Origin of the sequence: Pseudorhodoplanes sp., from assembly GCF_050250235.1 — a bacterium.
Taxonomy (GTDB): domain Bacteria; phylum Pseudomonadota; class Alphaproteobacteria; order Rhizobiales; family Xanthobacteraceae; genus Pseudorhodoplanes.
The window spans coordinates 1-52,149 of record NZ_JBFWPA010000045.1 but is presented as its reverse complement, the minus strand read 5'-3'; the positions used below and the strand labels follow the sequence as shown (position 1 = coordinate 52,149).

Here is a 52,149-nt window from a genome sequence, read left to right as displayed (position 1 = left end):
TTGGCGCCTATTGGGGCCTGTTCAACGACGCCCAGCAGATGAAATTTGCCTGGAGCGGCATCATCTTCGATCCGGACTTCCGAAAGCTGGCGCTGCTTGCAATCCTGCTTGGCGTGCTGTTCTCGCTGCCGCTGCTGGCCATGAGCGTAACGCTGTCGGAGGCGTTGGTTCTGGCAACGGCCGCTCACGTGGTCGGGGCCTGGTTCGCGGCCGTGTTCGCGTTCTGGAAGGGGCATTATTTCGTGTGGGGCGAGGCATTGGCGCTTGGCCTTGGCGTTGTACTGCTGGTTCCCCTGGTCCTCATCGCCATGACGCGGATCGAGGAGATCGCTGGCATCGCCTTCGGTCGCAAGCCGCGCCGCCTGCTGCAGATCGATTCACCGCCGCTCGCGCCCGACGCGCCGGCACCCGCCCCGAAGGTCTCGATCCACATTCCGGCCTATAAAGAAGAACCGGAGATGCTGAAAGCCACGCTCGATGCCGTGGCCGGGCTGAACTATCCGAATTTCGAGTGCATCGTCGTCATCAACAACACCCCGGATCCCAAATACTGGGAGCCGATCGCCGAACATTGCGCGAAGCTGGGCGATCGCTTCAAGTTTCTGCGGGAAGACAATGTGGCCGGTTTCAAGGCCGGCGCGCTGCGCATCGCGCTGGACCATACGGCGCCCGATGCGCAAATCATCGGCATCATCGATGCCGATTACGTGGTTGCGCCGAGTTGGCTTTCCGACCTGGTTCCGGCTTTTGCCGACCCCAAGGTCGGCCTGGTGCAGGCCCCGCAGGAGCACCGCGACGGCGACCGCAGCGTCATGCACTACGCGATGGCCGGTGAATATTCCGGCTTCTTCGACATCGGCATGGTGGAGCGCAACGAAAAGAACGCCATCATCGTGCACGGCACCATGTGCCTGATGCGCCGCGAAGCGCTGGAGGCGGCCGGCAACTGGTCGAGCGACACCATTTGCGAGGACACCGATCTCGGGCTGACCATGCTCGAACTCGGCTGGACCACGCACTACACCAATCGCCGTTACGGCTTTGGCCTGCTGCCCGACACGTTCGGCGCCTACAAGAAGCAGCGACACCGCTGGGCGTATGGCGGCTGTCAGATCGTAAAGAAGCACTGGCGGCGCTTCCTGCCGGGCGTATCCAGCCTCAACCGCGAGCAGAAGCGGACCTTCCTGCTCGGCTGGCTGACTTGGCTTGGTGCCGAGGCGCTCGGCGTCCTGGTCGCATTCTTCAATCTCCTCTGGGTCCCGGTTGTCGCGTTTGGCGAAATCGGCATCCCCGACAAGATTCTCACCGTGCCGATCATCGCCGCCTTCGCGGTGACGATCCTCCATTTCAGCGTGCTGTACCGGCTGCGCGTGCCGATCCCCAAAAAGCAGACCATCGGTGCGGTGTTGGCGGCGATGTCGCTGCAGCTCACGGTGGCGAGAGCGGTGGCCGACGGGCTGATCAAGGATCACCTGCCCTTCAACCGCACCGCCAAGGGCAACCGCGCCCGCAAGCCGGTGCGGTTCGACGGCTTCTGGGAATTGGTTCTTGGTTCGCTGCTGATCGTCGGCGCGATCGTGCTGATTGCCAACAACCCCCTGCAGATCACGGAAATCTACCTGTTCGCATTCGTGCTGCTGGTGCAGAGCCTGCCATTCCTGTCTGCTGCGGTGCTCGCGGCGATCGAAGGCCGCCGCATCAACGAATTTGCGTTCTGGACCGAGCTTCAGCCGCGTGCTCTCACCGCCCTGCGCCGACGCCCGGCCGTGATCTCGGCGCAGGCTCCCGCAATTGCCAATGCCATTGCTGAAGTGCAGGCATCGTCTGGCGAAAAGCAGCCCGAGACGGCACAATAGAAGCCGACCCGAGGCGGGGTCTGCAAAGCATTGCGCCGTACCGGTATCGTGGATGGCCGTCGTCCCTCAACGCGGGCGGTCTCGCCCACCGGGCGGATGAAATTCGCGGCTGCCTACGCCGGCATCGCCTTTTCCACCAGCCGCACCCAGTAGGATGACCCGAGCGGGATGACCTCGTCGTTGAAGTCATAAGCGGGGTGGTGCAACCCCGCACTGGCCTCGCCGTTGCCGACGAAGATGAACGCGCCCGGCCTCGCATTCAGCATATAGGAGAAGTCCTCCGCGCCCATCATCGGCGCAAGCTGCTCGTTGACCCGGTCGGTGCCTGCAATTTCGGTGGCGACTTCTGCAGCGAATGCGGTCTGCGCGGCATGATTCACCGTGACCGGATAGCCGCGATGGTAGCCGACCCGCGCCCGCGCCCCGTGAAGGCTGGCGACGCCCTCGCAGATCTCCTTCACGCGCGTCTCGAGCTGGTCACGCACCGCATCGGTGAGGCTGCGAATCGTTCCGACAAGCTTTGCGGTCTGCGGGATCACATTGTTGGTGGTGCCGGCCTGAAACACGCAGATCGACACCACTCCGGATTCCAGCGGATCGACATTGCGCGACACGATCGACTGCAGCTGATTGACCATCTGCGCGCCGACCAGAATCGGGTCGATACCAAGATGGGGCCGCGCTGCATGCGCGCCCTTGCCTTCGATCTCGATCGTCACATAATCCGCCGCGGCCATGATCGGCCCGGTCCGCATGCCGAATTGTCCGACCGGCATCCCGGGATAATTGTGCATGCCGTAGACTTCCTCGACCCCGAACCGCTCCATCATGCCGTCATTGACCATCTCCCGGCCGCCGCCCCCGCCCTCCTCGGCCGGCTGGAAAATGACAATTGCCGTCCCGCCGAAATTTCGGGTCTCGGCGAGATATTTGGCCGCCCCGAGCAGCATGGCGGTGTGTCCATCATGGCCGCAGGCATGCATCTTCCCGGGCACGGTGGATTTGTAGGGAAGCCCGGTGGCCTCCTCGATCGGCAGGGCGTCCATGTCGGCGCGCAGGCCGATCACCCGGGCGCGACCGCCTGTCTCGTCGTTGCGCCCCCTGATCACGCCCACCACGCCGGTGCGGCCGATACCCTGCACCACCTCGTCACAGCCAAAGGCCTTCAGCTTGTCGGCGACCGAGGCCGCGGTCCGGTGCACATCGAACATCAGTTCGGGATTGGCATGCAGGTCCCGGCGCCACGCAGTAATTTCTGGGTGAAACTCGGCGACACGGTTCACGATCGGCATGGACATGCTCCGGAGGGGAAGGAATTGCGGTGCAGTAAATCCTGCCGTGGCCCATGCGGCAACATCGCGGCACGATCAGATGCCAAAGGCAGCGGAAAAGGCCGACATTTTTCGTTGTCCCGGGGACAAACAGGGCTTATGTGTCGGCCCGCCGTTCGCGGCACGGGCGCGCGGCCTCAACCGAAATCGCCGCCCCTGTCTGTGGGGATCCCGAATATGGGATGGTCCACGAGCCTGTAGCTCAGTCGGTAGAGCAACTGACTTTTAATCAGTAGGTCATGGGTTCGAATCCCATCGGGCTCACCAACAATAAACAAGCATATCAATAGCTTATGGCGACCGCCTAATAATACCACCGTCTGGCAATATTTCTCCGGGTAATCATTCGGGTAAACAAAGGCCCGAATTCAAAGGCTTTTGCGACGAGCGGCTTCAGGCTGGTCGCACGAGGGGCTGGTTCGGGGACGCGCAGCAAAACCCCGAAACTCATTTTCCGGGCCACACGCGCGTTTTACCGGCCGGGCTGCTACCGATGCCGCCCCCGGGGGCCATTCGTCGCGACGTTGGGGCGCTGTGTGGCCGGTGTCCGGCCGACGCTAAGCCGCTGAAGCCCCGATTCCGGCACGGTCCCCCGCGGAGGGGCCGCGTCCGAGGTATCCCCGGGCTTTGCGGCCGGCCGTGGCCGAGGCCTTGCCGGCGCGTACGACAAGCGAGGGTAGCCCCTCTCCGTGCGACGACACGCTTTGGAGACTGCCTTCGTCAGGTTCGCTCGCTGCGCAGGCCACGTGGAGCGATGCGTCGGTTGCCGGGGCGTAACCCGGCGCAACGCAGGGAGCCTCCAACATGCAATCAAGATTCCGGACGGCCGCCGTCGTGCGGCTCGACCGCGAGCAGGCAATCGACGTGCTCGAACAAAGCATCAGCGCGGCACGCGCGCTCGGTGTCACCGTCCCGCTGATCCGGCCGCAGGCGCTTGCCGCCGTCATGGCAGCCGATCCCCGCCTAATCGAATGGAGCCGATGCAGCGACGGCCAATACCGGCCGGTCTACCGCGCCATGACGTTTGAGGTGAGCGAGCGGTTGTACGCTCATCGGCAAGAGAAGCGGCTCGGTGGCATCACCCGGGAGCTTCGCGCTGCGCCTGACTTTGGGAGGCGCGTATGAACGGTCTGCTCAACATCGAGCGAAGTGGCTTCCGCGCCGGGGAGCTTGTCGGCTATGGCGGCCGTGTGGTCTGGCGTATTCGACGCTCCGGCTATCTATGGACCGCGACGTCCGCGATCTCGACCGTCTCGGCGCGCAGCCTGAAGTCACTGTCGGCTGCGCTGCTGCAGTTCGACGAGGTTATCGACGACGGCTTCGACGACTAGCCGCCGCTCGCAGCATCAAAGCACAGGCCCGGGATCATCTCCCGGGCCTTTCTCGTTCATCGACTCTCTATCCCATTTCCCACATCAAATCATTCGCATCGAAGAAAACATCGATGGCCTTTTTTGCTCGCCGCACCCACTCAAAAAAATACTTTTGGTCGCTTTGACACAGACCACCTGCTTCGGACGTCAAACCCATGACAAGTTTGCCGCGCTCATCATGGTCGATGCAAATGCCGCGAGACTCTAGCGCCTCCCCATGTTCCAACATGATCGAGTTGAGCCATCGATCCGCGATGTACGATCGCGGATCAAGAGGAATATCAATGTAGAAGCCCCCCTTTTCATCTGGGAGCATTGTTCCCGTGCAAGACGGCACCGAGTTAGCTGCATAGGTTATGTCCAATAGCTTTACCGGGACCATTGGGTCCAAGTCACCGAACCAGTTTCTCACGGCCTCAGACTCCATTGGTGGGAGCGTCTTGCGCGCGGCGATCCATTGTGAGTTGTTAATCTTCTTGGACATGTCGTGATCTCCTACATAAGCCGAGCGGGGTTGCCCGGCAGGAGATGACATTCCAAATTATTCGATCTTGAGAAACCGAGAGCAACCAAGCTGGAATTGATCTCTGACTTGAGACGGCGCATCCTCAGTCGCTATCAAGCGGGGTGGGGATCACGGTATGTGCCAGCAGTGGTTTAGCGTCGTGGGCTTGGCCAGCGACATCGTCGGCGTCATCCTGATCGTCTACGAGTGGCATATCATGTTTTGGCGTCACTACCACCGACGCCTCGATGACATCGATGCGCATTATGAAAAGTTGCGACGCAAGGCGGACGGCGAAGCAGAGCCGGTTGAGGAAGACAATTGGTCAATGGGCAAGCATATGTGGATGGGTCTGCGGGAAGATATCGTCTACCGCGCCAAACTCGCCTATGTCGGCGTCGCGCTTTTGCTATTTGGCTTCGTGCTGCAACTGATCGGCGCTCTGCCGTCCGATATCACCGGCCTTAAGTCGTGCGGCTGACGGTCGGACTTGTTAGCGGGCACGGAGCGTAGCCAGCGCGATCAATGCCACCGAGATCAAAAATGCCAAAACGAAAGGGTCAGGCATGGCGTCGCTGCTCCTCCTCGATAATGGTCGAGCTAGCAGCCCTGACCGGAACCGGCCGGGCAATGAACGCGATGGTGCCGTCCACGCGCGCCGGCTCGTCCTTGTCGTGCAAATTGCACCAGCGGTTGTCACTGCGGTTGCCGTTCAGGTGCGTGATACCCTCGCGGTCCATACTTTTCGGCCAGTCGCCGGTCATCCAGAACCAGATGATGGTGTCCGCGCGATAGGCCTTTTTTCGAAACAGCTTTCCACGTAGGTAGCCGTCATCGCAGACCTTGCTCAGCGCGGGCTTGCCAGCGAACTGAATGTTCCAAAGCCGGCGACCGTCAGTGCTATTCTTGAACCACTTGCGCGAGCGACGCCGCCACGTCAGTTGCCCGGTGTGCGGATCGTACTTGAGCAGTTCATGCACAAGAGCTTGCGTCAGGTTCATCTCAACACCCTAAAGAGTGCGACCGGCGATGGAAGCTGCGCGAGCAGCGCGCACACCATGCTTTCGCACGGCGAGGACTCCTCCACCGCCAGTCGCCGGGCCACCGAATTGTTTGCGGTGACCCAACCCGCTTCGATTGCCCAACAGGTGAGGCATCGACGCGGTCCCCGACGCTGCGGCGTGGAGAAAGCCGCAACGCGAAGCAGACGTTCTCGTTACCCTATCGAACTTCGACTCCAAGCAACGCCGCGATGTTCACGTCCGGCCGGCGCAAGATGGTCTGACCATCGGCCTGCGCAGCGTCGATGATCATCTCTTCTTCGCGTTCCAGTTCGAGCATTTGCGCTCGCAACTCGTCGATGCGCGCATTGCGCTGCGAAACCGTCATCGCCCCGGGTAACTCTTCGATGGTCGGGAGCATGGACGCGATAGCCGCTTCGACGCCAACCAACGAGATCGCCGCGCCAAGCACCAACCTGAGATTCGACAATTCAGGTGGCAGGCGCTGCGGCCCCCGCCCCATGCCAATGTTGACCTCGCCCGTCTTTGCGACCGTCAACATGGGCCGCGACTCCTCCACCAGCGCCTGCAGGTACGACCGGGCGCGCTGCTCGCGGTCCTTGCGAGGCAGTGGTGCGCGCTTTGCCGCCTCGATCTCATATTTGATCGATTCGATGTTCTTGCGGATCGTGGCGACCTGATCCTTTGCCGGCTTGGCATCGACGCGGACACGGGCCTTCTTCGGAGGCTCGTACTCGCGGCAGACTTGGCCGACGAGACCAGCACCCATGAACTGGTTGATCCGGTTCTGGAGCGTGCGCCACAAAACAAACGCTTCGTGCGCCTTCCGCTGCCGGTCGCGAGCTCGCTCCAGCGCCTCGACGTTGACAGGATCGCGACCCGCCTCCTCCGACATGGACGAACGAGCGATCTCGGCATTCAGCTTGCGCGTCAAATTTGACATATTGTCCGAGGCATCCTGCGCGTCCTGATGCAAACGCGTCAGCTTGGCGCGAACACGCGCCGGCAGCCTGTCAGTTGGCCGTGGAGGTGGTGGTGCAATAGCCGCCCGGGCGGCGGCGTTGGGAAAAGCCATGATGATCGCTCCTGTTGATTGATCGAGTCAGCTACACCGCGACGCGCCGGTCGCTGACGCGCGTCTTGTATCCATCTTCGATACGGCGCTTGTAGGCTTTGTAAGCTTCGCTCTCGCCGCCGTCGCTCGTAACCTGAGCAATCGGCTGCTGCACCTGTGGCGCTACGGCCGATGCCGCAGGAATCGATGGGCGCGAATCCTTCCATGCGTTCTGCTGCCGCTCGATCATCTTTGCGCGTGCGCAAACGCTGCGCACCGTATCGAGCGCATCGGATTGGCCTTGGCGGGGTCGCTGGTTGGCCGCGTCGAACTGCGGCGCAGGCTTGCCGGCACCATCGAGGAACGGCATCCCGACCCGGATTCGCTCGCCGTCGCGGATGACGTCGCCGTCGTTGACGGGGACCCAGCTTCCGTCTGCAAGTTGCTTCAAAGCCTGTGACATGGTGGTAGTCCTCCTTCTCTAAAATCCGCCTCGGATGAAGGCGAGCGCGCTGATCATGCTTACGGCGCTCGACGGCTCGTTCTCGTGCTCGATGAACATGTTGGTGAGTGACTCGTCGTAAGCGCCGGTATAGTTCGCCGCGAGGACACACACGCCGGCCACCGCATTGGCGACGTCGTCATGGCCGTTCGGTGCGTGGTCGATGCTATCCTTGCCGCCGCGAGCGGTACGTCGCTCAAGGCCGGCGAGTTGGCCGACCAGCCGGTCGTTATCCAGCAGGTCGGCGCGCTTGCTGTTCAGCAACGGCAAGAAGTCACGGTACAGGTCGGACTTCGGCTTGGCGCTCGGCTCGTATTGGACGCCGTGCTTGCGGAATAGCTCCCGAGGGAATTCGCCACCGTACCGATCACCGATGACGGTGGTGATCCGGTAGGACTGCAGCAGCGCGCAAAACGCGGCGGCAACGTCGTCGGGGCTAAACGGCGGCTTGCGCTCGCGTACCGCGTCCAAGATGATCCCGTCGCCCTCGCAATGTGCGATAGCCAAGGTGAAACTGTCGGCCGAGCCACCGGACGGATCGGTGAAGGCCACATAATTGTGATCTGCAAGGAAGAGTCGCTCGCGCACCCCCGGGCTTACGCAGGCCTCGACCACCTCCCGGTTCAAAAAGGATTCGATATCGGTACGAAATAGGCCACCGTACTCAGCCGAGGCGGCAGCAGCGTCCCGGGCGTAGGCACGATCAACGACGCTCTGGGGCAGCGACGGATTGAAGGTGCGAGACGCGCCTTGCGCTACGATGATGTTCGGATCGCCGTCCGGGCCATAGTTGGCCTTGTATAGCTGCCAAAGTTCACCGCGGCGCGCATAGGGGGACGAACCGATGATCAATGGACCACCGGTGGTGGCAAGACCCGGTCGGACGGAATTCAAGATTTCAATATCAGCATTGACCGAGTTGCCATCGGTGCCGTACCAAAACGCCGCTTCATCCGCCAAGACGGCAATGTAGGTTGGACCGCGCAGGCGTCGAAAGCTTGCTGCCCTCACTTCCACGTCGATACCGTTTTTCAAGCGCAGGGTGTCGGCGGTACGATCATCGATAAGCTGCCGCAGCATCTTGGACTGTTCAAATGCAGCCGCTGTGTAGTCGAGCGTGATCTTGGCCTGCTTTTGATCCGGGGCAATGCAAAGCAGGACGCCACGTTCACCGGGTGCAAGTACGTGCTGATGATCGCATAGACCGCCAATGTACGTTGCCAGCACTGACATGGCGCGGGACTTGCCACCACGCCGGCCAACCACAAAGGCTGCTTCATCGACGCGATGCATTGGCTCGCGCTTGCGTCCGGTCAGCTTTGTGAACAGCTTGCGTTCATCCGAGGTAAGGCGTTCGCCCATGGTGGCGATCAACATCACACGCCATGCTTCCCACGAGTCGCCGTCCAAGATGCTGCCGAGCAAGGCATCATCGTCCAGTGCTTCCCGCATGGAGATGATCGGCCTCATGCCGGCCCGGGGCTGCTCGGTATCGGTGATACGGATGCGGGGGTTGATACGGACGCGCATGTCATGCGTCCTCGCCATCTTGATCGATGACGCGCACCCGGCCAGTGCCCTTTTGCGTCTTGGACTCAAGGTAGTCCTTCAGCGCAGGCGTGCTCACCACCTTGGAGCGCCGGTCGATGCCGATCTTGGATGATAGGCGGACGAGGGTACTGGCGATCAAAGCGTGCTGGGCTATGTCGACATTGTCCCCATTGGCAATCCTTGCCTCCATCATCTCGCCCAGCACACTGGCGGCTGCAAAGCGGCGCACCAATTGCTTGCGGACTTCGCTCATGCGATCAGCGCCGCCTTGGTCCTGCATGATGATGTCGTACAGATCATAATAGCGGCGAGCGATCAGGCCACGTCCATCAACACCCTGCAGGATGCGTTTGCCATTGGTCACGCGGGTGCGGTGCGTCGACTTCCGCTTGGACACGTCATCGGTCGGCTGCTTGCGCATGATCGCTTTAATGCGCTTGCGCACCTCCTCCCCTTTGCTGGGGACGTGATTGGCATAACGGCGCTTTTGTCGATGTTTGAGATCAGCCATCAGAACTGCGCTTTCGAATACCCGAGCGTTACCCGGCACCCATAGACGCACGTGTTTTTGTGGCCAGTCTTATTTGATTACGGGGGTTTTCCTGCGACCGATCAACGGTTTAACGATCCGTAGCTGACCCTTTTTGGCAGGGGTGATTCGTTGTGCTGTATTTAAAGGGTGCTGCGGGGTTTGTTTCTTAGGGCACTTTGCCGGGGATTCTGCCGGGCAATTCGGAGGGTGTCGTTACGGGGAGATCGCTGGGGCTAGGCTATGCGCTGCAGGCGTGCGGTCTACGATGATGCGTTCGGTTCTGTTATTGCGGGCTCGTACATTTGCCACGTGGTCGTCGGTCCTAGTATTAGCTCCGCTACCCGTTACCCGCTCGTCGGTCGTCGCTCTTTCCGGCTTTCTCTTTGGTGTGGTTTTCGGCTTATTGGTGACCCCGGTACTCAGTCTCTTTTCTTGTTTGCGCGGGGCCACGTGATCAAACGCTGATGATGTTATCCTCCCCTATGTCGTATGATCTATGATCGGGCCGTACAGGAAGCGGGGGATGGGGCGATGGAATTCCTGAGGTCATTCGATCTTGATCTTTGGTGGAACAAACTGGTCGCTGTCGGCCTCGCAATACTCGTGGCGGCGCTCGCGGCGGCAAACAAGGATTTGATCTTTATTGCGCTCGGGATGGTGGCCTGCGGTTTTGGCGAAGGCATCAATCATCGGCGCGATATCAGCTTCACCGCACCGAGCGCCTACCTACCGCAGCACATGATCACGCAATACTTGCGTCTTTGGCACCCGGTCGGGGTGCTGCTCGACATCGGCGGCGTAATCCTGATCGTGCTCGGTCTCTATCGAATGCTAACGCTGTAAGCCATGCATGTGATGCACACGCCGAGCGTCTTCCTAGGCTCGTCCGTTCGTCTCATCCCGTCGGTGAGTTGAGGGCGGCTCCGATCCTTGCAGCAGCAACCGTCAAGCCTATATTGAGCCGCAGACACAACGCGATCTGGGAGGACGAAAGATGACAGTGGAGGCGAGCAGCATTGCGAAGGGGAAATGCTACGTGACCAGCTCAGGACAAGTTAGAAGAGTCATGGAAGTTGAGGATGGCAAGATCACATATGAATCCCGAGGGAAGAAGTCCGTCGGGAAAGACGTGATCTGGGGGCCAAAGGCGACAGTGCCGGCGGATCAATTTGCCGACCGCGTTGACCGTGAAGTTCAGTGGGATTACGACCCCAACTACGACCCGAAAGAAGGCTAGTCGCGGGCTGCGGCGCGGTGTTCGCGAAGAAGGTGCGTTAGGCTCCGAACGCACCTCCCGGCTGCTGCCTCGACAACCCGATATCCGGCCCACCGGCGCATTCGTCGCCTCCCGGGGCGGCAACCGGGGCCGCGCTGGCCATTCGTCGCGACGGTGCGGCGCTGTGTGGCCCGGTCCCGGCGAACCGTGGCCTTCCTCAGCCCCGATTGGAGCGGACTCGGCGGATGGGGCGCTCCTGCTGGCGCTGGGCAAGGTCAGCCCACTCGGCGTCGCGCTGCCAATATTCGTGCTCTGGGTCGGGGAGCCTCCGCGCGCTTTGCGGCGCGTAAAGGTCGTCATCGGCATCGCCCCACTCGTCAGGCCGGCGACGCTTGATTCTTGGATCAGGGCTAGAGGCCCGGCTCCAATCTGGCCCTTCGTTGATCTTGCCATCGCTACCCACCGTGCTCTCCGATCCGTACTCGTTTGCGCTTCGGTGGCGGCGAGTTGTCAATCACCAGCTTGAGAGAGCGCTTCGCGGGATTCTTGTAGGCCGAGGCGAACGCGCGCCAGTCATCGGCGGTCTCTCCCGCGCCAGATGCTACAAAGGCGTCGTAGACGCGCCGCAGTTGCGGGTGATCGATCAAGACCGCCTTGATGCCATACTGCGCATTTTCCACACCGGTCTGCAGGTGTGCGATGTCGCGGCGTAGTTGATGCGAGCGCGTCAGGTATTTGCCGAGCGCCTCGATGCCCTTCACCGTTTTCATATCCATGGCCGGCAGCGGCGGCACCGGCGCGTGGGGCGCGCGGTCGTGCCGGCGACCTCGATGATCCGGGTGGCTCCAGTTTCCCCTGATCTCCTGATCATACATTGGCGAGTCGGGATCACGTTCCATCTTGAAATCCTCCGAGCGGTTGATCTTCAACTTAAAGACTACGGCGAAGCCATCTTGCCGGGCGGCAAAGCCGCCCTATCCAGTCTTGGTCTTTGTTCGTTGTGCTCGTACATGTCTTCATACCCCTACCCCGGGTCCCTACAGTTTGGCGGTGAACACCCTACAGTTTGGCGGTGAACACCCTACAGTTTGGCGGTGGGTAGGCCCTACAGTTTGGCGGTGATAAAAATTGGCCATTATCCCTCCCGTTTCATCTTGGCATCGTCGGCATCGTGATGTGCCTCGCGCTCGACGCGCGACCGGTTTAACCACACAAAGACTTTGCGATCCTCGACGATGAGATGCTTGAATCCCCATCCGTAGACCTTTTCAAACCACGGCTTGACAACACGCTGGACCACCGCGTCATACCGCGATGCATTGTTCTTATGTGAACCGAGCCCGACCTTTCTCATGAAGAGTCGTAGGCGAGGACCGGTCCGCATCCGATCCCGCCCGTTACTGGCAGTCCATTTCCAAGCAAGCATGCACAATGTGATGTTTTGCGCCGTCTCGTTGCTCGGCAGCGGGAGGTGAATGCGTTTGAAATACCGTTTTGCCGGCCGCGCATACTCTGGCGCTAGAGTGATCTTGATCCGGGTGCCATCGTATTTGATCACCTCAATCGGCGTGATCATCTTATTCAGCCGGTACCTGCCCCTGCCGAGATACCATTTCAAATAACGGACCTCGACGCGGCTCCAGTATGTGAGCGCTTCGCGTGTTCGCTCGCAGTAATGGCTATTCTCGCTGACACCCATCAGGCCGAGCAGTTGTGGGATCGATGCGAATTCGATGGTGTCGGTGTCCAGCGCCTGCGCTTTTGCCGACAATTCCATCAGCATGTTGATTTCGAAACCGGTCGGACAGCGCCAGTATTTATGTCGCGTCCCGGGCGGCAACTGAAACTCGAATCCGGTGTCGCGCGGCGGCTTGCCGACGATCCAGCCATCATCCTCGCGTTGCCAACACCATGACCGCGTCAAGCGCGAGCGGGCGAGCGGGTAATTCAGCAGGTTTTTATCGAGCGTCGTGAATCGCTCTGCGATCTTGTCAGCCATGGCGTGAGTTGCTTTCTCGCGCCGACCCGATGTATGGGCTGCCTATCGAGAGCGGGTCGTACGCTCTCGCCCCTCTGGCCCCGGCGCGGTCGCACGCGTCGGGGCTTCGCCTCATGTCGTCGCGCGATTCCTGATTGCTATGGCGATCAGGCGTTTTTTGAACGCTTCGAGATCGCGGCGGTTACGGTAGTTGCGGTCACCAATTTTGATTTTCGCCGGGAAGCCCAAGGTGGGGTGCTTGGTCCAACGGTCGCCAGTTTGCGGCGTGACATCGAACTCCTCCCAAACCTTCGGATCGGGAACAAGTTCTATAGGTTCGCCGTCGTCAGAAGCTTCGGTGTTGTCAGAAGCTTCGCTGGATGCATCGACCGCAGATAAAGCAGCCACAGTCGTCGGCTTGTTCTGCCGCGCCTGAGCAAGGTTCTTTCGCTTCGCAGCGAGTTTGTCGGGCTTTGCCATAGCGAATGGGGCTCACGTTGCTTAACGGAGCCGAACATTGCTCGAATCGGTAGCGGTTAGAACCGCGCTACAATTCAGGGGGTAATTGAATCCTGAATTGACGCTGCTGCCTCTGCCTTGAATCGTTGCCGCATCTCATCAACTGCTGGGCGACCTTGTTTCAATCGGCTGCGTACTGCTTCCTTCAATTCATTCGTATTGGAATCGACCTTCAATTCGTTGCAGGCTTGTTCGTACCAACCATCCCAGCGTTTGGCCGCTTCACCTTTGTGGGGTTCTTTTGGAGCCCTTTTCCGTCCGGCCAACCACTTCTCATATATATCATCGACTTTGACGGCGACTCTCCAAGCGAGCCGCCCCGGATCGGTCAGCTTGCGAGCGACGGCCGGATTCGGATTGCCCGGGCCGCGCGCTTCTATCTCCTTAATCAAATCATCAGCGCGGGAATGCAATCCGGCGCGTCGCAGATCATGCACATCGAGCCACGCGTCCTGCCGCCAAGTCTCACGTGCCGCAATGGGCTTTTCCGTCTTATCCGTCTCCAGCCGCTTAATCCGGGCAGCCTTTCGACGCTCGATGTAGTCTGGGCTCTCAAAATTCGGAATTGACGGGGGCTTTGTCATCGCTTGGCCCTCCGAGGTTTGGCTTCCTTGATCGACACGACATTGTCAGGTTTGCCGCCCACGAGGCCTTCGACATGCGCGGCCCAGCGCTCGAGTGCTTCGCGCCGCTCCGGCATAAGGTCGGCGTGGTCATAAACACCGGCAACGCCTGCGAGATAGCCGCTGACGTGATTGACGGCGCGCTCGACCACGTCCGATGAAATGCCGAGCGAGCGCATGCCGGTGATGGCGGTACGCCGCAAATCGTGCAGCCGCCACGGCGGGATGACGAAATTCTCGCCTCTCTCCTTCTGCGCCAATTCCAACATCTTTTCATCGATGCGGCGCTTGGCCTTGCTCCAGCCGCTGACTGGCGAGTGACCTGTGGTGCTAAAAACAAACTCACCATCGCCGTCCGGAATCAGTTCGCGCGCCTGCGGTGCGAACGCGACGATATGAGGGCGCTTGTTTTTGGTACGGCTGCCGGGCAGATGCAGGTCGCCATCCTCTAGTTCGGCGCGGCGCATACGTGCGATTTCGTTCAGCCGCTGACCGGTCAGCAATAGCAAACGGAGCGCCGGCGCATAGGGCTTGCGGTCCTTCGGAAACTGCGAAGCGTCGGCCGCATCGCAGGCGTGCCAGAACCAGCGAACCTCATCCGGATTTAACCGGCGGTCGCGCTTCTCTGGAACCGAAGGCCCTTCCCGACCGGCGAGCGGATTCGCCGGAATCTGCGCTGGCTTGTCCTTCGAAGATGCCAGCCAGCCGAACATGCTGCTCAGCGCCGAGTGCAGCACGCGGCCACGCGAGGCATTGCGCCCTTTGCGGCGAACCTTCACTCCCGGGATACCGATCTTGCGCGCCTCTTCGACCACCGTCTCGATGGCGATGGCGTCGATGGAACGTATCGTCCTCTCGGCCCAGCGTTCGGCAAGCCCGCCTTTTACGGCTGGCCATATCCGCCGCAGCCGCGCGGTCTCAGTCTCATCTTCAACCTTACGACCGGCTTCGGTCTCGTCGTAGCGGAGGCCAAGGCAGCGGCAGGTCTCCTGCCAGCGCCTTGTCTTGGGTTTCACATGCTCATCGGCAAAAACTCTAGCCAAATCCGCAAAGTTATTTTCGACGTCCATGCGGGTTTGGATGCGAGCCTTCTCCTTGGCCTCTCGGAGTTCGGCGATCACATCTTTGCCCTTGCGGTCGCGGTGCATCTTGCCAGCAAGGTATCGAGCACCTGTTATTGTCAGCGGCTGTCCGATGACCGGCTCGCCCTCAACCTCCTTGCCGCTAAAATCGTAGGGGCCGAGGTGGAGCTTCGCAGGCCGACCATCGGGGCGGCGGAAACGCATCGCCCACGACTTCGCGCCGGTCGGCTTGGGTTGGATGATTAGGTACAGGCCGGGCGCGCCGGCATCACGAATTTCGCGGCGCTTCGCTGTTGGCTTGTATTTATTCTCGATAACGAGCGCGGTCAGCTTCTTGGCCATGCGGACTCCCGGGTAACACTCGGGTAAACAGGATGCCCTGTTAAGCTCCGTGCGGCTTGTGGCTACACGGAGCCTAACGGAATCGCAATTTTATAAGGCCTTTGAAGCGCTTACGTCCGGGAAATGTTCGGGATAGTTAAGCTCCGTGGGGGTCCTGCGGCGAACTTTTAATCAGTAGGTCCCGGGTTCGAATCCCGGCGGGCTCACCAATTATTCGCGCGGGGTATGACAATGACCGCAATGTGCAATCGAATTCATTGTTTCGGCGGGATGACACCCAGATTGCAACACCTCAGCCAGCCATCCTCGCGCTCGGCCTGACCACAGGCCGAAGGGCCGATTCGCCTGGTCTGACAAACCGGACGCCCGCGCGAAAGCCGGCTCGCCACACCACGCGGCAGGAAAGCCGGGGCCATTCCCCTTCGATTTCCAGCGCGAACTGCCCGGGCAGAACCACGCGCTTTCGCGCGAATACCAGCCGTGCGCCGCCATCGGAAACGTCGCGGATGGTGCATTCGATGTCAGGGCCTAAGCCAAAGGCTACCCGGCCTGTGGCAGCGATTGGGGTCCGTGTGGTTTTTCGCCGTTCCAGCATCTGACTGCTCGCGTTGCTGAACCACTTCATAAGGGCAGCGATCTAACTCGAACTAAATTGCAGCCAGCAGAAAGGGCGATGGTGCGGAAGCTTTTGTTAACGCAGCATCTTCCGGGCAAGCCGCGACACCGGAACCGGCGTTCTTTGCGAAGGCGGGGTCTTTCATTATATTATTTTATATCAATCACTTGGCTTATGATCTTCAAGTGTCAAAGGTTGTGCCGCCGCAATGTTTAGCTGCATTGCATCGGCAGCGAGCAGCTGCCCTGCGAGAAGTGCTGATCACGCTAGCGTGACCGCGCCGAACCCAGCTGATCGAACCGTCGCCGGACCACGCGCGACTGATGACCAGAACTTCACATTCCTCCGCCATCGACCAGGACCTGTCATGATCCGCAACGCAATTCTCGGCATCGCTGCCGCGGTGATCATGTTCGCCGCCGCAGCGACGCTGGTTTCCACCACCATCTATTCGGCCTCAGCATCGGCCAGCCATTCGGTCTATGGCGCCGTCAACAAACCCTCGTACCTCAAGGGTGCGATCGCCAAGCATTGCCTCGACAACCACGGCGCCTGTGCGCTGGTCGTGCAATAGATTTCCGTTTCCTCCGAGGTACCCTTTGTTGTCCGTCGGCGTGATTTGCCCTAGATCGATCGGCAAGGATCGAACACGCGGGGTGCCATGAGCGAGATCAAATCCATCGCGGAACTCGACCGCCGTATCGCCATCGTGAGAGACAATCTGAACCAGCTCATCGAGCAGGCCGCAGCGCGGTCTGGGGCCGCAGACGAGGCGCTCGCCTCAGACCGCATCGCACAGCAAAGCGAGGAACTGGAGCGGCTGACGAAGGAACGCGACGCCTTGCTGGCCGCGCAGTCGGGAAAAGCCTGAAAAACAGCGCTCGACCCACACCGCTCGCTGCCGATGGAAATGCCACCGCTCCGCCGCCAGGGGTCATGGCAGCAGCCGCCCTCTGATGCTAGAATACCAATTGTGAATCCCGTCCCGGCTCCGAACCATGGAGGGTCAGATGCTGGCGGATCGGTTCGAACGGCTTAGTACGCCTGCCAAGCTCATCATATCTGCAGCAATTGTAGCCTTGGGGGTGTGGGCCATCTGGTCTGGCGCAAAGGATCTCGGCTGGGTGTAAGGCGCAGCCGCGCCGCGTACCACGAAATCGCACAAACGACGCGCTAGCGAGATCCACGAGGCGCGCGCGCTTCGGTATGGCCGCCTGCCTGTCCGTAGCGGCTCACAATTTCAGCCAATACGCATTCGCCGCCATGTCGAACGTATCGCGCGCAACAAAACCTGCCTGTACATCGGCCTCGGCCTTCGCAAGTGCGAACAGTGCCGATCCGGCCGCTACGCAGCCGTGGCGCGTCAACGTCTGGCGCTTTCCGCCGACCGACTGCACCTGCACGACCCAATGCGCGCGCAGGTCGGTGTCCGTCCGCCGGAGCTTGTGGATTTCGAAAATCACGATGGGGGCCGACGCAACCCTCGGGTCGAGATAGGACACCGCGACGATCCCCTGCCCGCTTTTTTCATGATCGGCGCTGCCTTCATGACCCAGGGTCTTGTAGCGTTTCAGCGTTCGTTCGTCGTGTCCCTGTTCGCCCTCGGACCTGGGCAAATATTCAGTCAATTTGGACCCTCGCCTGCGCTTCCCGGAAAAAGCAGACCTCGCGCGAGGTTTTGCTGCTGCACTGCAACGCGATCTGGACCCGGCGTCCGCTGCGTTTGTGTCGGAACTCAGACTTGAATCTCATTTTCGTCGAACCGCACAAGACTTTCGAAACCGCGTCGCGAAGTTGCCACGAAGGCACGATACACATTGTCGCGGAGGAGGAGGGGTAACGAGAGGAGGACCGTCATGAGACTTTCATCCGGCGATCCAGCCCGCGTCGCTTACCCTGCTTTTCGCCGGCCGGTTTGCCCATCTTGCGGCGACTTGCTGTTCGCGGCCGCCGCTACCGAATTCCTTGGTCAGGGAAAGGTCAGCAACATCTGGTCCTGCGATCTTTGCGATTACGAATTCCGCACGGCATTTGCAGTACCGTTCGAAAACTGAACTTTCGGCCATCGACACGTCGGCAAGCGAGCCGTCCGTGAACCACCCGTCGACCTTGGCAGAACGTCGACGAACGACAACACGTCGAACAACGACAGAACGGATTTCGGGCCCGCCGAAGCGCACGGTGGGCCCTTTCCGTTGGGAAGGCCTGGCGTTGATCATTTCCGGTGGTCCAAACACTCGCGTCGCAGACATGGGCGGTCGAATGGGCGATCGCATGGCTGCACAGCAGCCTCAGGCTCCGGCATGAGGCGAGCGGCCGTGAACCGCGGCAGCGCGCTTCGCCGGTCTCCCGGTCTCGGCTAAAATCCGTAGAGCTTCGCCGGATTGTCCACGAGCAGCTTCTGACGCAGCGCCGGGTCCGGCGCGATCTGCGGCAGCAGATCGACGAGGTCGGCTTCGTCCGCCTCGTGCGTGGAATTCGGATGAGGAAAATCCGTGCCCCACAACACACGGTTGGGGCTTGCTTCCACGATCTTGCGCGCGATCGGGATCGCCTTGTCGTAGGGCGGCATGTCGATCCGTTCGGAGCCCGAGACCTTGATCCAGCATCGGTCGAGCTTGGCCAGATCGAGCAAGGCTGCGAGAGGCTTCTGGTCGACGCCATCCTTGGCCGGCACCCGCCCCATATGGTCGATCACGAACGGCAAGGTTAGCCCGCGCATCATGTCCGACAGCGGAATGATGTCGGGTGCGTCCACATGCAGCACCACGTGCCAGCCCAAAGGTTTGATGCGGCGCAGGATATTGGCGAACACCGTCATGTCCGGCGAGCCACCGAGATGCTTGACGAAATTGAAGCGCGCCGCGCGCACGCCGGCACGATGCATGTTCGGAATGTCGGTGCCCGGCGTGTTCTCGTCGAGGATGGCGACGCCACGATAATGCTCCGGCCGCCACGTGAGCGCATCCAGCATCGCGCGGTTGTCGCTGCCGTGACAGCTCGCCTGCACGATCACCGCCCGGCTGATGCCGAGGTGATCGTGCAGCGCTTTCAGCATGTCCTTCGGTGCATCCTCCGGCGTGTAGCGTCGATTCGGCGCATAGGGGAACACGTCACCCGGTCCGAATACATGGCAATGCGCGTCGCAGCTTGCCGGTGGAAGCTGGAACTCGGGCTTCCGCCGCTTTGCAAAATCGATGATCGTCATCAGCGTTTCTGAATGCCCGCCTTCTCGATCACGTCGGACCACTTCGCGATGTCGTCCTTGAGCCGGGCCTGGATCTCCTGCGGGGTCGAGCCTCGGGCGTCGATGCCGAGCTCCAGCGCCTTCTTCTTAACCTCCGGATCGGCCAGCACTTCGTTCAACGCCCTATTGAGGGTCGCGATCACGTCGGGCGGTGTGCCGGCCGGCGCGAAGATCGCGTTCCAGGACGTGACCTCCCATTTCGGCTCGCCGGCCTCTTTTGCGGTTGGCGCATTCGGGAGATAGTCGCCGCGCTTGGTGCCCGACACCGCAACCGGGATGAACTTCTTGGCTTCGAGGCTGCCGCGCAGCGCCGCGTAGAATTCCGCGGCCATCTGCACGTCGTTGCGTTCGAGCCCGACCAGCACATCGCCCGAGGTCTTGAAGGGCACGATCACGAAGTTGAGGCCCGAGACCGACTTGAAAAGCTCGGCACCGAGATTCTGGCTCGATCCGGCGGCGATGGTGCCCACATTGAGCTGACCAGGCTTCTCTTTCGCGGCCTTGATGAAATCGCCGAGTGTCTTGTACGGGCCGTTGGCACTGGTGACGAGGATCAGATCGAAATAACCCATTGCCGAAACCGGCGCGAAGTCCTTCAGGGGATCGAACGGCAGGCTCTTGAACAATCCGGCGCTGACCGCGGTGCCGTTGGTAAGCACCGCAAGCGTATATCCATCGGCCGGCGACTGGAGCACCGCGCGTGCCGCGGCGATGCCGCCGGCACCCGGCATATTCTCGACCACGAAGCGCTGCCCCAACTTTTGACTGAGCTTCTCGGCGACCAGCCGTGCAGTAACGTCGGCGACGCCACCTGCGCCGAACGGCAGAACCATCTTTACCGGCTTGTCCGGATACTTGCCCTGGGCAGTGGCCGGTGCGGCCGACAGCATGAATGCCGCCCCGCAGACGGCGGCAAGTCGCAGGATCGTGGCGGATCGCAGCATCGCATTTCCTCCCATACGATTTCAGCGCACCAAACCGGTTTCGGAGCCACAATTCAAGCACCAAGGTTCAGCGGTGGGATGTCTCCCGCCTCCCAGCCTCGCTTTTTCGCATCCCGATAAGCCAGGAAGGTCCCGGCCGCGATCGCCTCTCGCGCGTCCCTCATCAGCGTCTGATAATAGGCGAGATTGACCTGGGTCAGCAGCATGGCGCCGAGCGTCTCGTTCGCCTTGACCAGGTGATGCAGATAGGCGCGCGAATAGGTGCGCGTGGCCGGGTCGCCGCTCGTCTCATCCAGCGGACGTGGATCGTCGGCGTGACGGGCATTTCTCAGATTGACCGACCCGTGCCGCGTGAAGGCCAGTCCGTGGCGCCCGTTGCGAGTGGGCATCACGCAGTCGAACATATCGATGCCGCGCCAGACTGCCTCGATCAGATCGTCCGGCGTGCCGACGCCCATGAGATAGCGCGGCCGGTCGGCAGGCAGTTCCGGCGCGACGATGTCGATCATCGACAGCATCACCGCCTGCGGCTCGCCGACCGCGAGCCCGCCGATCGCATAGCCCTGGAAGTCCATGTCCACCAGTGCCCGCGCACTCTCAACCCGCAAGTCCGCGTCGTCGCCGCCCTGCACGATACCGAACAGCGCATAACCCGGCTTTGCGCCTTCGAACGCGCGCTTGCTTCGCTCCGCCCAGCGCAGCGACAATTGCATGGCGCGATCGATTTCGTCGCGTTTCGCGGGCAGGCGCAGGCATTCATCGAGCTGCATCGAGATGTCGGAACCGAGCAGGCGCTGGATCTCGATCGCCCGTTCGGGTGAGAGTTCGTACATCGCACCGTCGAGATGCGACCGGAACGTCACCGCGCGTTCGTCGAGCTTGCGCAGCTGCGACAGCGACATGACCTGGAAGCCGCCGGAATCGGTGAGGATCGGCTTGTGCCAGTTCATGAAGCCGTGCAGTCCGCCGAGCGCGGCGACGCGTTCGGCGCCGGGGCGCAGCATTAGGTGATAGGTGTTGGCGAGGAGAATATCGGCGCCGGTACGCGAGACATCGTCGGTGGTCACCGCTTTGACCGTGGCCTGGGTACCGACCGGCATGAAGGCGGGCGTCGCGATCCGGCCATGCGCGGTCTCGATCTCGCCCGCGCGCGCGGCGCCGTCGGTCGCAATCAGGTGGAAGGAAAACGGCCTGGTCATCGGGCGGGGTGTAACAAGCAGGCGTCGCCATAGGAATAGAAGCGATAGCCTGTCGCAATCGCATGCGCATAGGCGCGCTGCATGGTTTCCAGACCCGCGTAAGCCGAGACCAGCATGAACAGGGTCGAGCGCGGCAGGTGGAAATTGGTCATCAGCAGGTCGGTGACACGGAAGCGATAGCCGGGCGTAATGAAGATATCGGTGTCGCCGCGGAACGCTTGCACCCTCCCCCCCTCGTCGGCCGCGCTTTCAAGGAGCCGCAAGGCCGTCGTTCCGACCGGCACGATCCGCCCGCCCCGCGCCCGAATATCATTGAGCGCGGTCGCCGTCGCTTCGTCGATCTCGCCCCATTCGGCATGCATCCGATGCGCGGTCGTGTCCTCGGCCTTCACCGGCAGGAAGGTGCCGGCGCCGACATGCAGCGTCAGCTTGTGCAGCGTGACTCCCGCCGTCTGGAGGCGCGCAACAAGATCGCTGGTGAAATGCAGCGCGGCGGTCGGCGCCGCCACCGATCCCTCCTGATGCGCGAACATGGTCTGATAGTCAGTGGCGTCGCGTTCGTCGGCTGCGCGCTTGCCGGCGATGTAGGGCGGCAACGGCATCTCTCCCCGCTCCGCGATAGCCTGATCCAGCACCGTACCGTGGAACGCAAAGGATAGCGTCACCTCTCCACCTTCGCCTTTGTGCTCCACAATTGCATCGAGTTGCCCGAGAAAGCAGACCTTGCCCTCGTCGCCGAAGCGAATGGCATCGCCTTGCTCCAGGCGCTTCGCCGGTCTGACAAAGGCGAGCCAGCGCGAGCCGTCGAGCCGCTTGTGCAGCATGGCTTCGATCCTCGGTTCCACACCGCGGCCGATCCGCCTGCCAAATAGCCGCGCCGGGATGACCCTCGTATCGTTGACGACAAGGGCGTCACCCGCGCGTAGAAGCGACGGCAGGTCGCGTACGACGCGGTCTTCGATTTCCAGCGTCTCGCCCGGCCGCACCACGAGGAGCCGCGCGGCATCGCGCGGCGATGCGGGCCGCAGCGCGATCCGCTCGGCCGGGAGTTCGAAATCGATGAGGGTGGTGAGATTGATTGGACCTTACACCCCCCCCTAAACGGGGGTGGTCGGCGCGGCGCGCGGGGTGGGGGTCAGACGTAACGTGACCCCTCTCCGACCGCCGGAGCCTGTCATCGGGCCGCGCTTCGCGCGGACCCGTTGGGCGGTCGACCCTCCCCTTTCAGGGGAGGGATAAAGAGCTACGCATCCGCAGCAATCGTCGCCCTTACGATCTTGTCGGGATCGCGCACCGGCTCGCCGCGCTTGATCTTGTCGACATTGTCCATGCCGGAAATCACCTTGCCCCAGGCAGTGTATTGCCGGTCGAGGAAGGTGGCGTCGTCGAAACAGATGAAGAACTGGCTGTCGCCAGAATCCGGGTTCTGCGCGCGTGCCATCGAGACCACGCCGCGCACATGGGGCTCGGCGTTGAACTCAGCCTTCAGCTTCTTGCCGGAACCGCCGGTGCCGGTGCCCTGCGGGCAACCGGTCTGGGCCATGAAGCCGTCGATCACGCGGTGAAAGACGACGCCGTCATAGAAGCCCTCTCGCACCAGTTCCTTGATACGCGCCACATGGTTGGGCGCAAGGTCCGGACGCATCTCGATGACGACGTCGCCCTTGGTGGTCTCGAGCTTCAGGGTATTTTCCGGATCGGCCATCTCATGGTGCTCCTATTTCCTGTCAGCCTGTACAAAAGCGCGGGTGATGCGGTCGGGATCCTGTACTGGTTCACCCCGCTTGATCTTGTCGACATTGTCCATGCCGGACACCACTTCACCGATCACGGTGTATTGCCCGTTCAGGTGCGGAGCGTCGGCATAGGTGATGAAGAACTGGCAATTGCCGGAATCGACGCTGTGGCTGCCGCGCGCCATGCCGACGATGCCGCGCCGGAACGGCACCTGCGAGAATTCCTGCTTCAGGTCGGGATATTTCGATTTGCCCCTGCCGTCGCCGCGGTCGCCGTCGCCGGTCTGCGCCATGAAGCCCGGTATGACCCGGTGGAACGGCGCATTGTTGTAGAAGCCGTCCCGCGCCAGCTGCTTCAGCCGCGCGGCATGCTGCGGCGCGACATCGTTGCGCAGCCGGATCACCACCGGGCCCTTGGTGGTTTCGAGCACCAGCGTGTTCTCCGGATCGGACTGCGCAAGAGCGGATGTCACTTGCGCGGGCGCTGCAATAACAAGCGCAGCCAGCAGCATGGCAAGAATGCGAATCATGAAAGCTCCCTGAGAGGATCGAGATGTCAGGTACTGAACTTGGCCTTGAGCCGCGCGGCGACGGAAGCGGGTACGAAATGCGACACGTCGCCGCCCATTTTGGCGATCTGGCGCACGAGTGTGGCGGTGATCGGGCGCACCGCGGGCGACGCCGGCAGGAACACCGTCTGCACCTCCGGCACCATGGCGCCGTTCATGCCGGCCATCTGCATCTCGTAGTCGAGATCGGTGCCGTCGCGCAGGCCCCGGATCAGCACCGTCGCGTCCTCTCGCTGCGCCGCGCGCACGACGAGGTCGTCGAATGTCAGGTAACCCATCTCACAACCGGTCTCCCGCACCACCGGCCGGCAGACCTCTTGCAGCATGTCCATCCGCTCCTGCGCGGAGAAGATCGGGGTCTTGCCAGGATGGACGCCGATCGCCAGCACCAGCCGATCGGCGAGCCGCGCGGCCTGTCGGACGATGTCGAGATGGCCGTTGGTGACCGGGTCGAAAGAGCCGGCATAAAGCGCAATTCGCGGCATGGCGCCCATCGGATGTGGTGGCGGGCTCCGCTTAGCCCGCGGTCGCCCGTCTCGCAAGGGCAAGGTAACGCCCGAACACGCCGGCCGTTCCGGGTTCCTCACAATTTCGCGAGGGCGGAACCAGAACACCCTTCCCCGCTTTGAACGTGCGGACAAGGCCAAACGGCCGGGCGCGAACCGAGGGGACCTAAACCAGATGCTCAAGCCCGTTCATGCAGTGGCAGCCGCCGCAGCACTTGCGGCGTTTGTGATCCTCGCCATTCCGGCGCTTGTCAACGCCAGCGCTCGCGTCGAAGGCGAAAAAGCCGATATCGCCGATCTTTCCGATTGCGAATTGCGGGGATGGCCGTATTACGCGCGTACCTGCGTGCGCGACGAAACGCGCAATGCCGGCCGCGCCATCAAGGTCAGGGTCGTCGCTCCCGACCGGATTTCGGCCTCCGAACTGAAGGCCGCGTCCGGTGCCTCGCCGATACGGCTGAGCCGGGCCGCCCTCCTCGATGTGGCCTCCACGCCGCCGCTATCCGCAATGGTCGCGCCATCGAGCTGGATGATGTCCTATGACGAAGCCAGACTGAATCTGGACGCCGGCGACTTCATCCGTCGCACCGTGCCGACGCCGCGCTAGCGAGTGACCCGTTGGGCCGCGCTTCCCGCCGATTTCAGCTCAGGAACGGCAATGAGACGAACAGGTAGAAGCCGTTGAGCGTCAGCAATGCGCCAATGATGCCGAGCGCGCCGCCGACGAAACTCAGCCACACGAGGTCGGCGACAATGGCAACCGAGATCAGAACGATCGCGATCTGCAGCAGTGCCTCGGCGTAGTCGAAATACGGGTCCTGCTGGAGCGCGTGATCGCGCTTGGCCTCGTATTCCTTGGCGCGCTGGATCAGCTCCTTCTTGCCTTCCCTCGTGTCGGGCTCGGACTCGTAGCGCGCCACCGTCTTGCGATAGGCCTCGGCCTTCTTCTTCAGCTCGGCCTGCGCCTCGGGCGACAACGCCGGATCATTCTGCGCGAGACGAAGCTCGAGCTGGTCGGCCGCCAGTGCGAACGACGTCTGGCGCATGTTCTTGGCCTGGAAGAAATTCCAGTAATTCGACGCCAGCACGTTGTTGTTGACCGCTTCCTTGCCTGCGTTCGAGCCGCCCAGCCCGGTGATGGCGAGCAGCATCGCGAACACCGCGATCGCGACCGCGGCGCGCTGCTTGAACGTGTCCCGCGTCTTTTCGGCATCCATCATTTCGGCAGCTTCGTCGGCCTTCATGGCACCCACCCCTCTTGCCGCGGCGCAGGATGCACCACGGATGTGACAGAATTTTCGGATTGGAAGAATTCGGGCTCGCGCGCCCGTTTACGACCCGTTGGAAACGTCGCCGTCTTCGCTCAAACGCTCGACCGAAACCACCCGCTCGTCCTCGGCCGTGTCGAACACGATCACGCCTTGCGACGACCTGCTGACGATCCGGATGCCCTCGACCTTGGTGCGGATCAGTTGACCGCCATCGGTGACCAGCATGATCTGGTCGGATTCCTCGATCGGAAACGACGCGACCAGCTTGCCGGTCTTCTTGCGAATGGTCTTCGCGCCCTTCTTTCCCTCGAGGATGCCCATCGCGACGATGCCTTTGCCGCCGCGATTGGTGATGCGGTATTCGTAGGAGGACGTGCGCTTGCCCATGCCTTTTTCGGAGATCGTAAGCACGAACTGCTCGGCCGCCGACATCTCGACATAGCGCTTTTCGCCAAGCTCGATGGTGTCGGCGGCCTCCTCGGCATCCGCCTCGTCATCGGACTCACCGGCATCCGTCTCATCGCCACGACGCACTGCGTTGGCGCGCCGCAGATAGGCGGCGCGCTCTTCCGCGCTGGCATCGACGTGCCGCAGGATCGACATGGATATGATCCGGTCGCCCTCTTCCATCGAAATGCCCCGGACGCCCATCGAGGAGCGGCCGGCAAACACGCGCACGTCCGGCACCGCGAAACGGATGCACTGGCCGTTGGCGGCGGTCAGCAGGACATCGTCCTTCTCGGTGCAGATCTGCACGTCCACGATGCCCTCGCCTTCGGCGAGCTTCATCGCAATGATGCCGGAAGGCCTGACGTCGGAGAAATCGGACAGCTTGTTGCGCCGGACCGTGCCCTTGGTGGTCGCGAACATCACGTCCAGATTGTCCCAGGTGCTCTCGTCCTCGGGCAGCGGCATGATGGTGGTGATGCGTTCGCCCTGCGCGAGCGGCAGGATATTGATCAGCGCCTTGCCGCGCGCCTGCGGCGCCGCGACCGGCAATTTCCAGACCTTCAGCTTGTAGACGCGGCCGAGCGATGAGAAATACAAAACCGGCGCATGGGTCGAGGCGACGAACAGGCGCGCGACGAAATCCTCCTCCCGGGTCTGCATGCCGGCGCGGCCCTTGCCGCCGCGGCGCTGCGCCCGGTAGGTCGAGAGCGGCACGCGCTTGATGTAGCCCTGGTGCGAGACGGTGACGACCATGTCTTCGCGATGGATGAGGTCTTCCTCCACCACCTCGTCCATCTGCTCGACGATTTCGGTGCGGCGCGGCGTGGCGAAGTCCGCCTTTACCTTCGCCAGTTCGTCCTTGACGATCGCCTGAATGCGAGCGCGCGAACGCAGGATTTCCAGATAATCGCTGATCTCGGCGGAGAGCTTGTCGAGTTCCGCCTGGATTTCCTCGACGCCGAGCGCAGTCAGGCGTTGCAGGCGCAGATCGAGGATGGCGCGTGCCTGCGTGTCGGACAGCCGGTAGGTGCCATCCTCATTGATGCGATGACGCGGATCGTCGATCAGCAGGATCATCGCCTCGACCGCACGCGCCGGCCAGTTCCGCGCGATCAGCGCCTCTCGGGCCTCGTTGGCGTCCTTCGAGGCGCGGATCAGGCGGATGATCTCGTCGATATTGGCGACCGCGATGGCGAGGCCGACCAGGACATGGGCGCGGTCGCGCGCCTTGTTGAGCAGGAACTTGGTGCGCCGCGACACCACCTCTTCGCGGAAAGCCAGGAAGGACGCAAGCAGGTCCTTCAGGTTCATCACCAGCGGACGTCCGCCTTCCAGCGCCACCATGTTGCAGCCGAAAGAGGTCTGCAGCGGGGTGTAGCGATAAATCTGGTTCAGCACCACGTCCGGAATGGCTTCGCGCTTCAGTTCGATCACCACGCGATAGCCTTCGCGGCTGGACTCGTCGCGCAGGTCGGCAACGCCGTCGATTTTCTTCTCGCGCACCAGTTCGGCGATGCGTTCGACCATGGTCGCCTTGTTCACCTGAAACGGAATTTCGGTGATAACGATGGCCTCGCGCTCCTTGCGGACGGTCTCCATCTCGACCCTGCCGCGCATCACGATCGAACCGCGGCCTGTCTCGTAGGCACTTCGGATGCCGGCCCGCCCCAGGATAACCCCGCCGGTCGGAAAATCCGGCCCGGGAACGATGGTGTTCAGGTCGGCGATCGAAATCGCCGGATCGTCGATCATGGCGACGCAGGCGTCGATCAGTTCGCCGAGATTGTGGGGCGGGATGTTGGTCGCCATGCCGACGGCGATGCCGCCTGCGCCGTTCGCGAGCAGATTGGGAAAGCGCGCCGGAAGCACCACCGGCTCGCGCTCGTTGCCGTCATAGTTCGGCTGGAAGTCGACGGTGTCGCTGTCGATGTCGGCGAGCAGCGCCATCGCGGGTTTGGCAAGCCGCGATTCCGTGTAGCGCATGGCCGCCGGAGGATCGCCGTCGACCGAGCCGAAATTGCCCTGCCCGTCGATCAGTTGCAGGCGCATGGAGAAATCCTGCGCCATGCGCACCAGCGAATCGTAGATCGCCTGATCGCCGTGCGGGTGATATTTGCCCATCACGTCGCCAACGATGCGCGCCGACTTCACGTATTTCTTGTCCGGCGTATGCCCCTGCTCGTGCATCGAATAGAGGATGCGCCGATGCACGGGTTTCAGCCCGTCGCGCGCATCCGGCAGCGCCCGCGACACGATCACGCTCATCGCGTAATCGAGATACGAACGCTTCATCTCCTCCGTGATCGACACGGCGCGTATATCCGGCGGCAAGCCGCCTCCGGAGGCAGGGTTTTCGGGATCGGCCAAGAAGGATTATCCGGGAAGCTGAATTCGGCTGCAGCCTTAGCCGATTCATTTGCGCAAAGCCAATGATTTCGCGCCACGAATGCGACGATTTATTGTTTTAATTCAATGGCTTATTTTGCGCTCCGGGCAGGACTTGGCAACTGCCCCAGCATTGCCTTTTTTGCCCGCGCAAGCGACGCTCATGTGATGCAGCCCGAGTTTTTCTTATCGGCATTAGCGACCCTGCTGGTAGTGGTGCGGAGTTAGGCCGGAGCAAATTACATATTCAAAAAATTGACGGATCGCCAGTCAGATTGTATATACAAAAAGATCATGAAAATCGTTTGGGACGAGCCGAAGCGGCTGGCAAACCTCGACAAGCACGGCTTGGACTTCACAGATTTGACTGAGAGGTTTTTTGAGAATGCGCTGTTTCTGCCGTCGCGCGACAAGCGATGGCGAGGCATCGGGGCGAGCGTCGCAGGGGTTATCTGAGTCGTGTTTGCAAAGCTTGGACGCGAGGGCGTCAGCGTCATCAGCATGCGGCCCGCCAGTCCTCGTGAAAGGAAACTCTATGCCGAAGCTCTCAAAGGCTAGGAAGGCCAAAGGCTATACGGCCGACGATATGCGCGCGGTGTCGGACAATCCCGAATGGACCAAAAGCGACTTTGCAAGGGCGAGGTCCTTCGATGAAGTGTTTCCCGCGTTGGCCCGAAAGCGCAGGGGCAAGCAGAAGGCGCCAACCAAGATAGCCATTTCGCTCCGGCTCGATCCTGATGTGCTGGAAGCCTACCAGGCAGATGGAGAAGGCTGGCAATCGCGGATCAACAGAGATCTGCGAAGAGCAAAAAATCTGGACTAAAGCCGCGTCTTCCCACGCGGTTGCGCGCGAGAGGTTCTACCCCTTCTTCATCCGCTCCCGCGCGGCCTTGAAGCCGGTGACGAAGCGATGCAGCGTGTGCGAGGTCTCGCCGCGCTTGAGCATCACCTCGACCAGCGAGAATTGCCCCCGCCGTTTGACCGCCGCCTCCAGCGCGTCGCGCAAGCCTTTGCGCGTGGTCACACGCACGCCATGGCCGCCGAGCGACGGCGCGATCTGCGCAAAATTCCAGTCCGACAGATCGTTGAACTTGGATTCCGGCTGGAACACCCGCAGCATCTCCCAAGAGCAATTGTTGAACAGCACAATGATCGGATCGAGGCCGTAGCGGCGGCAATTGCCGAGTTCCCAGCCGGTCATCTGGAAGGCGCCGTCGCCGACCAGGATCACGGGTCGCTTGCCGGTCGCCACCGCGGCGCCGATTCCGGCGGGAACGCCAAACCCCATGCCGGCGTAATAGCCCGGCGCCGCAAGCTCGGTGTTTTCGATTTCCATTGCGGTGAACAGGCAGTCGCCCATGTCCGCAGTCATCGGCATCGGCCCGTGGCGGTCGAACAGGTCGTTGACCGCGCAGGCGATGTCGGAGGGTGAGACTGGCGCGTCGTCGCCTTTCAGGCCGCGCGGATAACGCGATTTTGGCGTCTTGAGTTTCGGGAATTTGAGGCTCGCCGAACCGGCGCGTTCGATCAGCGCATCCACCAGCACGTCGAGCGGCAGATCGGCAAAGGTATGATGGCCAATGCGCACCTGCCGGTCGATGGCGAGCATGGTCCGCCGCGGATCGAGCGCCCGGCTCGACAGCGCGAAATTGGTGTCGCACAGGATCACGCCGAGCAGGAGCGCGGCGTCGGCCCCCTCAACCAGCTCAGTGACGGCCCTGTCGCCGGCGAGGCCGAGATAGGTGCCCGCGACGACGTCAGGCGTGTCGGCAAGAAGTCCCCGCCCCATGAAGGTCGTGACCGCCGGCAGACCAAGCTTGCGTGCCAGTTCGGCGACCTGCGTTTCGATGCCGTAGCGCCGGATTTCCACATCGACCACCAGAACCGGGCGTTTCGCGGCGCGCAGGCGAGCCATGATCTCGTCGACACATTCCGCAAGCGCGTCCGCGTCGACTCGCGGTCGCTTCAGCGCGCGCACCGCAGCGCATTTCACGTCCACCATGTCGCGCGGGATTTCGATATAGACCGGAAGCGCCTGCTCGCGGGCATTGTGCAGGACGCGCGCGATCTCGGCGGGTGCCGTCGCCGGGTCGGTCAGCACCGCCTGGTCGCAGGTAATCTCTCGGAATACCGCGAGCTGGGTGTCGACCGTCCGCGCCTGATGATGCAGCAGGAGCCCGCTCTGCCGCTCACGCGCGCCGGGCGCGCCTGCGATCACCACCACCGGCGATCGCTCGGCATAGGCGCCGGCAACAGCGTTGACGAGATTGAAGGCACCCGCACCATAGGTAACGACCGCGACCCCGATCCCGCCATGGAACCGTGCCGCGGCATCGGCCGCGAAGCCGACCCCGGGCTCATGGCTCAGTTCGTAATGCGGCAGGATGCCGGATTGCTCGATTACCTTGTAGAACGGCAGCACGAAGTCACCGGGAATGCCGAAGATTTCGCGGGCGCCATGCGCTTTGAGCGCATGCAGGAGGGCGGTTGCAAGCGTGGCCATGCCGGAAGTCTGTCACGGCCGAACCACCGCGACTAGCTCCCGAACACTACCCTGTGCATGATCCGGCCCGGCCACAGCGTGAACAGTCCCGCGATCACCAACGCGCCGAGGAACAGCGACGTCATCGCGCGTTTGTGGCTTGCGACCTGATGTCGATGCGCATGAAGCACCGCGAATGGCAGCATCACCAAAGTGAACACCGCCAGCGCGTGGATCGGGCCCCAGGTTCCCCAGGTCCGCAATTCGTTGATGAAGAATGCGCTGATGCAGACCGTCGCCATCAACCCGACCCAGGCCCATCCGATCGCCCGATGCGGCAGCGTGCCCTTGGGGGCCGCAAACTGAATGACGCCGAGCGCGAATGCCGACAGCGCCGCCGCGGTGTGGATCTGGATCGCATGCGACGCATGAATGAGCGGCTCGAGCGTCATCGTCTCATCACCACAATTGCGGGCGCGTGATCATCAGCCAGAAGATTGCCATCATCGCGGCGAAGGCCGGCCAGCCGAGAATGAACCAGTAGCGGAAATAGCGGTCGTAATCCGCAGGCAATTGTTTTCCGCTCCGCAGCGCCGCCAGCGCAAGATCGCGCATGCGCTTCTGGAGCCAGAGCACCGGCAGCCAGCACAATCCTACGAAGACATACAGAAGCGCCGATGCCACGATCCAGGAGTCGAGCAGCGAATGACCTGCAACATGCGCCAGCGCGATTCCGGTAATCGGCTGTACCACCACAGCGCTCGCCGTGAAAACCGCGTCCGCGATCACCACAATGGTCGCCGTCGGCGCAATCGCCGACACGTTGCGGGAACGGTGCGCCATCAGCATGAAGAAGGCGATACCGATGCCGGTACCGAACAACACCGCCGCACCGATGATGTGCGCGAGTTTCAGGAGATGGTAGAGTTCGGGCATCGGCCCCACTGGACGTCATTGAGGCTTCGCGAAGCGACTAATCCGGAATCCATAATCCCTGCTGCGGCGTATGGATTCCGGATTTGCCGCAATGCGACCCGCGCGGAATGACGAGCGTCCTAGAACGGAATCTCGTCGTCCATGTCGCGGCCGCCGCCACCCGCCATCGCCGGCTTGCGCCCGCCCCCGCCGCTCGGTCCGCTGGAGCCGAAATCGCTGCCGCCGCCGTAATCCGACACCCGGTCGCCACCGCCACCCTGACGGCCGTCGAGCATGGTGAGCTGCGAGTTGAAGCCCTGCAGCACCACTTCGGTGGAATACTTCTCCACGCCGTCCTTGTCGGTCCATTTGCGGGTCTGCAGCTGGCCCTCGATGTAGACTTTGGCGCCCTTCTTCAGATATTGCTCGGCGATCCGGCACAGCCCCTCATTGAAGATCACCACCCGATGCCATTCGGTCTTTTCCTTGCGCTCTCCGGTCGCCTTGTCGCGCCAGCTCTCCGATGTCGCGATTGACAGATTGGCGATTGGCCGCCCGTCCTGGGTGCGGCGCATGTCCGGATCCTTCCCGAGATTTCCAATCAGGATCACCTTGTTGACCGAACCCGCCATCGCACACTCTCCCGTTCCGGACACCGCGCCGTCTGCGCTTCCCAATTCGACGCACCCTAGTGCGAAGCCTGCCGCGCCGCTCGCCGAAGCGGCGTCGAAAATCCCTTTTCCACAACTGGCACCGACCCGCAGTCATTCAAGACGGACGCGTTGGCAGGATCGGCCGCCGTCAGATATGTTCTCTTTTTGTTCTTATCATCTCGCGATGGTTCCCGCAACAGCGCTCTTCATATCAGCTTCGGCAGTCCCTGCCGCAGCTTGAAATAGCCGGGCCACGGGTCCTTCGATCCCATGAACCGCTTCACGTCCCCCACCGCGACCGGACGCGCGTTGTCGAGCCGCGCCAGCCGCTCCCACGACACCGGAACCGCGACCGGCGCACCTTTGCGCGCCCGCGTCGAGAACGGAGAAATCGCAGTCGCACCGCGCTGGTTGCGCAGGTAGTCGACGAAAATCTTTCCACGCCGTTTCGCCTTCGACATGTTGGCAATGAAGCGGTCCGGATCGTGCTCCTGCATCACCCGCGCCAGCGCTTCGGCAAACTCCCGGTGTTCGTCCCACGAATGGCCGCGGCGCAGCGGCGCCACCACATGAACGCCCTTGCCGCCCGTGACCATCGGGAAGGATTCCAGGCCGAGCTCCTGCAGCATCCCGCGCATCTCTTTCGCCGCTTCGCGGACATGGATGAAATCCAAACCCTCGTCCGGATCGAAGTCGAAGACGAGACGATCCGGCTTCTCGACCTCGTCGACCTGGCTGCACCAGATGTGCAGTTCGAGCACGCTCATCTGCGCCGCGGCCACCAGCCCGCGCTCGTCCTCGATATACAGATATCTGTCGCTGCCCGATTTCTCGCGGATCGAGATCGCCTTGAATTCGTCGGGCCAGCCTTCGGAGGCGTGCTTCTGGTAGAAGGTCTCGCCACCGACGCCGCGCGGCGCGCGCACCAGACTGAGCGGCCGGTCGGCGACATGCGGCAGCATCAGGTCGGCGATCGAGAGATAATGCGCGATCACGTCGCGCTTGGTGATCCCGCAATCGGGATACATCACGCGATCCGGATGGGTGACGCGGACGCCCGCAATCTCCTCGGCGCCGTCCCGTGCATGCGATGCGATCCGCGGCCCGGCCAGTGTGCGAGCGGATGCCGTTCGCGCCGAAGCCTTCTTGGCCGAAGCCTTCTTGGCCGAAGCCTTCTTGCCTGAAGCCTTCTTGGCTGAAACCTTCTTTTTTGCCGGCGGCTGTTTTGACGTCTTGCCTGTCGACTTCGCGGCCTGCACCGCCTTGCGCGCCGGCATCGGAATCTCCTCGACGATCTCGGCGGCCGGCTTGTCGGACCGCAATCCCTTGAACGAGCCCTGCCGGACCAGGCCGTCCCGCGTCCAGCCCCGGAAGGCAATCTCCGCCACCAGCTTCGGTTCCACGAAGCGCGCGCGCCGCGCAATGTCGGGCGGGACATCCGGTACCGGCGATGTCTTGCGCGCCAACGCCCTCAATTCACTCGACAGCCGGTCGAGCCCCTCGCCCGAATAACCACTCCCGACCCGGCCGGCGTAGCGAAAACCATCTCCCTCCCGCACCGCCAGCAGCAGAGACGAGAACGGCCGCGCGGCCTTGTCCGACGGCCGCCAGCCGATGATGACGAATTCCTGCTCGAAGCCGCATTTGCTCTTCAGCCAGCTTCGGGTGCGGCCGGAGTGATACGGCGCGTTGGCCTGTTTCGATATCAGGCCTTCCAGCTTCATCGCGCAGGCCTGCGCGAAGGCTTTCGCGCCATTGCCTGCGACATGATCGGAAAAGATCAGTGGCGCGCCAACGCCGTGCAGCAGATCGCGCAGCGTCTCCTTGCGCTCGGACAGGGGCCGGCGCCGCATGTCCTTGCCATCAAGCTCCAGCAGATCGAACAGGTAATAGGTCAGGCTGCCCTTGCCGGTCGACAGCGCGTCCTGCAATGCGCCGAAATCGGTGTGACCCTTGGCGTCAGCGACCGCGATTTCACCATCGAGCAGCGCGCTGTCGCAATTCAATCGATGCAGCGCCGGGACCAGACGCGCGAACCGGTCGGTCCAGTTCAGGCCCTTGCGCGTGTAGATCGCGACCTTGTCGCGAGCCAATGTGGTGACGGCGCGATAGCCGTCATACTTGATCTCGTGGAGCCAATCATTTCCGGCGGGCGGCGCGTCGACCAGCGTTGCGAGCTGCGGTTCGACGAAGGCGGGAAGTCTTTTGGCCGGAAGCTTTGCGGGTGATCTTGCCGGCGGTGGATCGGACGGATCGCTTTCCGGCAGATTTCTTGCGGGCTTTTTTTTTGAGCCGCTGGCCTTGCCATTCACCGCCTTCGCTCTCGCCACCTTGCCTGTGCCCGCAAGGATCACAGGATCGCCTGCGGCGCCGCCGCCCTTCCGGTTCGAGTGCCAGACCGCCTTGCCGCCGCGCTTTCCTTGGGCGATCTCGTCCATGGTGCGGCCGGACCTGGCGCTCGTCAGTTCGGTCTCGACCGACGGCGTGCCGCCGCGCCGCATGTAATCGTCCAGTTCCTTGATCAGCAGCCAGTTGTTGCCCTTGTCCTTCGGCGAGCGCCTGCGCAGCTTCACCAGCGCCCATTTTCCGTGCAGGCGCTTGCCGTGCAGCACGAACGCGAGCTTGCCTTTCTTCAGCTGCTCGTCGACATCGGGCTCCTGCGGCGCCCAGGTGCCGGTGTCCCACAGCATCACCGTGCCGCCGCCATATTCGCCTTCGGGAATCGTGCCTTCGAACGAGCCATACTCGATCGGGTGATCTTCGGTCCGGACCGCGAGCCGCTTGTCGTCCGGGTTTTCGCTCGGGCCTTTCGGCACCGCCCAGCTCATCAGCACGCCGTTCCATTCCAGACGGAAGTCGTAATGCAGCGCGCGCGCCGCATGCTTCTGGATCAGATAGCGGAGCTTCGATGTCTTCTGTCTGCCGACGGCGCCCTTCGGCTCCGCAGTGCGTCCGAAGTCACGCCTGGCGTGATACTCGCGCAGCGATCCGCGGGGCATGCGCTGGCCTCACACGCTGGGCTTCACCCGCCCCCTTGTGGGGAGGGTCGCCTGTCGAGCGAAGCGAGGCAGGCGGGGTGGGGGTAACCGTTTCGGGATCAGGTTCTTCGCCGATGGAATCGCAACCACCCCGATCTCCTTCGCTGCGCTCAGTCGATCGACCCTCCCCACAAGGGGGAAGGTAAAGGCAAACGATAGTCCTGCCGAAGCCGCCGCACAGAAAGGCATGCGTCGTCACGCCGCTTTGCGGCGGCTCGCCTTCTTTGCGGTCTTGGCTGCCTTGCCGGACGATTTGGCGGACTTGGTCTTGGATGCCGACTTGCGCGCTGGCTCTTTCGCCTTGCTGCCGCCTGCCGACGGCTTGGCCGCAGCGCCGCCACCCTTCCCCACGCTGCGCTTGAGCGCATCCATGAGGTTGATGACATTGGACACCGGCGGCGCTTCCTCAATCTCGCGCGGCGGCCGCTTCTCTTCCTTGGCCTTGATCAGCTCGCGCAAGGCCGCGGTGTAGGTGTCCTTGAACTTCTCCGGCTGGAAGCCGCCGGCCTTCTTCTCGATCAGTTCCTCGGCGAGCGACACCAGATCGGCATCGACCTTCTTCGAGGGCAATTCGTCGAACACATCGGCCTTCTTGATCTCGTCCGCGTAGCGCAAAGTCTCCATCAGCAGACCCTTGCCATACGGCTTGATCGCCACGATCGAGCCCTGTCCGCGCACCACAAGCTGGCCGAGCCCGATCTTCTTGGTCTTCTTCAGCGCATCGCGCAGCACGATATAGGCTTCGGCCGCGTCCTCATCCTCCTCGGACGGCACGATGTAGAACGGCCGGTCGAAATACACCGCGTCGATCGCGTCCTCGTCGACGAACTGCGTCAGGTCGATCGACTTCTTGGCCTCCAGCTTGACGTCGTTGATCTCCTCGTCGGTGAGGAGCACGTATTTGTTCTTCTCGACCTCGTAGCCCTTGACGATCTCGGATGCCTCGACGGGACCTACGCCCGGCACCACCTTCTCGTAGCGGATGCGCTTGCCGGTCGGCTCGTGGATCTGGTTGAACGAAATTCGGCTGGTCGACTTGGTGGCGGGCAGGACCTCGACCGGGATCGAGACCAGCGCGAGCCGGATGCGGCCCGACCAATACGCACGCGTGGGCATAGAAACCTCTATTTGGGAACCTCGAAACAGAACTGATCGGCTATTGAAGGTCATAAAGCGGCCCGCGCCAAGGCGGTTCCGCTTCAATTCGGGGCGACCGGCACCACCCTGGCAGGAAAGTGTGAACGGACTTGTCCCCAACCCGGCCGCCGCAACCGCGCCATGCGCGATCGGCTCTGGCGCGGCGCACACGTTCTCACTATGTTCGCCATGATCCCCTGACACGAGTCCGTTCGTGCCGCCCCGGCGCCGGACCAGTTGAGCCCCGAAGTCCGGCCGCATGAACGACCTGTTCGATTCCAGCAAGAAGACCGTCCGCCAGCCCGGCTCGCCGGCGGCCGACCGCCGGGTCATCGCGATCCGCGGCGCCCGCGAGCACAATCTCAAGAACATCGACGTGGACCTGCCGCGCGACTCGCTGGTGGTGTTCACCGGCCTGTCGGGCTCGGGCAAGTCCTCGCTCGCCTTCGACACCATCTATGCCGAGGGCCAGCGCCGCTATGTCGAGAGCCTGTCGGCCTATGCCCGGCAATTCCTGGAGATGATGCAAAAGCCGGACGTCGACCAGATCGACGGCCTGTCGCCGGCCATCTCGATCGAGCAGAAGACAACCTCGAAGAATCCGCGCTCGACCGTCGGCACCGTCACCGAAATCTACGACTACATGCGGCTGCTGTTCGCCCGGGTCGGCGTGCCCTACTCGCCCGCCACCGGCCTGCCGATCGAGAGCCAGACCGTGTCTCAGATGGTCGATCGCGTGCTGGCGTTGCCCGAGGGCACACGGCTCTACATCCTCGCTCCGGTCGTGCGCGACCGGAAAGGCGAATACAGGAAGGAGATCGCCGACTGGATGAAGCGCGGCTTCCAGCGGCTGAAGATCGACGGGCAATATTACGAGATCGCCAACGCGCCCGCGCTCGACAAGAAGTTCAAGCACAATATCGACGTGGTGGTGGACCGCATCGTGGTCCGCGCCGACATCAAGCAGCGGTTGGCGGAAAGCTTCGAGACCGCGCTGGCTTTGGCCGAAGGCATGGCGGTCGCGGAATTCGCCGATGGCGGCGTCGCCGCCGAGGGCAAGCGCCTCAAGGGCAGCCATGCCGAAGAGCGCATGCTGTTCTCGGAGAAATTCGCCTGCCCGGTCTCCGGCTTCACCATTGCCGAGATCGAGCCGCGCCTGTTCTCGTTCAACAATCCGTTCGGCGCCTGCCCGAAATGCGGCGGCCTCGGCGTCGAGCAGCATATCGATGCCGAACTCGTGATCACCGACAAGGAGATGACGTTGCGCAAGGGCGCGATCGCGCCCTGGGCGAAATCGTCGTCGCCCTATTACCTGCAGACGCTCGACGCGCTCGGCAAGCACTACAAGTTCACCCTCGACACCAAGTGGAAGGCGCTGCCGAAGAAGACCCAGGACGCGATCCTGTATGGCTCCGGCGACGACGAGATCAAGTTCACCTATGACGACGGCCTGCGCTCCTACACCACCAAAAAGCCGTTCGAGGGCGTGGTCACCAATCTGGAGCGCCGCTTCCGCGAAACCGAAAGCGAATGGGCGCGCGAGGAACTGGGCAAGTATTTCACCGATGTGCCCTGCGATGCCTGCAACGGCTATCGCCTCAAGCCCGAAGCGCTCTGCGTGAAGATCGGCGGCCTGCATATCGGCCAGGTCTCCGAGATGAGTATCCGCAAGGCCGCGCAATGGTTCGAGGGCATCCCGTCACAGCTAAACAAGCAGCAGAACGAGATCGCGGTCCGCATTTTGAAGGAGATTCGCGACCGGCTGCGCTTCCTCGTGGACGTCGGCCTCGAATATCTCACGCTGGCCCGCGCCTCCGGCACCTTGTCCGGCGGCGAGAGCCAGCGTATCCGGCTCGCCTCGCAGATCGGCTCCGGCCTGACCGGCGTGCTCTACGTCCTCGACGAGCCGAGCATCGGCCTGCACCAGCGCGACAATGCGCGGCTTCTCGAAACCCTGAAGCGGCTGCGCGATCTCGGCAACACCGTGATCGTGGTCGAGCATGACGAGGACGCCATCCGCCTCGCCGATTACGTGCTCGATATCGGTCCCGGCGCCGGCGTGCATGGCGGGCGCATCGTGGCGCAGGGCACGCCCGACGAGGTGATGCACGACAAGCATTCGCTGACCGGCAAATATCTCACCGGCGAATACGGCATTCCGGTGCCGGAGCGCCGCGCGCCGTCGAAGCATCGTGCCATCAAGGTGGTCAACGCCCGCGGCAACAACCTCAAGAACGTCACCGCCGAAATCCCGCTCGGCCTGTTCACCGCGGTCACCGGCGTCTCGGGCGGCGGCAAGTCGACCTTCCTGGTCGACACGCTGTACAAGTCGATCGCGCGCAAGCTGAACGGCGCCAGCGACGCCCCCGCCCCGCACGACCGCATCGAGGGGCTGGAGCATATCGACAAGATCATCGACATCGACCAGTCGCCGATCGGCCGCACGCCGCGCTCCAACCCCGCGACCTATACCGGCGCCTTCACGCCGATCCGCGAATGGTTCGCCGGCCTGCCGGAGAGCAAGGCGCGCGGCTACGAGCCCGGCCGCTTCTCCTTCAACGTCAAGGGCGGCCGCTGCGAGGCCTGCCAGGGCGACGGCGTCATCAAGATCGAGATGCATTTCCTGCCCGACGTCTATGTCACCTGCGAGACCTGCAAGGGCAAGCGCTACAACCGCGAGACCCTCGACGTCACCTTCAAGAACAAGTCGATCGCCGACATTCTCGACATGACGGTCGACGAAGGCGCGGACTTCTTCAAGGCGGTGCCGAAGATCCGCGATATCCTGACCACGCTGCAGCGCGTGGGCCTGGGCTACATCCATATCGGCCAGCAGGCCACGACGCTGTCCGGGGGCGAAGCGCAGCGCATCAAGCTCGCCAAGGAATTGAGCAAGCGCGCCACCGGCCGCACGCTCTACATCCTCGATGAGCCGACCACGGGCCTGCATTTCCACGATGTCGCCAAGCTGCTCGACGTGCTGCACGAGCTGGTCGAGACCGGCAATTCGGTGGTGGTGATCGAACACAATCTCGAGGTGATCAAGACCGCCGACTGGATCATCGATCTCGGCCCCGAAGGCGGCGACGGCGGCGGCGAGATCGTGGCGGCCGGCACGCCCGAAGAGGTGGTGAAGGAGAAGCGGAGCTATACGGGTGCGTATCTCAAGCCGGTGCTGGCCAAGGGCGGCCCGAAGCGGCGGAAGGTTGAGGCGGCGGAGTGAGGTGCGAGCGCTCTAATATCCTCGCCGCCTACTATCCAGCTTCATCATTCATTGGGGTGAATACAAACACCAATTGCCAGTAGAGCTGCACCAGCAACCAATGTCACAATCGCTAGAGCCGCATTGGCCGTAACAGTCCCTTTTTTTCTGAAGGTCACTAAGAGACATCAGCTCATGTGGGATCCATTGAAACGCCGCGCAATTCTCGCCGCGCTTTTCCGTTTCCCTGATGCATAAGTTCGCCACATAGATTGTCTTGTATTCCAAAATACCGTTTTCCGGGGCCGGCACAAGAAACATACCTGTCCCCATCACGGCTGACGAATTAGTACCCGCCCTAACCTGTTTATCCAGATATTCATGAACCCGCTTATGTGTTTGATTTTTATGTGTCCCACAGCTGCATCCCATTTCGCCCTCCATCACAATCAGACGTTGCAGCACTCAACAGATCGAGTCAAGCTGGCGGCCCTGCCGTGCTGGTGACGGCCTATGTGGGACAGCGATTTGAAAACGCGGAAGCGAAAATGACCGAGACCCGCAAGCGAAACAAATTCATCCACGAAGGCAAATACGCCGCCGAAGTCCCGGTCGAACTGATCGAGGACGATACCGCGTGGGCGCCCTATCTCTCGCCCGCTGACGTCCGCAAGCTCTACACCTCGCGCTGAAGCGCGGCGACATCGCCGAAGCCGCGAAATACGGCCGCGTGTTCGAGTTAAAGCCAGTGGCGGCGGAGTGATGCAACAGCGTCAAATCAACTATGTGGAAAGAGTTGCAATACACATTGAGGCTTTCGGAACATCTGAAGTCCACGACGCTCAAATATTTTGAATTCCGAAGCCCTTTTTTATCTCAAGTCGTCGACTACGATGACGACTCGACTTATCGCGCTTATGTGCGTGAAATAATTTCCGAACACCCACATTATTTAAGTTTGAACGACGAACAGAAGTATTTGCATGACCTGAGTGGTCTGATCGGCCCAGTCATCTCCGCATATCAAACAAAGGCTCGGCTTCCGTACCTACGCCCAAGAACCGGCAAATTGTTAGCGTCATCAAAATTAGAAGAGTGCGGACAGCGACTTGCTATGGACACCTATCACTTCGCACAGCGAGTGTCGCTTTTCGGCGAAAGCGCCGTCGCAATTATCCAAAACGAACCTGCGCAAAAGTCGTTCAAACACGGAATTGGCCGCACAATAGAAAACTACAACAAGACCAATCGCCGCCTACTGAACTATCGAAACTTCGTAGTTCACGGGCCAAGAAATCGATTTGATGAGTTCTCTGAACTGCGGTCGTTGGAACCCGCATTGCGCTTCGCTCCATGCGGGCTACCGCTCCATCCAAACCACAACCAGCCACCCCGCCAGCACCAGCGCCGCCCACACATCCGACCCCATTGCCCAGTTCTCCGACGCCGTGCGCTGCGCATTCATCACATGCTTTCCGCCGGCCAGCGCGTAGAAGATCGCCATCACGATGGCCGCCGGCACGATCCAGTTCGCATTGAAAAGCGTCAGCACGCCGAGCGCGCCGATGGCGATGTTGCCGAAGCCGAGTTCGCTCACGATCTTTGCCGCATTCGGATCGGTGATGCGGAAGATGGTCTTCGCGGTGAAGTCCGGCTTCGCGAGCTGGTGAAACCCGGCGATCAGCAGCCGCAGCCCGAAGAAGAACACGAACCATGTGCCGGCGAGCGCGATCAGGCTGCCGCCGGTCGTCGCGCCCTGGATGACGATCGCCGCGACCGGCGCGGCGACCATCAGAACCAGAATGACGACAATCTGCATCACGGCGTCAGCGCGATGCCTTGCTCTTGTAGGACACCGTGAAGGTGCAGGGGATTTCGTCTCCGCTAATACTGGAAACATGCTCGATGGCGGAGCCGTCGGCGAAGCGGAAGGTGGCGGTCCGGGTGCTCTCGTCGCCCTGTTTCGCGTTCCGGTTGGCGTCTGGCTTTCCGAATTGCTCGATCAGCTTGGGCAGCATGTCGGTATCGGATTTCTGGCACGCGTCGACGGTCTTGAACATGCCCGCGATCGCAAACGCCTCGATGCGGATCAGCCCGTCCTTGTCCCGGAACCAGAGCGTGAGCCCCTCGACATTGGGCAGCGGCGCACATTTGTCGCACAGGAGGGCCTTCATGCCGCGCTGCGGCGGGTCGATCTCGTAGACCTCCGCATCGGCGCCGAGCAGCTTTTGCGCCTGCTCGAAGCTGGTGCCGAACGCCACCTTTCCGGGAGCATCCAGCTTCGCGCGGTTCTGCTGCGCGTGAACCGGCAACACGAAACCGATTGCAATACTCATCGCCACCAAAGTCCGGATCATGGTCAGGCACTCCCTCGGCTGAAACGCGCGACTCAAATAGCACGCCCGAAAGAACTTATCTCTACCGCGCGCGTAAGGGGGTCGCGGCCGCGACTTGCAGGGTGCGGCCCCGCGGCTTTCCGGCCGCGGTCATGGGAAATCACTCTTTCGGGAGCCGGCTGACAGGCCTCGCCCGTGGGCGGCGGCGCCGGCTATTCCGCGATGGCGCGGCTGGCGTCGTCGAGCAGGCGGCGCACCGCGCCGTCATCCACCGCGGTCCGGATGCCGGCGGCAAAGCCCGGCGCAAGCGCGCCGCACCGCGATTTCCTGGAGAAGGCAACATACATCGGCGCCGACACCACCTCCCTGGGCAGCGCTTCGACCTTGTCGGCGATGCCGAGTTTTCTGGCCTCGTCGCGGCCGGGATAGAGGCCGATGATCAGGTAGTCGGCCTGCCCCGCCAGCAGCATCGCGAACGCCTTGTCGACGCCGGCGGCCCGCGCCACGGTCAGTTCGCTGGCCATGAATGAATCGAATTTGTCGCCGTAGCTCTCGCCGGCATTGGTCACGCCCTTGCGCCCCTTCAGATCGCTCCATTCGGCGAAGGCGAAGCCCGCACCCTTGCGGACCACGACCGACACCGGGTCCATCATGAAGGGCGGGTCGACATAGTCGAGATATTGCGCACGGGCGTCGTTCCTGTAGATGCCGAAGATCACGTCGGCCTGTCCATCGCGCGCCGCATTCTGGGCGCCCTCCCAGGTGCCGAAGCTCTTCGATGTCACCTGCGTCACGCCGAGCTTGGCGGCGATCCCGCGCACCAGTTCGGGCCCCGCCCCCACGATCGTACCGGCTGCCGCCCAGGCAACCGGCGGATAGGACGGGTGACCGGTGATCACCATCGCCGTGCAAGCCTGCTGCGCCTGCTGGGCCTGTTGGGCCTGCTGCGCCTGCGCCGGCACGATCGCGCATAGCGACACGGCGACAAATCCGGTGACGGCCAGGGACGGGAAGCGGGTCCAATGCCTGCTCATCGCGATAGTCCTCTCATGGCTTGTTGCTCGACGTTCCGGTTCCGTACGGTGCCGGCCGATCAATACGGATGACGATCCTGCTTGCTCATCCATGCGGCGTAGGCCTTGAGCCCGGTGTCGCGTTCGAAATTTTCGGTCACCGCGATGCGCCGGTCCGCCCACGGCTTGGCGAAGTCCTCGTACTGGAAGGCATCGTCAAAGCCGATCGCGCTGGTGTCGGCCAGGCTCGCTGCGAAATAGACATGGTCGATCCGCGACCAGTAGATCGCGCTCATGCACATCGGGCATGGTGCGCCGTTGATATAGATCTCGCAGCCGCTCAGCATTTTCGCGCGCTCGGGCACCGGATCGGGCGAGCCTGCGGGGCGCGGAATCATCTCCAGAATCGTGCCGGCACCATACTCGCTGCCGAGCAGCGCTTTCGGGTTGAGCCGCGCCGAGGCATCCATGATGGCGGTGATCTCGGCATGATACACCGGAATGCCGGTGAGCAGCACGCGGTTCTGGCCCCTCCCGATGATCTCGCCGTCTTTCACGATCACCGCGCCGAACGGGCCGCCCCACCCCTTCTCCACCGACTCGATGGCGAGCCGCGTCGCCTCCTCCATGAACACGCGCTTGCCTGCCGGCATGTCCTTGACGCCAACACCGGAGGTCGCCGCCTGCAGCCCGGAGGTCGCGGCCACGCTCGCCGCGGCGGCGCCCACAGCCTTGCCGAAAAAGGCGCGCCGTCCGGGGTTGGGGAGACAATGGTCACAATCGCATGGCATCGGACTTCTCGCGTTCTGGATTGATTGGGCCCGGATCGACATAGACCGTCATGCGTAAAAATCGCTGCGGCCGTTCCTGCAGGATATGATTCAAGGTTTACCGATGGGATCGCTTGCCCGCGCGATCACGCTGCACAACCGGTTCTCGGCTTCCCGGCGCTTGCGGCATTTTGCCGGTCGCAACCGCGCTCGCTCATGCCCATCTCCGGCCGGCATCAAAACAGGAGATGTCATGAGCACCGGAACCAGGAAGCGCGCCCGCGATGTCGAGAAGGATTATCCGCTTCCGCAATTCATCGAGAAGCTGCGGCGGCTGGCCGACGCGCTGGAAAACGGCGAGCGTTTCGAGATTCAGATCGCGAACGAACGCATCTCGGTGCCGGTCCGCGCGCAATACAATATCGAACATGAGCGCGGCGATGGCGAGGAAGAGATCGAATTCCAGATCAAGTGGAGCATCACCTAGGTGCGAAAGTGGTCAGCGCCTTTTGTGGGTTGCAGCGCGCGACCGAACGAACAAGGGCAAAGACGGTCACATGGGCCCGGATGGCCGCAAATTCTTGCGGCCGATAATTTATGTGCCGCTCGCTCCGACATTGTGCTAGGCGAGGATCGGAACTTCCGGATCAAACGCGGGCGGCGCGACGCCGGTGCAAAGGCACCGGCCAAAATGGATCATTTGCTTTGACCGACTCGGAGAATCGAGCGCCGGTTCGCGCCTCCACGACCATGACGCAGACGGCCGATGCCCGCAACTGGACGCGCATTCTCAACCGCTATCGCGGGCCGAGCAGCAGCCGCAGTGCGATTGAACTTGTCATCACGTTCCTGCCGCTTGCGGTTCTGTGGATCGCGATGTGGGCGTCGGTGCATTTCGTCGGCTATTGGCTTGCGCTGCTGATCGCGGTTCCGGCCGCGGGCTTTCTGGTCCGGCTTTTCATGATCCAGCACGATTGCGGCCACGGCGCATTCTTTGCAAACAAGCCGGTGAACGACTGGACCGGCCGGGTCATCGGCGTTCTCACCATGACGCCCTATGATTTCTGGCGCCGCACCCATTCGATGCACCACGCCAGTTCGGGCAATCTCGATCGCCGCGGCATGGGCGATATCGACACCCTCACCGTGCGCGAATATCTCGGCCGTTCGCGGCTTGGCCGCCTGCAATACCGGCTGTACCGGCATCCGCTGGTGATGTTTGGCGTCGGGCCGGCTTACGTGTTTCTGCTGCGGCACCGGCTGCCGTTCGGGCTGATGCGCAGCGGCTGGCTGCCCTGGATCAGCACCATGGCGACGAATGCCGCCATCGCCCTGATCGCCGGCGTGCTGATCTGGTTCATAGGCCTGCAGGCCTTCCTGCTGGTGCACCTGCCGATCATCCTGCTATCCGCCTCGCTTGGCGTCTGGCTGTTCTACGTGCAGCATCAATTCGAGCACACCTCATGGCACCACAATGCCACCTGGGACCTGCATGAGGCGGCCCTGCACGGCTCGTCGCATTACGACCTGCCGCCTTTGCTGCGCTGGTTCACGGCCAATATCGGCATCCATCACGTGCATCATCTGTGCAGCCGGATTCCCTATTACCGCCTGCCGCGCGTGCTGACCGACCATCCGGAGCTTCAGACGATCAGTCGCCTGACCCTGCTGGACAGCCTGGCCTGCGTACGGCTGACGCTATGGGACGAGGAGCGCCAGCGGCTGGTATCGTTCCGAGACGCACGGCGCGCCATGCGAGCCGTGGATTGACCGGAAAGGCGCATTGTTCGTGCGCAGCGAGCGCTACACGCCGATAACCGCGCCCCGACAGACTCGCGGCGCGGTCACCTTGCAGATTTGACTTCGTTCGCGGTTCAGTGCGGGCGTTCGCGGTCGGCGTAGCGGCGCGCGTTTTCCGCCATATCGCCGGTCGCATCCTTGGCCTCGCGCTTCAGCCGAAGTGCCTTTTCGGCGATATCCTGCTGCGTCTCCTCGGCAGCGCCCATGAACGAGCGCGCAGCCGAGCCGATGGCCTCCGTGGCGCCATTGGCAATCACATCGCGCGCGGCAGCCGCGGCACTCACCGCCGCTTCCTTCATCAGTTCGCCGCCATCGGCCATTGCCCGGCCGGCACGCTGTCCCGCCTCGGTGCGCGATGCCACAAGAACCGCCGCAGCCGCGCCCGCGGCAGCGACCAGCGCCTCTGCCATGATCACCCGACTTGTCTGGGAGGCCAGGATGTCCTTCATCAAGTTTGACGGCATGAAGTCGAAAAAGCCGCTCATCATGCCGGTCTTTCGGGAAGAAGCGCCGGCCGTCTTCCGGGCGGCGCCGCGTTTTGCCGTTGTCCGCTTGCGGCTGCTGGAGCTTCGCCCCGCTGTCGTCTTTGCCTTCTTCGCTTTCGCCATGTGATCGTCCGTTGCTTCTGGGGGGTGGAGAGTCGCACGACAACACGCAAAGCGGCCGACTGTTCCATCTGCTGCCTTCGGGCAGGGCGGCTTGTGCGATAAGAATATCTCGCGCCCCGGCGCGTCCGCATCCGCAAGCATGGTCAAGCGCCCGTGCGACCCCCTTCCCGCCTCGTCCCTGCTCTGCCGACGTTTTTGCTATAAGTCCGCAAGGAACGAAAACGAATGGCTGGCCATGGCTGAACGCGCCAACACGGTGAAGGACCTCAGGTCGCGCCTCAAGGCACTATACGAGGGACGGTCCAGGCAGGCGCACCGCTTCCGCTACGGCTTGCTGCTTTTCGATTTCATAACCCTGATCTTCATCGTGGCGACCTCCTTCGTCCCGCGAGAAAATTGGGTGGAAGTCGTCGATGTCGGATTCGGACTCCTGATCCTGGCGGATTTCCTCGCGCGCCTGTTCATCGCCGACCGTCCGCTGCGTGAGTTGCTGCACCCCGTCACCTGGGCGGACGCGGCGAGTATCGTGTCATTCCTGGCCCCGCTCGTGGGCGAGCCAGCCGGCTTCCTGCGGATTCTGCGCACCTTGCGATTTCTGCGCAGCTATCAGTTGCTGGCCCGTCTGCGCGCCGACTTCCCCTATTTCCGTGCCCATGAACAGGTCATTCTGGCGCTCGCGAATTTCGCGGTGTTCCTGTTCGTAACCACGGGATTCATCTACGAGACCCAGCATCTCACCAATCCGGGCATCAAGAACTATGCCGACGCGCTGTATTTCACCGTGACCGCGCTCACCACGACCGGCTTCGGCGACATCACGCTGCCCGGAACCACCGGCCGGCTGATATCGGTTGCGATCATGATTTTCGGCGTCACCCTCTTTTTCAATCTCGCCCGCGCGGTGCTGCGCCCCAACAAGGTGCGGTTCGAGTGCCCCGATTGCGGGTTGATGACCCACGACCCTGACGCCGTGCATTGCAAGGCCTGCGGCAAGATGCTGAAAATTCCGAACGAAGACCTGGATTGAACCTCCGTCGCCCGCTTCCTTCAGAATGGCCCTCGTTCGCGTACCCGTTCCATCACCGCCTGAAGCTCGGCGATCCGCGCATCGTACACCCGTGTCAGGCAACCGACATCGCTGCCGCAGGATTCGCGCTGCCGGATAAAGGCGCGCTGCGCATCCTGAAGGTCGCCGCGCTGACCCATGCCGACAAAGCCTGTGCTCCACTCGTACAACGTCGCCATCCTCGCCTCGAGCTGACCAAGCCGGTAATTGCCGCAGATCGCCATCTCGGTCGGCGAACGTGCCGCGGCGCAGTTCAGGGGCGAATAACCGGCTCCGAGCGCTGGTAGCGTGGCGGTCGTCGCCAGCGCGACACAGGCCGCGAAAGCAAGGCGAAGGATTGGATGACTCATCGGGGCTCTCCGGGTATTTGATGGCAGTGTCGGCGATCGTCCGGCCATTCTCCATCGCAGCTTCAAGGCTCTCCCGCGGAAAGACATGCCGGCCTATCGTCTCGCCATCTTCGATCTCGACGGCACGCTTGTGGACAGCTTTCCCTGGTTCCTGCAAGTGGTGAACGACGTCGCGCGCGAATTCGGTTTCAGAACGGTCGCGCCCGACGACGTCGCCGGTCTGCGCCGCGCCGGGGCCCGCGAAATTCTGAAGCATCTCGGCGTGCCGCTGTGGAAAGTCCCGCATATCGCGACCCGAATGCGGGCGATGAAACGCGAACATCTGCGGGATATTCCGCTCTTTCCCGGGGTGCCGGAAATGCTGCGTGCGTTGCGTGACGGCGGCATCGAAATCGCGCTGGTGTCGTCCGACAGCGAGGCCAATGCTCGCGCGCAGCTTGGTGACAGCACGGGCTGCTTCTCCGATTTCGCCTGCGGAGCGTCGCTGTTCGGCAAGGCCGCGAAATTCAAACGAACCGTGCGGCGCGCCGGAATTCGTACCTCCGACGTCATCGCAATCGGCGACGAGATGCGCGACTTCGACGCCGCGGCGGCGGCCCGCCTTGCTTTCGGTGGCGTAGCCTGGGGCTACGCCGATCCTGACACGCTGCGCGCACGCCATCCGCAAGCCTGGTTCGAAAGCGTCGCCGATATTCCGCGCATGCTGACCGCCGGCGAAACCATGCTGCGCAGATAGTCTCATTTTTCCGGAGTGAGATTGCTGCGTCACTGCGCGGGACGCAAAGACAGACAAAGCGCGGGCTCTCGCGCGCGCGTCCATCATGCTACAATGCAATTTGTCTCGGTGAGTCGCGTGCGTCCCCTCTCAGGACCCGGTCCCATGCACCCGCTCGCCTTCGTCTCCTCCGATTGGCAGAAATCACTCCCGGTCCTGGCCGTCATCGGCGTGATCGCCTGGATTGCGCTGTTCCTGACCGACCCCGTTTCGGAGCGCGCGCTCTTTGCGGGACTGCTCGTGATCTACATGGTGCATCAGACCGAGGAACATCTCTGGCCGGGCGGCTTCCGCCAATTCACCAACGACCATATCTTCCATTCCGGTCGCGCGGACTGGCCTGTAACCGAAGGCGGAGTCGCACTGGTCAATATCGGTTTCGTCTGGTTGCCGGTGGCGCTCGCCGCGCTGTTTCCTGGACCGCTGCGCTGGGTCGGGCTCGCCTGGATCGGGCTTACGCTTGTGAATGCGGTGATCCACATTGCCACCTCCATCCGGTTTCGCATCTACAATCCGGGTTTGGCGACATCCGTGCTGCTGTTCCTGCCCTATTCAATCGGGGTGCTCGCGTTGTTTGCGTCACGCGGTACGTTGAGCGGAACACAGATCACGCTGGTGATCCTGCTCGGCATCATTCTCCATCTTCCGGTCGCGGCGCTATTCGTGGTGCCGTATCTGCGCGCGCGGGCGGCGCGCAAAACCGATACCGTTGCCGCAGGTTAGCCCGCCTGACGGAAAATTCTGATGGCGGATTTGATGTGGTGCCAAAGCGTCCATTGATCTTGGCCTTCTTCCCCGGAAGTGTCGTGTCTGCCGATACGGGGGGCTGAGTGGTGGCTGCTCCGAACCGGACATCGCCGGTATTGATCACCGGCTGTTCCAGCGGCCTCGGCCGTGCGACTGCGGAACTTTTCCGTGAGGCCGGGTATCTCACCGTTGCGACAGCCCGTGACGTTTCCAGGCTGACGCCTCTTGCCGCACTCGGATGCGAGACGCTCCGTCTCGATGTTACCGACGAAACCTCCTGTCAGGCTGCCGTAGCGGAGATCGAAGCCCGGCACGGACCCGTAGGCGTGCTCATCAACAATGCCGGTTACGGCCAGTACGGACCGCTTGAGGAGATATCGCCGGAAGCCCTCCGCCGCGCCTTCGACACAAATGTGTTCGGCCTGCTGCGCATGTCACAGCTCGTGTTGCCCGGCATGCGGCAAGCGCAGCGCGGCCGCATCGTCAACATTTCGTCCCTGGCCGGACGCGTCACTGCGCAGGGCGGCGGCGTCTATCACATGACAAAATACGCTGTTGAAGCGATCGCCGACGCGATGCGGCCCGAGGTCAGGCCCTTCGGCGTCGATCTTGTGAGCATCTTGCCGGGGCCGTTCGTATCGCCCTATCGCGACAAGGTCATCGCCAGCATCCCCGACACCGGTCCGGACTCGCCCTATCGCATCTACAAGCGCAATATCGGCACCTATATGCTGCATTTCCTGGACGCAAGCACCTTCGGCACAATGCCGCTGCAGAAGGTCGCACGCCTCGTGTTCCACGCCGCGACCACGGCCCGCCCGCGCACCCGCTACAATATCGGCTTCTGGGCAAAATTCGGACCCGTCGGACGCTTTCTCGCCGGAGATCGTATCGTCGACTGGTGGATGTCGCGCGAGATCCCGCACGATCACCCTCGATCGTGACGCGCCTTCAGTCGGCGCGCCGCCCCATGGCTTCCGCCTGTTTCAGCCACTCGAATCGCTTCTCGTCCGAGACATCCGGCACCATTCCGAGCAACGTCTCGCGCACCGGCGCGATGCCGATGAAGTTGAGAATGTTTCGCTTCAGCAGCTTGAGGGCATGTGCCCCGTACCAGAACCGATAGATGGTAACGGGCATGCCCATCGTCATGACGATGCGGGCCGATTTGCGCTCGAATATCCGCCAGTTCATCGCGTTGTCGGTGCCCTGCCGCCTGATCAGGTCGGGCTGCAGGATGCGCTCGATGAAGCCCTTCAGGATCGCCGGCATGTCGCCGCACCAGAGCGGGAAGATCAATACCCAGTGGTCGCTCGCACGCAGCGCATCATAGGCCACGCGCAGATCTGGCTCGAGCGGCTGTTCCTCACGATATCCCTCGCGCAGGATCGGCTCGAAATTCATCTCCGCCAGCTTGAACAGATGGACCGTGTGCCCGGCTCCTTCGGCGCCGCGCCGGTACGCTTCCGCAAGCGCCTCGCAGAATGTCATCCGCTGCGGATGACCGAGAACAATCGCAACACTTGTCATGACAATGTCCTGCCGCTGTTGGCCGGAAACCTGTCACATCCCGCGGCGGCCGCTTTGCGCTGGCGCAATCCTTTTCGGGACACCACGGCTAAAAAGACGGCACTGGAAGCAATCAGTTTCCATCTCGCTGCAGCCACCAGCCATCCGCAATCGGACGCTGCAGCAAGATCTTGTTGCGGCCGGCTGCTGCCCTGTCGAGATCGCCATCAACGATCTCGGCGTACCGTGAAGGCTCCCCGCGCACGAAACTCTTGCCGAATCCGTTGACCGACACGCGGCTCGAATAGAACAGAAATTGCACCGACCGGTGCCCGCGGCTGACGCTGATGACGGAAGCCTCCCGCATCAGGTCACGGTAATCCGCGATACGTGCCGCCGGCACATGCGCCCGCTCCGGATCGTCGGGATCGCTCCAGGCCAGACCGAGCCGGTTCAAAGCGGGGTCGCGCCGCAGCATGTCGGTAATGTCGTCGAGCGTCCTGCGGTGTTTCTCCCAATGGGCGATCATCGCGGCGTCCGACGGTGCCTTGGCCGCAGGCTCGAACCGGGCTGCCGTGAGGGCGAACGGAACCGCAAAGGCGAGCACGACCGCCCCGAGGCCAGTCAGTACGGCGAGTGTGGCGGTGCGGCGCTTCATCGTCAGTCCCGATCGCAAAGCTGACTATTGCGGTTTTACGGCACTTCAAGGGCAAAGGCGGTCCCGGCGCACGAAAGCGTGACCCCCGCGCTTGCGGGCTGTGATCTAGCATATGCTGACAGGTCGCGGCAGACGTGACCGGTCCTTTTGCACCGCGCCACATCGCCCCGGCCGCAAGACCTGCGGAACAGGGAGACTTGCTCATGGCGCAATTCCACGTACTCACCCCCGCGGATGAGCGGACGGCCGCCCTGCCGGTCGTGCGGCGCATCGGCTTTGGCGATCTGCGCGACGCCCTGCAACAGGGCTGGGACGATTTCAAGGTCTGGCCAACGCACGCGATTTTCCTCTGCATCATCTATCCGATCGTCGGTCTCGTGCTGGGCGGGATGGCGCTCGGCTATTCGGTGCTCCCGCTGCTGTTTCCGCTGGCCGCCGGGTTTGCCCTGCTTGGACCGGTCGCGGCGCTGATGATGTACGAGCTGAGCCGCCGCCGCGAGAAAGGCAAGCCGGCCTCGATTGACGCTGCCCTTGGCGTCGTGCGCTCGCCCGGTTTCCCGGCGATCATGGCGGTTGGCCTGTTGTTGATGGGACTATTCGTGCTCTGGCTTGGCGTGGCGCGTGAACTCTATCAGTCGCTGTTTGGCGTCTATTCCGCGCCGGACAGGATCGGCCCGTTCC

58 protein-coding genes, 1 tRNA gene and 1 pseudogene are annotated in these 52,149 nt (G+C 62.3%); 22 read left to right on the top strand and 38 right to left on the bottom strand.

The window, feature by feature from the left end; all coding sequences use genetic code 11:
* Positions 1-1,856 (top strand): glycosyltransferase (locus tag AB7F49_RS19600; RefSeq protein ID WP_428525385.1); only part of this gene is annotated, 1,856 nt, incomplete at its 5' end.
* Between the two features lie 113 nt (positions 1,857-1,969).
* Here AB7F49_RS19600 and AB7F49_RS19595 read toward each other — a convergent pair.
* Entirely contained in the window at positions 1,970-3,148 is a 1,179-nt protein-coding gene (locus AB7F49_RS19595; protein WP_428525383.1) for a M20 aminoacylase family protein, read from the bottom strand.
* A 230-nt stretch (positions 3,149-3,378) separates the two neighbouring features.
* Here AB7F49_RS19595 and AB7F49_RS19590 point away from each other — a divergent pair.
* From AB7F49_RS19590 to AB7F49_RS19580, 3 genes are all read left to right on the top strand, one after another.
* Positions 3,379-3,454: transfer RNA gene (locus AB7F49_RS19590), tRNA-Lys, on the top strand.
* Positions 3,455-3,991: 537 nt separating this feature from the next.
* Positions 3,992-4,312 (top strand): hypothetical protein, encoded by a 321-nt coding sequence (locus AB7F49_RS19585; RefSeq protein WP_428525381.1) that lies wholly within the window; start codon positions 3,992-3,994, stop codon positions 4,310-4,312.
* Positions 4,309-4,518: a hypothetical protein gene (locus AB7F49_RS19580; protein ID WP_428525379.1), complete on the top strand. Its 210-nt coding sequence runs from the start codon at positions 4,309-4,311 to the stop codon at positions 4,516-4,518. Before AB7F49_RS19585 ends, AB7F49_RS19580 begins: the two co-directional genes overlap by 4 nt.
* Before the next feature lie 67 nt (positions 4,519-4,585).
* On the opposite strand, the gene AB7F49_RS19575 is transcribed toward AB7F49_RS19580, so the two are convergent.
* Positions 4,586-5,044: a hypothetical protein gene (locus AB7F49_RS19575; protein ID WP_428525378.1), complete on the bottom strand. Its 459-nt coding sequence runs from the start codon at positions 5,042-5,044 to the stop codon at positions 4,586-4,588.
* A gap of 157 nt (positions 5,045-5,201) precedes the next feature.
* Here AB7F49_RS19575 and AB7F49_RS19570 point away from each other — a divergent pair, with 157 nt between their 5' ends.
* A complete protein-coding gene (locus AB7F49_RS19570; protein ID WP_428525376.1) occupies positions 5,202-5,546 on the top strand; it encodes a hypothetical protein in 345 nt (114 codons plus the stop codon).
* Positions 5,547-5,625: 79 nt separating this feature from the next.
* Here AB7F49_RS19570 and AB7F49_RS19565 read toward each other — a convergent pair whose 3' ends face one another.
* From AB7F49_RS19565 to AB7F49_RS19545, 5 genes are all read right to left on the bottom strand, one after another.
* On the bottom strand, positions 5,626-6,066 hold the full coding sequence (locus AB7F49_RS19565) for an HNH endonuclease (protein ID WP_428525375.1): 441 nt from the start codon (positions 6,064-6,066) through the stop codon (positions 5,626-5,628).
* Positions 6,067-6,286: 220 nt separating this feature from the next.
* On the bottom strand, positions 6,287-7,162 hold the full coding sequence (locus tag AB7F49_RS19560; protein WP_428525373.1) for a hypothetical protein: 876 nt from the start codon (positions 7,160-7,162) through the stop codon (positions 6,287-6,289).
* 31 nt (positions 7,163-7,193) lie between these two features.
* Entirely contained in the window at positions 7,194-7,604 is a 411-nt protein-coding gene (locus tag AB7F49_RS19555) for a hypothetical protein (protein ID WP_428525372.1), read from the bottom strand.
* A gap of 18 nt (positions 7,605-7,622) precedes the next feature.
* The gene (locus AB7F49_RS19550) at positions 7,623-9,173 is read right to left on the bottom strand and encodes a hypothetical protein (protein ID WP_428525370.1); all 1,551 of its coding nucleotides are present in this window, start codon (positions 9,171-9,173) and stop codon (positions 7,623-7,625) included.
* Position 9,174: 1 nt separating this feature from the next.
* Complete coding sequence (locus AB7F49_RS19545) at positions 9,175-9,705, bottom strand: hypothetical protein (RefSeq protein WP_428525368.1); 531 nt, start codon at positions 9,703-9,705, stop codon at positions 9,175-9,177.
* Positions 9,706-10,257: 552 nt separating this feature from the next.
* On the opposite strand from AB7F49_RS19545, the gene AB7F49_RS19540 reads away from it, so the two are divergent.
* Both AB7F49_RS19540 and AB7F49_RS19535 read left to right on the top strand, forming a co-directional pair.
* A complete protein-coding gene (locus AB7F49_RS19540; RefSeq protein WP_428525366.1) occupies positions 10,258-10,569 on the top strand; it encodes a hypothetical protein in 312 nt (103 codons plus the stop codon).
* Between the two features lie 151 nt (positions 10,570-10,720).
* Positions 10,721-10,963, top strand: a complete 243-nt coding sequence (locus AB7F49_RS19535) for a hypothetical protein (RefSeq protein ID WP_428525364.1) — start codon at positions 10,721-10,723, stop codon at positions 10,961-10,963.
* Between the two features lie 434 nt (positions 10,964-11,397).
* On the opposite strand, the gene AB7F49_RS19530 is transcribed toward AB7F49_RS19535, so the two are convergent.
* From AB7F49_RS19530 to AB7F49_RS19505, 6 genes are all read right to left on the bottom strand, one after another.
* A complete protein-coding gene (locus AB7F49_RS19530; protein WP_428525362.1) occupies positions 11,398-11,841 on the bottom strand; it encodes a hypothetical protein in 444 nt (147 codons plus the stop codon).
* 236 nt (positions 11,842-12,077) lie between these two features.
* Positions 12,078-12,725, bottom strand: a complete 648-nt coding sequence (locus AB7F49_RS19525) for a hypothetical protein (RefSeq protein WP_428525360.1) — start codon at positions 12,723-12,725, stop codon at positions 12,078-12,080.
* 327 nt (positions 12,726-13,052) lie between these two features.
* Positions 13,053-13,400: a hypothetical protein gene (locus AB7F49_RS19520; RefSeq protein WP_428525358.1), complete on the bottom strand. Its 348-nt coding sequence runs from the start codon at positions 13,398-13,400 to the stop codon at positions 13,053-13,055.
* Between the two features lie 74 nt (positions 13,401-13,474).
* On the bottom strand, positions 13,475-14,023 hold the full coding sequence (locus AB7F49_RS19515) for a hypothetical protein (protein ID WP_428525356.1): 549 nt from the start codon (positions 14,021-14,023) through the stop codon (positions 13,475-13,477).
* Complete coding sequence (locus AB7F49_RS19510; protein ID WP_428525354.1) at positions 14,020-15,486, bottom strand: tyrosine-type recombinase/integrase; 1,467 nt, start codon at positions 15,484-15,486, stop codon at positions 14,020-14,022. Before AB7F49_RS19510 ends, AB7F49_RS19515 begins: the two co-directional genes overlap by 4 nt.
* Before the next feature lie 292 nt (positions 15,487-15,778).
* Complete coding sequence (locus AB7F49_RS19505; RefSeq protein ID WP_428525352.1) at positions 15,779-16,081, bottom strand: PilZ domain-containing protein; 303 nt, start codon at positions 16,079-16,081, stop codon at positions 15,779-15,781.
* 388 nt (positions 16,082-16,469) lie between these two features.
* On the opposite strand from AB7F49_RS19505, the gene AB7F49_RS19500 reads away from it, so the two are divergent.
* Positions 16,470-16,676: a hypothetical protein gene (locus AB7F49_RS19500; RefSeq protein WP_428525350.1), complete on the top strand. Its 207-nt coding sequence runs from the start codon at positions 16,470-16,472 to the stop codon at positions 16,674-16,676.
* A gap of 87 nt (positions 16,677-16,763) precedes the next feature.
* A complete protein-coding gene (locus AB7F49_RS19495; RefSeq protein ID WP_428525348.1) occupies positions 16,764-16,973 on the top strand; it encodes a hypothetical protein in 210 nt (69 codons plus the stop codon).
* Positions 16,974-17,334: 361 nt separating this feature from the next.
* Here the strand turns inward: AB7F49_RS19495 and AB7F49_RS19490 are convergent, their stop codons facing one another.
* The 9 genes from AB7F49_RS19490 to coaD all read right to left on the bottom strand — a co-directional run bounded on the left by AB7F49_RS19490 (position 17,335) and on the right by coaD (position 24,282).
* Positions 17,335-17,730 carry a hypothetical protein gene (locus tag AB7F49_RS19490; protein WP_428525346.1) on the bottom strand — a complete coding sequence of 132 codons (396 nt, stop codon included), beginning with the start codon at positions 17,728-17,730 and terminating at the stop codon, positions 17,335-17,337.
* Positions 17,731-17,967: 237 nt separating this feature from the next.
* Positions 17,968-18,321, bottom strand: coding sequence for a hypothetical protein (locus AB7F49_RS19485; protein ID WP_428525345.1), 354 nt, complete (start codon positions 18,319-18,321; stop codon positions 17,968-17,970).
* Between the two features lie 140 nt (positions 18,322-18,461).
* Entirely contained in the window at positions 18,462-19,310 is an 849-nt protein-coding gene (locus AB7F49_RS19480) for an amidohydrolase family protein (RefSeq protein WP_428525343.1), read from the bottom strand.
* On the bottom strand, positions 19,310-20,293 hold the full coding sequence (locus tag AB7F49_RS19475) for a Bug family tripartite tricarboxylate transporter substrate binding protein (RefSeq protein ID WP_428525341.1): 984 nt from the start codon (positions 20,291-20,293) through the stop codon (positions 19,310-19,312). Before AB7F49_RS19475 ends, AB7F49_RS19480 begins: the two co-directional genes overlap by 1 nt.
* A 53-nt stretch (positions 20,294-20,346) precedes the next feature.
* Positions 20,347-21,492, bottom strand: coding sequence for a tRNA guanosine(34) transglycosylase Tgt (gene tgt / locus AB7F49_RS19470; RefSeq protein WP_428525339.1), 1,146 nt, complete (start codon positions 21,490-21,492; stop codon positions 20,347-20,349).
* On the bottom strand, positions 21,489-22,571 hold the full coding sequence (gene queA, locus AB7F49_RS19465; protein WP_428525388.1) for a tRNA preQ1(34) S-adenosylmethionine ribosyltransferase-isomerase QueA: 1,083 nt from the start codon (positions 22,569-22,571) through the stop codon (positions 21,489-21,491). Before queA ends, tgt begins: the two co-directional genes overlap by 4 nt.
* Before the next feature lie 164 nt (positions 22,572-22,735).
* The gene (locus AB7F49_RS19460; protein ID WP_428525337.1) at positions 22,736-23,197 is read right to left on the bottom strand and encodes a peptidylprolyl isomerase; all 462 of its coding nucleotides are present in this window, start codon (positions 23,195-23,197) and stop codon (positions 22,736-22,738) included.
* A 12-nt stretch (positions 23,198-23,209) separates the two neighbouring features.
* The gene (locus AB7F49_RS19455; protein WP_428525335.1) at positions 23,210-23,758 is read right to left on the bottom strand and encodes a peptidylprolyl isomerase; all 549 of its coding nucleotides are present in this window, start codon (positions 23,756-23,758) and stop codon (positions 23,210-23,212) included.
* Between the two features lie 26 nt (positions 23,759-23,784).
* Positions 23,785-24,282: a pantetheine-phosphate adenylyltransferase gene (gene coaD, locus AB7F49_RS19450; RefSeq protein WP_428525333.1), complete on the bottom strand. Its 498-nt coding sequence runs from the start codon at positions 24,280-24,282 to the stop codon at positions 23,785-23,787.
* 196 nt (positions 24,283-24,478) lie between these two features.
* Here coaD and AB7F49_RS19445 point away from each other — a divergent pair, with 196 nt between their 5' ends.
* Positions 24,479-24,910: a hypothetical protein gene (locus AB7F49_RS19445; RefSeq protein WP_428525331.1), complete on the top strand. Its 432-nt coding sequence runs from the start codon at positions 24,479-24,481 to the stop codon at positions 24,908-24,910.
* A 34-nt stretch (positions 24,911-24,944) separates the two neighbouring features.
* On the opposite strand, the gene AB7F49_RS19440 is transcribed toward AB7F49_RS19445, so the two are convergent.
* Both AB7F49_RS19440 and gyrA read right to left on the bottom strand, forming a co-directional pair.
* The gene (locus AB7F49_RS19440; RefSeq protein ID WP_428525329.1) at positions 24,945-25,547 is read right to left on the bottom strand and encodes a DUF4337 domain-containing protein; all 603 of its coding nucleotides are present in this window, start codon (positions 25,545-25,547) and stop codon (positions 24,945-24,947) included.
* Positions 25,548-25,634: 87 nt separating this feature from the next.
* Complete coding sequence (gyrA, locus tag AB7F49_RS19435; RefSeq protein ID WP_428525327.1) at positions 25,635-28,391, bottom strand: DNA gyrase subunit A; 2,757 nt, start codon at positions 28,389-28,391, stop codon at positions 25,635-25,637.
* A gap of 312 nt (positions 28,392-28,703) precedes the next feature.
* On the opposite strand from gyrA, the pseudogene AB7F49_RS19430 reads away from it, so the two are divergent.
* Both AB7F49_RS19430 and AB7F49_RS19425 read left to right on the top strand, forming a co-directional pair.
* Positions 28,704-28,967, top strand: a pseudogene (locus tag AB7F49_RS19430) (BrnT family toxin).
* A gap of 28 nt (positions 28,968-28,995) precedes the next feature.
* Positions 28,996-29,232 carry a BrnA antitoxin family protein gene (locus tag AB7F49_RS19425; protein ID WP_428525325.1) on the top strand — a complete coding sequence of 79 codons (237 nt, stop codon included), beginning with the start codon at positions 28,996-28,998 and terminating at the stop codon, positions 29,230-29,232.
* A 36-nt stretch (positions 29,233-29,268) separates the two neighbouring features.
* Here the strand turns inward: AB7F49_RS19425 and ipdC are convergent, their stop codons facing one another.
* From ipdC to AB7F49_RS19395, 6 genes are all read right to left on the bottom strand, one after another.
* Complete coding sequence (ipdC, locus tag AB7F49_RS19420; RefSeq protein WP_428525323.1) at positions 29,269-30,912, bottom strand: indolepyruvate/phenylpyruvate decarboxylase; 1,644 nt, start codon at positions 30,910-30,912, stop codon at positions 29,269-29,271.
* 32 nt (positions 30,913-30,944) lie between these two features.
* Positions 30,945-31,343, bottom strand: coding sequence for a DUF2306 domain-containing protein (locus AB7F49_RS19415; RefSeq protein WP_428525321.1), 399 nt, complete (start codon positions 31,341-31,343; stop codon positions 30,945-30,947).
* A 7-nt stretch (positions 31,344-31,350) separates the two neighbouring features.
* Positions 31,351-31,827, bottom strand: a complete 477-nt coding sequence (locus tag AB7F49_RS19410; protein WP_428525319.1) for a DUF2269 family protein — start codon at positions 31,825-31,827, stop codon at positions 31,351-31,353.
* Positions 31,828-31,946: 119 nt separating this feature from the next.
* Positions 31,947-32,438 carry a single-stranded DNA-binding protein gene (locus AB7F49_RS19405; protein ID WP_428525317.1) on the bottom strand — a complete coding sequence of 164 codons (492 nt, stop codon included), beginning with the start codon at positions 32,436-32,438 and terminating at the stop codon, positions 31,947-31,949.
* 227 nt (positions 32,439-32,665) lie between these two features.
* A complete protein-coding gene (gene ligD, locus AB7F49_RS19400) occupies positions 32,666-35,458 on the bottom strand; it encodes a DNA ligase D (protein ID WP_428525315.1) in 2,793 nt (930 codons plus the stop codon).
* Between the two features lie 234 nt (positions 35,459-35,692).
* Positions 35,693-36,613, bottom strand: coding sequence for a Ku protein (locus tag AB7F49_RS19395; protein WP_428525313.1), 921 nt, complete (start codon positions 36,611-36,613; stop codon positions 35,693-35,695).
* A 280-nt stretch (positions 36,614-36,893) separates the two neighbouring features.
* On the opposite strand from AB7F49_RS19395, the gene uvrA reads away from it, so the two are divergent.
* Both uvrA and AB7F49_RS19385 read left to right on the top strand, forming a co-directional pair.
* A complete protein-coding gene (uvrA, locus tag AB7F49_RS19390; RefSeq protein ID WP_428525311.1) occupies positions 36,894-39,857 on the top strand; it encodes an excinuclease ABC subunit UvrA in 2,964 nt (987 codons plus the stop codon).
* Positions 39,858-40,384: 527 nt separating this feature from the next.
* Positions 40,385-40,528 carry a hypothetical protein gene (locus AB7F49_RS19385; protein ID WP_428525309.1) on the top strand — a complete coding sequence of 48 codons (144 nt, stop codon included), beginning with the start codon at positions 40,385-40,387 and terminating at the stop codon, positions 40,526-40,528.
* Between the two features lie 668 nt (positions 40,529-41,196).
* On the opposite strand, the gene AB7F49_RS19380 is transcribed toward AB7F49_RS19385, so the two are convergent.
* The 4 genes from AB7F49_RS19380 to AB7F49_RS19365 form a co-directional block, all read right to left on the bottom strand.
* The gene (locus AB7F49_RS19380; RefSeq protein WP_428525307.1) at positions 41,197-41,655 is read right to left on the bottom strand and encodes a DUF6790 family protein; all 459 of its coding nucleotides are present in this window, start codon (positions 41,653-41,655) and stop codon (positions 41,197-41,199) included.
* 7 nt (positions 41,656-41,662) lie between these two features.
* Positions 41,663-42,193 (bottom strand): hypothetical protein, encoded by a 531-nt coding sequence (locus AB7F49_RS19375; protein WP_428525305.1) that lies wholly within the window; start codon positions 42,191-42,193, stop codon positions 41,663-41,665.
* 191 nt (positions 42,194-42,384) lie between these two features.
* Positions 42,385-43,206: a substrate-binding periplasmic protein gene (locus AB7F49_RS19370; protein WP_428525303.1), complete on the bottom strand. Its 822-nt coding sequence runs from the start codon at positions 43,204-43,206 to the stop codon at positions 42,385-42,387.
* Positions 43,207-43,265: 59 nt separating this feature from the next.
* Entirely contained in the window at positions 43,266-43,976 is a 711-nt protein-coding gene (locus tag AB7F49_RS19365; protein WP_428525301.1) for a nucleoside deaminase, read from the bottom strand.
* A gap of 232 nt (positions 43,977-44,208) precedes the next feature.
* Here AB7F49_RS19365 and AB7F49_RS19360 point away from each other — a divergent pair, with 232 nt between their 5' ends.
* Positions 44,209-44,442, top strand: a complete 234-nt coding sequence (locus tag AB7F49_RS19360) for an amphi-Trp domain-containing protein (protein WP_428525299.1) — start codon at positions 44,209-44,211, stop codon at positions 44,440-44,442.
* 263 nt (positions 44,443-44,705) lie between these two features.
* Positions 44,706-45,725 (top strand): fatty acid desaturase, encoded by a 1,020-nt coding sequence (locus tag AB7F49_RS19355; protein WP_428525386.1) that lies wholly within the window; start codon positions 44,706-44,708, stop codon positions 45,723-45,725.
* A gap of 104 nt (positions 45,726-45,829) precedes the next feature.
* On the opposite strand, the gene AB7F49_RS19350 is transcribed toward AB7F49_RS19355, so the two are convergent.
* Positions 45,830-46,204 (bottom strand): hypothetical protein, encoded by a 375-nt coding sequence (locus AB7F49_RS19350; protein ID WP_428525297.1) that lies wholly within the window; start codon positions 46,202-46,204, stop codon positions 45,830-45,832.
* Here AB7F49_RS19350 and AB7F49_RS19345 point away from each other — a divergent pair.
* Both AB7F49_RS19345 and AB7F49_RS19340 read left to right on the top strand, forming a co-directional pair.
* Entirely contained in the window at positions 46,194-46,367 is a 174-nt protein-coding gene (locus AB7F49_RS19345) for a hypothetical protein (RefSeq protein ID WP_428525295.1), read from the top strand. The genes AB7F49_RS19350 and AB7F49_RS19345 overlap by 11 nt on opposite strands.
* Positions 46,368-46,598: 231 nt before the next feature.
* The gene (locus tag AB7F49_RS19340) at positions 46,599-47,390 is read left to right on the top strand and encodes an ion transporter (protein ID WP_428525293.1); all 792 of its coding nucleotides are present in this window, start codon (positions 46,599-46,601) and stop codon (positions 47,388-47,390) included.
* A gap of 20 nt (positions 47,391-47,410) precedes the next feature.
* Here AB7F49_RS19340 and AB7F49_RS19335 read toward each other — a convergent pair whose 3' ends face one another.
* Entirely contained in the window at positions 47,411-47,779 is a 369-nt protein-coding gene (locus tag AB7F49_RS19335) for a lysozyme inhibitor LprI family protein (protein ID WP_428525291.1), read from the bottom strand.
* A gap of 85 nt (positions 47,780-47,864) precedes the next feature.
* Here AB7F49_RS19335 and AB7F49_RS19330 point away from each other — a divergent pair, with 85 nt between their 5' ends.
* The 3 genes from AB7F49_RS19330 (at position 47,865) to AB7F49_RS19320 (ending at position 50,245) form a co-directional block, all read left to right on the top strand.
* The gene (locus AB7F49_RS19330; RefSeq protein ID WP_428525289.1) at positions 47,865-48,515 is read left to right on the top strand and encodes an HAD hydrolase-like protein; all 651 of its coding nucleotides are present in this window, start codon (positions 47,865-47,867) and stop codon (positions 48,513-48,515) included.
* Positions 48,516-48,659: 144 nt separating this feature from the next.
* Positions 48,660-49,277, top strand: coding sequence for an HXXEE domain-containing protein (locus tag AB7F49_RS19325; RefSeq protein ID WP_428525287.1), 618 nt, complete (start codon positions 48,660-48,662; stop codon positions 49,275-49,277).
* Positions 49,278-49,387: 110 nt separating this feature from the next.
* Entirely contained in the window at positions 49,388-50,245 is an 858-nt protein-coding gene (locus tag AB7F49_RS19320) for an SDR family NAD(P)-dependent oxidoreductase (protein WP_428525285.1), read from the top strand.
* A gap of 7 nt (positions 50,246-50,252) precedes the next feature.
* Here the strand turns inward: AB7F49_RS19320 and AB7F49_RS19315 are convergent, their stop codons facing one another.
* Both AB7F49_RS19315 and AB7F49_RS19310 read right to left on the bottom strand, forming a co-directional pair.
* Entirely contained in the window at positions 50,253-50,831 is a 579-nt protein-coding gene (locus tag AB7F49_RS19315; RefSeq protein WP_428525283.1) for an NAD(P)H-dependent oxidoreductase, read from the bottom strand.
* Between the two features lie 112 nt (positions 50,832-50,943).
* The gene (locus tag AB7F49_RS19310) at positions 50,944-51,468 is read right to left on the bottom strand and encodes a hypothetical protein (RefSeq protein WP_428525281.1); all 525 of its coding nucleotides are present in this window, start codon (positions 51,466-51,468) and stop codon (positions 50,944-50,946) included.
* 203 nt (positions 51,469-51,671) lie between these two features.
* Between AB7F49_RS19310 and AB7F49_RS19305 the strand changes: the two genes are divergently transcribed.
* Positions 51,672-52,149 (top strand): DUF2189 domain-containing protein (locus AB7F49_RS19305; RefSeq protein ID WP_428525279.1); only part of this gene is annotated, 478 nt, incomplete at its 3' end.

Coding starts and splice junctions, on each gene's coding strand:
- AB7F49_RS19595 (WP_428525383.1), bottom strand. CDS start 3,148: ATGCCGATCGTGAACCGTGTCGCCGAGTTTCACCCAGAAATTACTGCG.
- AB7F49_RS19585 (WP_428525381.1), top strand. CDS start 3,992: ATGCAATCAAGATTCCGGACGGCCGCCGTCGTGCGGCTCGACCGCGAG.
- AB7F49_RS19580 (WP_428525379.1), top strand. CDS start 4,309: ATGAACGGTCTGCTCAACATCGAGCGAAGTGGCTTCCGCGCCGGGGAG.
- AB7F49_RS19575 (WP_428525378.1), bottom strand. CDS start 5,044: ATGTCCAAGAAGATTAACAACTCACAATGGATCGCCGCGCGCAAGACG.
- AB7F49_RS19570 (WP_428525376.1), top strand. CDS start 5,202: ATGTGCCAGCAGTGGTTTAGCGTCGTGGGCTTGGCCAGCGACATCGTC.
- AB7F49_RS19565 (WP_428525375.1), bottom strand. CDS start 6,066: ATGAACCTGACGCAAGCTCTTGTGCATGAACTGCTCAAGTACGATCCG.
- AB7F49_RS19560 (WP_428525373.1), bottom strand. CDS start 7,162: ATGGCTTTTCCCAACGCCGCCGCCCGGGCGGCTATTGCACCACCACCT.
- AB7F49_RS19555 (WP_428525372.1), bottom strand. CDS start 7,604: ATGTCACAGGCTTTGAAGCAACTTGCAGACGGAAGCTGGGTCCCCGTC.
- AB7F49_RS19550 (WP_428525370.1), bottom strand. CDS start 9,173: ATGCGCGTCCGTATCAACCCCCGCATCCGTATCACCGATACCGAGCAG.
- AB7F49_RS19545 (WP_428525368.1), bottom strand. CDS start 9,705: ATGGCTGATCTCAAACATCGACAAAAGCGCCGTTATGCCAATCACGTC.
- AB7F49_RS19540 (WP_428525366.1), top strand. CDS start 10,258: ATGGAATTCCTGAGGTCATTCGATCTTGATCTTTGGTGGAACAAACTG.
- AB7F49_RS19535 (WP_428525364.1), top strand. CDS start 10,721: ATGACAGTGGAGGCGAGCAGCATTGCGAAGGGGAAATGCTACGTGACC.
- AB7F49_RS19530 (WP_428525362.1), bottom strand. CDS start 11,841: ATGGAACGTGATCCCGACTCGCCAATGTATGATCAGGAGATCAGGGGA.
- AB7F49_RS19525 (WP_428525360.1), bottom strand. CDS start 12,725: ATGCTGATGGAATTGTCGGCAAAAGCGCAGGCGCTGGACACCGACACC.
- AB7F49_RS19520 (WP_428525358.1), bottom strand. CDS start 13,400: ATGGCAAAGCCCGACAAACTCGCTGCGAAGCGAAAGAACCTTGCTCAG.
- AB7F49_RS19515 (WP_428525356.1), bottom strand. CDS start 14,023: ATGACAAAGCCCCCGTCAATTCCGAATTTTGAGAGCCCAGACTACATC.
- AB7F49_RS19510 (WP_428525354.1), bottom strand. CDS start 15,486: ATGGCCAAGAAGCTGACCGCGCTCGTTATCGAGAATAAATACAAGCCA.
- AB7F49_RS19505 (WP_428525352.1), bottom strand. CDS start 16,081: ATGCTGGAACGGCGAAAAACCACACGGACCCCAATCGCTGCCACAGGC.
- AB7F49_RS19500 (WP_428525350.1), top strand. CDS start 16,470: ATGATCCGCAACGCAATTCTCGGCATCGCTGCCGCGGTGATCATGTTC.
- AB7F49_RS19495 (WP_428525348.1), top strand. CDS start 16,764: ATGAGCGAGATCAAATCCATCGCGGAACTCGACCGCCGTATCGCCATC.
- AB7F49_RS19485 (WP_428525345.1), bottom strand. CDS start 18,321: ATGATCAACGCCAGGCCTTCCCAACGGAAAGGGCCCACCGTGCGCTTC.
- AB7F49_RS19480 (WP_428525343.1), bottom strand. CDS start 19,310: ATGACGATCATCGATTTTGCAAAGCGGCGGAAGCCCGAGTTCCAGCTT.
- AB7F49_RS19475 (WP_428525341.1), bottom strand. CDS start 20,293: ATGCTGCGATCCGCCACGATCCTGCGACTTGCCGCCGTCTGCGGGGCG.
- tgt (WP_428525339.1), bottom strand. CDS start 21,492: ATGACCAGGCCGTTTTCCTTCCACCTGATTGCGACCGACGGCGCCGCG.
- AB7F49_RS19460 (WP_428525337.1), bottom strand. CDS start 23,197: ATGGCCGATCCGGAAAATACCCTGAAGCTCGAGACCACCAAGGGCGAC.
- AB7F49_RS19455 (WP_428525335.1), bottom strand. CDS start 23,758: ATGATTCGCATTCTTGCCATGCTGCTGGCTGCGCTTGTTATTGCAGCG.
- coaD (WP_428525333.1), bottom strand. CDS start 24,282: ATGCCGCGAATTGCGCTTTATGCCGGCTCTTTCGACCCGGTCACCAAC.
- AB7F49_RS19445 (WP_428525331.1), top strand. CDS start 24,479: ATGCTCAAGCCCGTTCATGCAGTGGCAGCCGCCGCAGCACTTGCGGCG.
- AB7F49_RS19440 (WP_428525329.1), bottom strand. CDS start 25,547: ATGAAGGCCGACGAAGCTGCCGAAATGATGGATGCCGAAAAGACGCGG.
- AB7F49_RS19425 (WP_428525325.1), top strand. CDS start 28,996: ATGCGCGCGGTGTCGGACAATCCCGAATGGACCAAAAGCGACTTTGCA.
- ipdC (WP_428525323.1), bottom strand. CDS start 30,912: ATGGCCACGCTTGCAACCGCCCTCCTGCATGCGCTCAAAGCGCATGGC.
- AB7F49_RS19415 (WP_428525321.1), bottom strand. CDS start 31,343: ATGACGCTCGAGCCGCTCATTCATGCGTCGCATGCGATCCAGATCCAC.
- AB7F49_RS19410 (WP_428525319.1), bottom strand. CDS start 31,827: ATGCCCGAACTCTACCATCTCCTGAAACTCGCGCACATCATCGGTGCG.
- AB7F49_RS19405 (WP_428525317.1), bottom strand. CDS start 32,438: ATGGCGGGTTCGGTCAACAAGGTGATCCTGATTGGAAATCTCGGGAAG.
- ligD (WP_428525315.1), bottom strand. CDS start 35,458: ATGCCCCGCGGATCGCTGCGCGAGTATCACGCCAGGCGTGACTTCGGA.
- AB7F49_RS19395 (WP_428525313.1), bottom strand. CDS start 36,613: ATGCCCACGCGTGCGTATTGGTCGGGCCGCATCCGGCTCGCGCTGGTC.
- uvrA (WP_428525311.1), top strand. CDS start 36,894: ATGAACGACCTGTTCGATTCCAGCAAGAAGACCGTCCGCCAGCCCGGC.
- AB7F49_RS19385 (WP_428525309.1), top strand. CDS start 40,385: ATGACCGAGACCCGCAAGCGAAACAAATTCATCCACGAAGGCAAATAC.
- AB7F49_RS19380 (WP_428525307.1), bottom strand. CDS start 41,655: ATGCAGATTGTCGTCATTCTGGTTCTGATGGTCGCCGCGCCGGTCGCG.
- AB7F49_RS19375 (WP_428525305.1), bottom strand. CDS start 42,193: ATGATCCGGACTTTGGTGGCGATGAGTATTGCAATCGGTTTCGTGTTG.
- AB7F49_RS19370 (WP_428525303.1), bottom strand. CDS start 43,206: ATGAGCAGGCATTGGACCCGCTTCCCGTCCCTGGCCGTCACCGGATTT.
- AB7F49_RS19365 (WP_428525301.1), bottom strand. CDS start 43,976: ATGCCATGCGATTGTGACCATTGTCTCCCCAACCCCGGACGGCGCGCC.
- AB7F49_RS19360 (WP_428525299.1), top strand. CDS start 44,209: ATGAGCACCGGAACCAGGAAGCGCGCCCGCGATGTCGAGAAGGATTAT.
- AB7F49_RS19355 (WP_428525386.1), top strand. CDS start 44,706: ATGACGCAGACGGCCGATGCCCGCAACTGGACGCGCATTCTCAACCGC.
- AB7F49_RS19345 (WP_428525295.1), top strand. CDS start 46,194: ATGTCCTTCATCAAGTTTGACGGCATGAAGTCGAAAAAGCCGCTCATC.
- AB7F49_RS19350 (WP_428525297.1), bottom strand. CDS start 46,204: ATGAAGGACATCCTGGCCTCCCAGACAAGTCGGGTGATCATGGCAGAG.
- AB7F49_RS19340 (WP_428525293.1), top strand. CDS start 46,599: ATGGCTGAACGCGCCAACACGGTGAAGGACCTCAGGTCGCGCCTCAAG.
- AB7F49_RS19335 (WP_428525291.1), bottom strand. CDS start 47,779: ATGAGTCATCCAATCCTTCGCCTTGCTTTCGCGGCCTGTGTCGCGCTG.
- AB7F49_RS19330 (WP_428525289.1), top strand. CDS start 47,865: ATGCCGGCCTATCGTCTCGCCATCTTCGATCTCGACGGCACGCTTGTG.
- AB7F49_RS19325 (WP_428525287.1), top strand. CDS start 48,660: ATGCACCCGCTCGCCTTCGTCTCCTCCGATTGGCAGAAATCACTCCCG.
- AB7F49_RS19315 (WP_428525283.1), bottom strand. CDS start 50,831: ATGACAAGTGTTGCGATTGTTCTCGGTCATCCGCAGCGGATGACATTC.
- AB7F49_RS19310 (WP_428525281.1), bottom strand. CDS start 51,468: ATGAAGCGCCGCACCGCCACACTCGCCGTACTGACTGGCCTCGGGGCG.